General features: G+C 43.9%; 54 protein-coding genes and 1 tRNA gene (2 of these 55 running past the window's edge). 45 read left to right on the plus strand and 10 right to left on the minus strand.

The window, feature by feature from the left end:
- The 6 genes from MKX36_RS08120 to MKX36_RS08145 all read left to right on the plus strand — a co-directional run.
- Positions 1 to 938, plus strand: partial view of a glycoside hydrolase family 1 protein gene (locus MKX36_RS08120; RefSeq protein WP_019686865.1) — the 3' portion only. 472 nt of this gene lie to the left of the window's left edge; only the last 938 of its 1410 coding nucleotides appear in the window; its start codon lies beyond the left edge, outside the window; the stop codon is at positions 936 to 938.
- A gap of 136 nt (positions 939 to 1074) precedes the next feature.
- Positions 1075 to 1977 (plus strand): LysR family transcriptional regulator, encoded by a 903-nt coding sequence (locus MKX36_RS08125; RefSeq protein WP_016819664.1) that lies wholly within the window; start codon positions 1075 to 1077, stop codon positions 1975 to 1977.
- Between the two features lie 124 nt (positions 1978 to 2101).
- Positions 2102 to 3241, plus strand: coding sequence for a 5-methyltetrahydropteroyltriglutamate--homocysteine S-methyltransferase (locus tag MKX36_RS08130; protein WP_017425888.1), 1140 nt, complete (start codon positions 2102 to 2104; stop codon positions 3239 to 3241).
- Positions 3242 to 3681: 440 nt separating this feature from the next.
- Entirely contained in the window at positions 3682 to 4986 is a 1305-nt protein-coding gene (locus tag MKX36_RS08135; RefSeq protein WP_090887432.1) for a radical SAM/SPASM domain-containing protein, read from the plus strand.
- A 249-nt stretch (positions 4987 to 5235) separates the two neighbouring features.
- On the plus strand, positions 5236 to 5844 hold the full coding sequence (locus tag MKX36_RS08140; RefSeq protein WP_340864510.1) for a helix-turn-helix transcriptional regulator: 609 nt from the start codon (positions 5236 to 5238) through the stop codon (positions 5842 to 5844).
- A gap of 81 nt (positions 5845 to 5925) precedes the next feature.
- Entirely contained in the window at positions 5926 to 7671 is a 1746-nt protein-coding gene (locus tag MKX36_RS08145) for an ABC transporter ATP-binding protein (RefSeq protein ID WP_340864511.1), read from the plus strand.
- Positions 7672 to 7848: 177 nt separating this feature from the next.
- Here the strand turns inward: MKX36_RS08145 and MKX36_RS08150 are convergent, their stop codons facing one another.
- On the minus strand, positions 7849 to 8091 hold the full coding sequence (locus MKX36_RS08150) for a transcriptional regulator (protein ID WP_340864512.1): 243 nt from the start codon (positions 8089 to 8091) through the stop codon (positions 7849 to 7851).
- Between the two features lie 196 nt (positions 8092 to 8287).
- Here MKX36_RS08150 and MKX36_RS08155 point away from each other — a divergent pair, with 196 nt between their 5' ends.
- Positions 8288 to 8386, plus strand: coding sequence for a hypothetical protein (locus tag MKX36_RS08155; protein WP_014599622.1), 99 nt, complete (start codon positions 8288 to 8290; stop codon positions 8384 to 8386).
- 229 nt (positions 8387 to 8615) lie between these two features.
- A complete protein-coding gene (locus MKX36_RS08160; protein ID WP_340864513.1) occupies positions 8616 to 9062 on the plus strand; it encodes a DUF6386 family protein in 447 nt (148 codons plus the stop codon).
- 129 nt (positions 9063 to 9191) lie between these two features.
- On the opposite strand, the gene MKX36_RS08165 is transcribed toward MKX36_RS08160, so the two are convergent.
- Positions 9192 to 10322, minus strand: coding sequence for a phosphodiester glycosidase family protein (locus tag MKX36_RS08165; protein WP_340864514.1), 1131 nt, complete (start codon positions 10320 to 10322; stop codon positions 9192 to 9194).
- A 132-nt stretch (positions 10323 to 10454) separates the two neighbouring features.
- On the opposite strand from MKX36_RS08165, the gene MKX36_RS08170 reads away from it, so the two are divergent.
- The 7 genes from MKX36_RS08170 to nspC all read left to right on the plus strand — a co-directional run bounded on the left by MKX36_RS08170 (position 10455) and on the right by nspC (position 18218).
- On the plus strand, positions 10455 to 10928 hold the full coding sequence (locus MKX36_RS08170) for a DUF7716 domain-containing protein (protein WP_044785467.1): 474 nt from the start codon (positions 10455 to 10457) through the stop codon (positions 10926 to 10928).
- A 55-nt stretch (positions 10929 to 10983) separates the two neighbouring features.
- Complete coding sequence (locus MKX36_RS08175) at positions 10984 to 12297, plus strand: PQQ-binding-like beta-propeller repeat protein (protein ID WP_340864515.1); 1314 nt, start codon at positions 10984 to 10986, stop codon at positions 12295 to 12297.
- Between the two features lie 155 nt (positions 12298 to 12452).
- Positions 12453 to 13076: an SMI1/KNR4 family protein gene (locus MKX36_RS08180; protein ID WP_340864516.1), complete on the plus strand. Its 624-nt coding sequence runs from the start codon at positions 12453 to 12455 to the stop codon at positions 13074 to 13076.
- Between the two features lie 181 nt (positions 13077 to 13257).
- A complete protein-coding gene (gene htpG / locus MKX36_RS08185; protein ID WP_017425881.1) occupies positions 13258 to 15138 on the plus strand; it encodes a molecular chaperone HtpG in 1881 nt (626 codons plus the stop codon).
- Between the two features lie 155 nt (positions 15139 to 15293).
- Positions 15294 to 15554 (plus strand): bacteriocin immunity protein, encoded by a 261-nt coding sequence (locus MKX36_RS08190; RefSeq protein WP_102997806.1) that lies wholly within the window; start codon positions 15294 to 15296, stop codon positions 15552 to 15554.
- 316 nt (positions 15555 to 15870) lie between these two features.
- The gene (locus tag MKX36_RS08195) at positions 15871 to 17070 is read left to right on the plus strand and encodes a saccharopine dehydrogenase family protein (protein WP_016819676.1); all 1200 of its coding nucleotides are present in this window, start codon (positions 15871 to 15873) and stop codon (positions 17068 to 17070) included.
- Positions 17071 to 17078: 8 nt separating this feature from the next.
- Entirely contained in the window at positions 17079 to 18218 is a 1140-nt protein-coding gene (nspC, locus tag MKX36_RS08200; protein WP_016819677.1) for a carboxynorspermidine decarboxylase, read from the plus strand.
- 198 nt (positions 18219 to 18416) lie between these two features.
- Here the strand turns inward: nspC and MKX36_RS08205 are convergent, their stop codons facing one another.
- Positions 18417 to 18914, minus strand: a complete 498-nt coding sequence (locus MKX36_RS08205) for a hypothetical protein (protein ID WP_126665753.1) — start codon at positions 18912 to 18914, stop codon at positions 18417 to 18419.
- Positions 18915 to 19225: 311 nt separating this feature from the next.
- Between MKX36_RS08205 and MKX36_RS08210 the strand changes: the two genes are divergently transcribed.
- Both MKX36_RS08210 and MKX36_RS08215 read left to right on the plus strand, forming a co-directional pair.
- The gene (locus MKX36_RS08210) at positions 19226 to 19741 is read left to right on the plus strand and encodes a hypothetical protein (protein ID WP_340864517.1); all 516 of its coding nucleotides are present in this window, start codon (positions 19226 to 19228) and stop codon (positions 19739 to 19741) included.
- Positions 19742 to 19811: 70 nt separating this feature from the next.
- On the plus strand, positions 19812 to 20321 hold the full coding sequence (locus MKX36_RS08215; RefSeq protein ID WP_290409090.1) for a GNAT family N-acetyltransferase: 510 nt from the start codon (positions 19812 to 19814) through the stop codon (positions 20319 to 20321).
- Positions 20322 to 20423: 102 nt separating this feature from the next.
- Here MKX36_RS08215 and MKX36_RS08220 read toward each other — a convergent pair whose 3' ends face one another.
- Positions 20424 to 20858, minus strand: coding sequence for an N-acetyltransferase (locus MKX36_RS08220; protein WP_025364542.1), 435 nt, complete (start codon positions 20856 to 20858; stop codon positions 20424 to 20426).
- Between the two features lie 377 nt (positions 20859 to 21235).
- Here MKX36_RS08220 and MKX36_RS08225 point away from each other — a divergent pair.
- Positions 21236 to 21320, plus strand: a tRNA-Leu gene (locus MKX36_RS08225).
- Between the two features lie 92 nt (positions 21321 to 21412).
- On the opposite strand, the gene MKX36_RS08230 is transcribed toward MKX36_RS08225, so the two are convergent.
- Complete coding sequence (locus MKX36_RS08230) at positions 21413 to 21943, minus strand: NAD(P)H-dependent oxidoreductase (protein WP_340864518.1); 531 nt, start codon at positions 21941 to 21943, stop codon at positions 21413 to 21415.
- Positions 21944 to 22140: 197 nt separating this feature from the next.
- On the opposite strand from MKX36_RS08230, the gene MKX36_RS08235 reads away from it, so the two are divergent.
- Complete coding sequence (locus MKX36_RS08235) at positions 22141 to 22497, plus strand: winged helix-turn-helix transcriptional regulator (protein ID WP_017425873.1); 357 nt, start codon at positions 22141 to 22143, stop codon at positions 22495 to 22497.
- Positions 22498 to 22712: 215 nt separating this feature from the next.
- Positions 22713 to 23891: an enoyl-ACP reductase FabV gene (fabV, locus tag MKX36_RS08240; RefSeq protein ID WP_017425872.1), complete on the plus strand. Its 1179-nt coding sequence runs from the start codon at positions 22713 to 22715 to the stop codon at positions 23889 to 23891.
- Positions 23892 to 24000: 109 nt separating this feature from the next.
- On the opposite strand, the gene MKX36_RS08245 is transcribed toward fabV, so the two are convergent.
- Entirely contained in the window at positions 24001 to 24204 is a 204-nt protein-coding gene (locus tag MKX36_RS08245; protein ID WP_016819686.1) for a hypothetical protein, read from the minus strand.
- Positions 24205 to 24371: 167 nt separating this feature from the next.
- Here MKX36_RS08245 and MKX36_RS08250 point away from each other — a divergent pair, with 167 nt between their 5' ends.
- The 3 genes from MKX36_RS08250 to MKX36_RS08260 all read left to right on the plus strand — a co-directional run bounded on the left by MKX36_RS08250 (position 24372) and on the right by MKX36_RS08260 (position 27313).
- Positions 24372 to 25523: a sn-glycerol-1-phosphate dehydrogenase gene (locus MKX36_RS08250; protein WP_045243913.1), complete on the plus strand. Its 1152-nt coding sequence runs from the start codon at positions 24372 to 24374 to the stop codon at positions 25521 to 25523.
- Positions 25524 to 25714: 191 nt separating this feature from the next.
- The gene (locus MKX36_RS08255; protein WP_250247059.1) at positions 25715 to 26800 is read left to right on the plus strand and encodes a GntR family transcriptional regulator; all 1086 of its coding nucleotides are present in this window, start codon (positions 25715 to 25717) and stop codon (positions 26798 to 26800) included.
- A 264-nt stretch (positions 26801 to 27064) separates the two neighbouring features.
- On the plus strand, positions 27065 to 27313 hold the full coding sequence (locus MKX36_RS08260; protein WP_016819689.1) for a hypothetical protein: 249 nt from the start codon (positions 27065 to 27067) through the stop codon (positions 27311 to 27313).
- A gap of 200 nt (positions 27314 to 27513) precedes the next feature.
- Here the strand turns inward: MKX36_RS08260 and MKX36_RS08265 are convergent, their stop codons facing one another.
- On the minus strand, positions 27514 to 28098 hold the full coding sequence (locus MKX36_RS08265) for a helix-turn-helix domain-containing protein (RefSeq protein ID WP_013370447.1): 585 nt from the start codon (positions 28096 to 28098) through the stop codon (positions 27514 to 27516).
- A 297-nt stretch (positions 28099 to 28395) separates the two neighbouring features.
- On the opposite strand from MKX36_RS08265, the gene MKX36_RS08270 reads away from it, so the two are divergent.
- The 15 genes from MKX36_RS08270 (at position 28396) to MKX36_RS08340 (ending at position 45736) form a co-directional block, all read left to right on the plus strand.
- On the plus strand, positions 28396 to 31644 hold the full coding sequence (locus tag MKX36_RS08270) for a hypothetical protein (RefSeq protein WP_340864519.1): 3249 nt from the start codon (positions 28396 to 28398) through the stop codon (positions 31642 to 31644).
- Between the two features lie 70 nt (positions 31645 to 31714).
- A complete protein-coding gene (locus MKX36_RS08275; protein ID WP_340864520.1) occupies positions 31715 to 37099 on the plus strand; it encodes a polymorphic toxin-type HINT domain-containing protein in 5385 nt (1794 codons plus the stop codon).
- 8 nt (positions 37100 to 37107) lie between these two features.
- Complete coding sequence (locus MKX36_RS08280; protein ID WP_016819693.1) at positions 37108 to 37449, plus strand: hypothetical protein; 342 nt, start codon at positions 37108 to 37110, stop codon at positions 37447 to 37449.
- Positions 37450 to 38016: 567 nt separating this feature from the next.
- Positions 38017 to 39153: a polysaccharide deacetylase gene (locus MKX36_RS08285; protein WP_290409096.1), complete on the plus strand. Its 1137-nt coding sequence runs from the start codon at positions 38017 to 38019 to the stop codon at positions 39151 to 39153.
- 332 nt (positions 39154 to 39485) lie between these two features.
- The gene (locus tag MKX36_RS08290) at positions 39486 to 39911 is read left to right on the plus strand and encodes a phage holin family protein (RefSeq protein ID WP_016819695.1); all 426 of its coding nucleotides are present in this window, start codon (positions 39486 to 39488) and stop codon (positions 39909 to 39911) included.
- An 81-nt stretch (positions 39912 to 39992) separates the two neighbouring features.
- Entirely contained in the window at positions 39993 to 40280 is a 288-nt protein-coding gene (locus MKX36_RS08295) for a Dabb family protein (RefSeq protein WP_017425864.1), read from the plus strand.
- Between the two features lie 24 nt (positions 40281 to 40304).
- Positions 40305 to 40745: a DUF86 domain-containing protein gene (locus tag MKX36_RS08300; RefSeq protein WP_016819696.1), complete on the plus strand. Its 441-nt coding sequence runs from the start codon at positions 40305 to 40307 to the stop codon at positions 40743 to 40745.
- 8 nt (positions 40746 to 40753) lie between these two features.
- Positions 40754 to 41401 (plus strand): helix-turn-helix transcriptional regulator, encoded by a 648-nt coding sequence (locus tag MKX36_RS08305; RefSeq protein WP_016819697.1) that lies wholly within the window; start codon positions 40754 to 40756, stop codon positions 41399 to 41401.
- Between the two features lie 97 nt (positions 41402 to 41498).
- Positions 41499 to 41822 carry a YtxH domain-containing protein gene (locus MKX36_RS08310; RefSeq protein ID WP_340864522.1) on the plus strand — a complete coding sequence of 108 codons (324 nt, stop codon included), beginning with the start codon at positions 41499 to 41501 and terminating at the stop codon, positions 41820 to 41822.
- A gap of 210 nt (positions 41823 to 42032) precedes the next feature.
- Entirely contained in the window at positions 42033 to 42842 is an 810-nt protein-coding gene (gene racE, locus MKX36_RS08315) for a glutamate racemase (RefSeq protein ID WP_340864523.1), read from the plus strand.
- 119 nt (positions 42843 to 42961) lie between these two features.
- Positions 42962 to 44215: a M14 family zinc carboxypeptidase gene (locus MKX36_RS08320; protein WP_340864524.1), complete on the plus strand. Its 1254-nt coding sequence runs from the start codon at positions 42962 to 42964 to the stop codon at positions 44213 to 44215.
- A 136-nt stretch (positions 44216 to 44351) separates the two neighbouring features.
- Positions 44352 to 44618 carry a hypothetical protein gene (locus MKX36_RS08325; RefSeq protein ID WP_340864525.1) on the plus strand — a complete coding sequence of 89 codons (267 nt, stop codon included), beginning with the start codon at positions 44352 to 44354 and terminating at the stop codon, positions 44616 to 44618.
- A gap of 207 nt (positions 44619 to 44825) precedes the next feature.
- A complete protein-coding gene (locus MKX36_RS08330; RefSeq protein WP_013370462.1) occupies positions 44826 to 45128 on the plus strand; it encodes a heme biosynthesis protein HemY in 303 nt (100 codons plus the stop codon).
- A 23-nt stretch (positions 45129 to 45151) separates the two neighbouring features.
- Positions 45152 to 45373 carry a DUF1450 domain-containing protein gene (locus tag MKX36_RS08335; protein WP_013370463.1) on the plus strand — a complete coding sequence of 74 codons (222 nt, stop codon included), beginning with the start codon at positions 45152 to 45154 and terminating at the stop codon, positions 45371 to 45373.
- Positions 45374 to 45466: 93 nt separating this feature from the next.
- A complete protein-coding gene (locus MKX36_RS08340) occupies positions 45467 to 45736 on the plus strand; it encodes a hypothetical protein (RefSeq protein ID WP_340864526.1) in 270 nt (89 codons plus the stop codon).
- 92 nt (positions 45737 to 45828) lie between these two features.
- Here the strand turns inward: MKX36_RS08340 and MKX36_RS08345 are convergent, their stop codons facing one another.
- Both MKX36_RS08345 and MKX36_RS08350 read right to left on the minus strand, forming a co-directional pair.
- The gene (locus MKX36_RS08345) at positions 45829 to 47811 is read right to left on the minus strand and encodes an LTA synthase family protein (protein WP_019686893.1); all 1983 of its coding nucleotides are present in this window, start codon (positions 47809 to 47811) and stop codon (positions 45829 to 45831) included.
- A 186-nt stretch (positions 47812 to 47997) separates the two neighbouring features.
- On the minus strand, positions 47998 to 49158 hold the full coding sequence (locus MKX36_RS08350; protein WP_340864527.1) for a THUMP domain-containing class I SAM-dependent RNA methyltransferase: 1161 nt from the start codon (positions 49156 to 49158) through the stop codon (positions 47998 to 48000).
- A 156-nt stretch (positions 49159 to 49314) separates the two neighbouring features.
- On the opposite strand from MKX36_RS08350, the gene MKX36_RS08355 reads away from it, so the two are divergent.
- Positions 49315 to 49959, plus strand: a complete 645-nt coding sequence (locus tag MKX36_RS08355; RefSeq protein ID WP_017425857.1) for an O-methyltransferase — start codon at positions 49315 to 49317, stop codon at positions 49957 to 49959.
- 105 nt (positions 49960 to 50064) lie between these two features.
- Here MKX36_RS08355 and MKX36_RS08360 read toward each other — a convergent pair whose 3' ends face one another.
- The gene (locus MKX36_RS08360) at positions 50065 to 51285 is read right to left on the minus strand and encodes an MFS transporter (protein ID WP_016819707.1); all 1221 of its coding nucleotides are present in this window, start codon (positions 51283 to 51285) and stop codon (positions 50065 to 50067) included.
- 231 nt (positions 51286 to 51516) lie between these two features.
- Here MKX36_RS08360 and hemE point away from each other — a divergent pair, with 231 nt between their 5' ends.
- The 6 genes from hemE to MKX36_RS08390 form a co-directional block, all read left to right on the plus strand.
- A complete protein-coding gene (gene hemE / locus MKX36_RS08365; RefSeq protein WP_340864528.1) occupies positions 51517 to 52563 on the plus strand; it encodes a uroporphyrinogen decarboxylase in 1047 nt (348 codons plus the stop codon).
- 32 nt (positions 52564 to 52595) lie between these two features.
- Complete coding sequence (gene hemH, locus MKX36_RS08370) at positions 52596 to 53537, plus strand: ferrochelatase (RefSeq protein ID WP_340864529.1); 942 nt, start codon at positions 52596 to 52598, stop codon at positions 53535 to 53537.
- Between the two features lie 7 nt (positions 53538 to 53544).
- Positions 53545 to 54990, plus strand: a complete 1446-nt coding sequence (hemG, locus tag MKX36_RS08375; RefSeq protein WP_340864530.1) for a protoporphyrinogen oxidase — start codon at positions 53545 to 53547, stop codon at positions 54988 to 54990.
- Between the two features lie 137 nt (positions 54991 to 55127).
- A complete protein-coding gene (locus MKX36_RS08380) occupies positions 55128 to 56498 on the plus strand; it encodes a CapA family protein (protein WP_340864531.1) in 1371 nt (456 codons plus the stop codon).
- Between the two features lie 81 nt (positions 56499 to 56579).
- Entirely contained in the window at positions 56580 to 57350 is a 771-nt protein-coding gene (locus MKX36_RS08385) for a glycerophosphodiester phosphodiesterase (RefSeq protein ID WP_340864532.1), read from the plus strand.
- Positions 57351 to 57389: 39 nt separating this feature from the next.
- Positions 57390 to 57671: the 5' portion of a fumarylacetoacetate hydrolase family protein gene (locus MKX36_RS08390; RefSeq protein WP_340864533.1), read on the plus strand. The gene runs 342 nt beyond the window's last position; the window shows 282 of its 624 coding nt (coding positions 1-282); it begins with the start codon at positions 57390 to 57392; its stop codon lies beyond the right edge, outside the window.

Raw genomic sequence — 57671 nt, forward strand, 5'->3', positions numbered from 1 at the left:
AATACTGGCTAACCATTAACGAACAAAACATGCTGATTCTCCATCCTGGTTCTATTGGTACATTGGATACAAGTCTGGAAAATCCACAAAAGGTACTGTATCAACAAAATCATCATATGTTAGTTGCGCAGGCGAAGGCAATGGTATTGTGCCATGACATGCTACCTAATGCGAAAATTGGACCAGCACCGAATATTGGGGTCATTTATCCAGCTAGTTCCAAACCGGAAGATACGCTGGCAGCTGACAACTATGCAGCTATTCGCAACTGGCTCTACCTGGATATGGCTGTATTTGGCCGCTACAACCACATTGCCTGGAGCTATTTGGTCGAGAAGGGCTATGAGCCTGTTATTGAAGAAGGGGATATGGATATATTAGCGAAAGGAAATCCAGATTTTATCGCCTTTAACTACTATACCTCCCAAACTGTAGGGGAAAGTTTGGATGATGGAAATGATTTTTCACATACAGGCGATCAGCATGAAATTGTGGGTGAACCCGGAGCATACCGGGGCTCTGTGAACCCCAACCTGCAAAAGACAGAGTTTGGCTGGGAGATTGATCCGGTCGGTTTTAGAAGTACATTACGTCAAATATATTCTCGCTACCACTTGCCCTTAATCGTGACAGAGAACGGCTTGGGCGCTTTTGACAAGCTGGAAGAAGGGGATGTAGTAAACGATCCTTATCGTATTGACTTCTTCAACAAGCATATCGAGCAGATTCAATTGGCTATTACAGACGGCGTAGACGTATTCGGCTTCTGTCCGTGGTCTGCGATTGATCTTGTGAGTACCCACCAGGGCTCCAGTAAGCGTTACGGATTCATCTATGTGGATCGTGAGGAATTTGATCTCAAAGATCTGCGCCGCATTCGTAAACAAAGCTTCTACTGGTATCAAAAGCTGATCGCTACAAACGGTGAAGTCCGTTAATTAATACAACCGTGCAAAAGCACCTCCTTGAAATGGATGTTACCATTTTGAGGAGGTGTTTCTATTATCCCTTTGCCCAGAAGCGTGATTATGTATTATATAATAGAAGAAACACAAACGGAAAGGACATCATGCATTGACCTTACAACAATTAAAATATGTCATCGAGGTTACCAATCGTGGCTCCATGAATGAGGCGGCGAAGCGGTTGTTCATTTCCCAGCCCAGTCTGTCGAACGCGATTCGCGATCTGGAGGAAGAAATTCATATCACTATTTTTGAGCGTACCAATAAAGGCATTTCTTTGTCCAAAGAAGGCGTGGAATTCCTCGGTTATGCACGTCAGGTCGTTGAGCAGGCGGAGCTGCTGGAAAATCGCTATCTGGATGCCAAGCCTTCACCACAGCATTTTGCTGTGTCCACGCAGCATTATGCTTTTGCAGTAAATGCATTCGTAAATCTGGTGAATCAATATGGACAGGATGAATATGAACTGGCTTTGCGGGAGACCAAAACCCATGAAATCATACAGGATGTCAAAAGCCTGCGCAGTGAGATCGGAATCCTGTATCTGAACGAATTTAACGCTAAGGTCATCAACAAGCTGCTAAAAGATGCAAATCTGCAATTCAACAGCCTGTTTACGGCCAAGCCGCACATTTTTATCAGTGCCAATAATCCGCTATCCCGGCAGTCTAGCGTGACCATTGACCAGCTTCATCCTTATCCATACCTGTCCTTTGAGCAAGGGGAGTACAATTCCTTTCACTTCTCCGAGGAAATTCTGAGTACGTTGTCGCATCCCAAAAGCATTCATGTTAATGACCGGGCGACCCTTTTTAATCTGCTTATTGGCTTGAACGGTTATACCATTTCTACTGGGGTAATTAGTGCGGATCTGAACGGTAACGAGATAATTTCCGTCCCTCTGGAGTGTGATGAGTCTATTAATGTAGGATGGATTTGCCATAAAAACGTCGCGCTCTCCAAGCTGGCTACTGTCTATGTAGAAGCGTTGCATGAGGCGATAGGGGAATAAAAAAGTTTGATATAGCCTTAGGCTATAACTAGCTATAGTTTATTGGAGTTACCTTATAGCTGAGAATGTATGTTATCTTTCTTACAACAACTTCACTACTGAAGCGAAAAAGGAGATAACCCTAATGAGCAGCATCCTTGACAATGCATCCCAACGTAAAGTGACCCCTTTCAGACATGACATGGTCGGCAGCTTTTTGCGCCCGCAAGCGATCAAAGACGCCAGAACTCAATTTCAAAATAATGAAATCTCTGCGGACGAGCTGAGAAAGATTGAAGATGAAGAAATTATCAAGCTGGTCGAAAAGCAAAAATCCGTAGGACTTCAAGCTGTGACGGATGGTGAATTCAGACGGTCCTGGTGGCATCTTGATTTTATGTGGGGACTGGACGGCGTGGAAAAGGTACAGCTTGCAAACGGCTACCAATTCCAAGGTGTGGAAACAAGAGCGGAAACCGCACGCTTGTCCGGTAAAATCGGACATTCTCATCATCCTTTCATTGAAGATTTCAAATTCCTGAAGCAAGTCGCAGGAGAGGATGCTATCGCCCGCCAAACGATTCCGGCACCTGCGCAGTTCCTGGCTGAGCTGCTGCGCGGAGAAAATAAAGAAACAACCGATACGTATTACAGCAATCTGGATGAACTGGTGACGGACATTGCCAAAGCCTACAAATCTGTGATCCAAGCGCTGTATAATGAAGGCTGCCGCAGCCTGCAACTGGATGATTGCACATGGGGCATGCTCTGTGATAAAAACTATTGGCAAGCTAGACAGCATGCGGGTGAAAATGTGGAAGATACCAAAAAGCTATTCGCTCGCGTGAATCAGGAAGCCGTGAAGGATCTTCCAGCCGATTTGGTCGTTACAACCCACGTATGCCGTGGTAACTACCATTCCACCTGGGCATCTTCAGGCGGCTATGAGCCTGTAGCCGAAACCCTGTTCGGCATCGATAACATCGACGGCTACTATCTCGAATTCGATACCGACCGTGCGGGTGATTTCACCCCGCTTAAGCATCTGAAAGATGAAAAACAGGTCGTACTGGGCCTCGTTTCCTCCAAAACAGGTGAACTGGAAGACAAACAGACGGTCATTAACCGCATTAAGGAAGCGACTCAATTCGTGGACATTAACCACATCTGCCTCAGCCCACAATGCGGCTTTGCTTCGACAGAAGAAGGTAATATTCTGACCGAAGAGCAGCAATGGAAAAAGCTTGCTTTCATAAAAGAGATTGCGGACGAAATTTGGAAGTAAGGGTTTAGTTTAGAGGAATTGAATTGGAAAGAATCTAATTACTAAAACACGCCATTTGAGGGCGTGTTTTTTATTTGGAAACCTACCTACAGCACCTATAAAATATGCACTATTCACTAGTAATAATCCAAACGTTTTAATCACCACCACATTAGAAAGACAAAATCCTTATAGAATTTCTATAAAACTGACGAGTTGCGCACAGCATAAGCTGACAATGGAGCAGGAGAATGAGCGCAAACGGAAATTAATGACGTGTTGATTGAATGTGTGTATGTTAAATCTGATGGGAAGGGATAGCAAGTTATTGTTTTAGTGTTGGAAAAACTAGAAATTGCCCCAATTTGCGGTGATTTTACGGTGACTATTATGGGTTTAAATGGTAGAGTGAATATATTAAGTTAAAACATGGGCAGCCAATAAAGATAGGTGGGGTGGGCATGCAAATTTCTTTTTACAATGAATATTTAAATCTAGAGCAAGATGGTAGGGAGATTTATTTAATATACAATAGTCTATCTAATGGTTTCGGTGAGATTCAAAAAGAATTGTACAATGCCTTCATTACAAATGATGTATCTTACCTTGCAAAATGTGAAGAAATTGATCATTTGATTCGGGGACAGTTTGTATACCAAGAACCAATCAATGAATTAGAACAAATGGAACAGCGTTTCACTGCGATCCGAAACCAGGAAGACAGGTTAAGTCTAACGATTCTTCCTACATTTAATTGTAACTTTAGATGCTATTACTGTTATGAGAAGCTAACCGAGAAATCAGGTAATCATGCTTTTACAGATAAAATACAGAAGGACATCCTTTTATATGTACAACAATCCATGGAGGCTTCACATTTAAAACATGTTTCTGTGAATTGGACAGGCGGAGAACCATTGCTTGAATTTAAAAAGGTAACAGCAATGATGGAAAAAATGAACGAATTGGCAATAGAAAACCAAGTTGAAATCGTGCATAACATGGTGAGTAATGGATATTTGCTGACGAGGAAACGAGCTCAAGTATTAAAGGACCTGGGTTTGAGAAAAATTCAAATTACTCTGGATGGTAGCCAAAAAAATCACGATCAACGGAGAGTATTAGCTAACCAGCAAGGAACATTTGATCAAATAATAAATAATATTAGAGATTCATGTGATCTAATTCACATAACTGTACGTTCTAACGTAGACCATAGTAATGTAGAGTCATTTGACGAATATATAGAGTACTTGGGAAAACAAGATTTTAAGCACAAGATGGATATTTATTTCTCTCCTACGACGGACTACGATACAGGAGGATGTTCAAGTAGTGGTGGTTGTTTTGCGAATAAGGAATTTTCGAGAATTATTTTGGAATTGTATAGTAAGGCGTTGAAAAATGGTCTTCACATATCCTACTATCCTAAATATGAACCAGTGATTTGTGCTGCAATTTCAAAGAATACGATGGTTATACAGCCGGATGGTTGGATACAGAAGTGTTGGGACACTGTAGGGAATCCTAATCACGTAATTGGGCACATAAGTGACTTCACCAACACAAAAGGAGATGACGGAAAATGGATGGGGTTTTCTCCTTATACTGTTCCCAAATGTCGAAATTGTTCTGTTCTACCTTTATGTGGCGGGGGATGTGCACAGCAATCGTTTGAGAGTGCAGACAAACAGCCGATCTGCTGTGAATACAAATATAATCTAAAGGAGATGTTGGAATTTAATTTTCAACAACTTAGTATGTAAACGCTAACTTTATAGGCATCACTTCTATTCTTATGAAAGGAGGTGAGAAAAATGCGTTGGATTGTTGAACCTCAAGCTGTTCAAAACTCTGTTGAGCCTAACTGGTGTCTTGTACGTAACAGTAATGGTTGTGTGCTCCACTTTTAAGGCATCATTATACTTCGTCGCCGTCTGTTCAGTTATTGGACAGACGGTTATCTTTCTCTATCGAGTCACGCTTAAAGATGTATAAAATATGGGGGTTAGAATATGAATACCATATTAATTATAGATCATGTACGCTGTTCAGGAGAGTCTATTCAAACATGGATTGAAAATGAGGGCCAAGTGGATGTAATGCTTGTACATTCTATTGCACAGGCGCTCGAAAAGCTTAAAGTACATAGCATTGATCTTTTTATTTACATCGGGCACAAATCGCTGTCTGAAGAGGTGAAATGCATTCAGTTGCTCCCTCAAATTCCTATATTATATATCGGAATAATTAATGGTTATCCAGCATTAGACAGACTTTTACATAATGGCGTCACAGCAATATTAAAACAAGAATCATCACCCGAACAGATACTTAGAGCTGTCCATTCCGTACTGAATGGAATGGCAGTTCTTCCAGTACATTTACTTCATCAATTGCACCATCGGGAAGGAATGAAGGATTATGTGCTGCTTAATAGGAAGGAACGCTCGATTTTAGAATGGATTGCAGAGGGAAAAAGCAACAAGGAGCTTGCCACAATTTTTTGCGTAAGCCAGAGAACAATCGAATATTATCTAACAAATATATACAATAAATTCAAAGTTAGTTCTAGATGTGAGGCAGTTATTGCAGCTAAGGATAGAGGAATCATTAATGTATAGAAAACCGCTTTGTCGCCTACTAAAAGCACCTTTAGCCACTGAGTATAGCGAAGAGTTAATCATATGGATGGGGGTTATAGAATGAAATTATTTGTGCTGAAATATAAAAGTCAATTAATATTACTCATTCTATTAATTATAGTATCAAGTTTGACAAATATGTATATGGCATTTATATCTAGGGGGCTAGTAGATGTTGCTACGTCAGGACAAGGACGGGGCTTTGCAGTAAAGGTATTATGGGCTGTTGGTTTTATTATTGCAAGCACTGCATTTAGATTTTTTGCGTTATTAACATATTCTTCTTATATCAGAAAGACAATGATTTATTTAAAGGAGGTAGTTTTTTGTCATATAATTGGAAAAAGTTTGATGCAGTTTTCTGCGCGTAATAGTGCCCAATACATATCTCTCTTTAATAATGATCTCAAGATTATTGAAGATGATTATTTTAAAAATATATTTAATTTCATTGGTATCGTCATTTCATTTACAGCTTCTTTAATTGCGTTATTTCTCCTTAGTCCTACTATCATGGTAGCGCTACTGTTACTTACCTTTTTATCCATGTTCATACCACGCCTTTTTGAGCAAAAACTGATACATGGAAAAAGCAAAGTCGTAGACTCTCTGGGAAAATTCACAGTTAAGATGAATGACATGTACTCCGGATTTGCAATCGTTAAAAGTTTTGGCATTGAAAAACATATGATTGGACAATATGATGTTATCAATACAGAAGTAGAAAACAACAAATATAAGTTTGCTAAATTGAGCGCCGGGGTTAACTCTCTCAGCGATTTGTTCGGCGGATTTATGTTTATTTCAGTATTTATTATCGGGAGTTTTCTCACCATACAAAATTCTATCACACTGGGGACGATGATTGCTTGTGTCCAATTAACTAATAGTGTAGTAAATCCAATTCAGATGAGTATTCAGTATATTGCTCAAATCCGCTCATTACGTGACATTTCAACGAAAATTATGGATATATTGCAAACAGAAACTCACGACACGAAATATATCCGTAAGGCAACAATTGAAAATGAAATTTTATTTAGAGACGTATCCTTCGGGTATAATAAAGAGGGGCATGATCTTCATCATTTAAATATGCGACTAGAGAAAGGCAAGAAGTATGCTTTGGTAGGAACGAGCGGGTCGGGAAAATCAACGATACTTAAGCTCCTTATGAAGCAGTACGAGACATACGAGGGTACAATTAGTGTGGATGATGTAAATTTAAAAGAAGTATCTGCTGAAAATTGGTGTCGACTACAATCGGTATTACAGCAGGATGTTTTCCTATTCGACGCAAGTATACAAGATAATATTACATTGTATGAACCTTATGAAGAAAACGAAATGGATGATGTCATCTTTCAATCTGGTTTGAATGCGCTTATTACTAGACTTCCGAAAGGAGTTGATACACAAGTAGGAGAAAACGGAAGTGTACTATCTGGGGGAGAAAAGCAAAGAATAGCTATTGCCAGAACATTGATGCGTCATGCGCCTCTGGTGCTAATGGATGAGCCAACATCTGCGCTTGATGCCGAGACGGCATATGAGATTGAAGAAATGGTAATAAATTTGGAAAACACACTTTGTGTCATTGTGACCCATAGATTGTCAAAATACATATTGGAACAGTATGATCTCATCTATATGTTTGACAATGGAACTATTGTCGAGCAAGGAACATTTAAAGAACTCTTGGAAAAGAAGGAACGTTTCTACACTATGTATGCAAGAACAGGAGAGGCGGAGATGACAGGAGAATTTAAAGATTTAAGCTTGGCTCATAGTCAAAGTAATGTCTGAATACAATTTTTAGGTAACATCATTATAGCCCTTTCTCCGTCTTAACACATGTGGAGTGCGTGGTAGTAATATTCGGTCTCTCATCATATTGGAGTGTGGAGAGATCCATAGTCGAAAACCCACCTGCATTGAAGAAACAGGTGGGCTTATTTGATTTTCATAAATTTGAAAATTCTTTTAATTTGTAATCTCCCGTATCACATTCCTCGCCAAGCGTACTTTCTCTGGACTCGATTTTTGAAGTATATTTACGATTTCTTGTATACCCTCTTCATGCTTCGTAACCTTAATATCCTCATTTACATAAGCGAACAGCTGAATCAAACTAACATCCAGTGCATCAGCAATTTTAGTTATGTTTATTAAAGATACGTTTTTTTCTCCAAGCGACTCCTGAGACAATCCTTTTTCTTTTCGCAAAGCCTATATTCTGGCACCCACTAGTTTGAGAACTTCTTTGTCTTCCATCGTCTACACCTTACTATTTTAAAAGTGAAGACAAGAAATCTAAATGAAAACATTGGTCCATGGCAAATAAATTTGCCGATTCGCCCGGTCGTTATCCGCTTTTCTACATACGATAAGAGTAAGCTTTAACGCAAGGAGGGATTTAGATATGGGTGAAGTAGGTTACGGTGGAGCATGGACATCCACAGGCGCGATTTTGGTATTGTTCATTTTGCTGGTGATTATCACCAAATCTTTTCTGATCTAACAGCAGGTTCAGATTTCCTAAAAATTCACAAAGCGGCCCTTTTTTCACGACAGCGTGAGGGAGGGCTTTTTTAATGCAGAATGGATGGTAGTGCTATTATGTTGTCTGGCCCTGCAAGCATTGTTATACTTTACATACAGGGATAATTTCCCTCAAGTGTATAGCAATTTGGATAGCGGAAGACGTGAGAAAACGGAAATTCGCTGGCTATTATCAGGAGGATCGCATGATGAACATGGCAATCAATCCATTTCAATTTACGACAGACACGGCGACTCTTTGCCTATTTGATACGCAAGCTCTGAAGCATCGCTTGAACGATGAGCCTGATTGGTGGTCCATCGAAGAGGACGAGCTGGGGGAGTTGAATGCGGGAAACGCTGCTTTTTTGAATCTGGGAGCGGACGGGACGTATGAGGTTGTGATAGCAGATCATATCGAGCAGCCGACGGTGCGGCTGTTTTTGAAGGTACCCTCAGGAAACATATTTATTGGTGCAGGAGAGGAAGCCACAGGTGGTGAGTTGGAACCTGATTGTGTATGGGGAGGGTCATTCCTGTCTGTGCAACCCGGACTTTATGAATGCTTGGCTAGCAGAGAAAATAACCGTATATACCTTTCTTTAAAAAAAGGAAGCGAAGGCAGCAACAGCTTTACCAGTCTGATTCGATTGTAGGTTGCAGGATCAACCCGTAACGGATCAGACAAGCTACTCGAACAGGTGGAAGCCGATTAACCGAGACTGGGAAAAAGGAAAAGGCTATCCCCACGGCTTGCATATCCGTGAGAACAGCGCTTTATTCGTCTATTGATACTTTACAATAATGGCGTTGCTGATTTGGCGGCCGGGTGTGGTGAGGTAAGAGCCGTTGTAGTACAGTCCGCTGGAAGCACCGCCGTCCAGATTCATAGCCTGATAAGCACCAGCCTGCTTCATCATTTGGGCGAGCTGTGGAATAGTCGCTCCGCTTGTGGTCAGGAGGATCAGCTTATGATCCCTAGTAATCCCAAGTGCGCTGCGGGCGCCGCCGCCTGTTAATATTTTAGGGTCCTTGAAGCCTTCGGCTTTGACATTCAGGGAAACCTGGCCGTTCGTGACCAGACGAGGTCCAGCTTGAAGAGCACCTTCGACGCTGCCTTGGGTTAACCGTTGTTCAAAGGCAGAGCCCGACACGAGCTCGGCTAAATGGTTAGCATCGTAGGTGAAGACAGTGCGTTGATCGCCGGAGCTTTTTTTCAACATCTTGCCATGGCTGACCAAATAGCCGTAAGGCGTTTTGTAGGAGCTTTTGGTATAGGCGTCAAAAAATGTGCCATTAATGGCTACAACCGCTTGATTGCGTTTGGCGAGACTGCTTAAGTTCTCCACTTTACCAATGGTATCGCCCGCCAGTGCTACGTCTAAACTCACCTTGGGATGGAGCATGGAGATGGTGACCACCTTAGCGGAAAAGGTACGAGATCCAACCTTGAAGCTTTTATGAGCTGTCGTGATGGGGGTAGTGCTTCCGGGTAGCTTGCCGATAAGTACCGGAAGCGTAACAGACGTTGTACCTTGTGTAATACGCCCAGCTGAGTTTTCTTTTTGCCATAAAACTTGCAGGTTTAGATGTTGGCTGATGAACTGTAAGGGTACATAGGTAGTGCCGTTATCGGTAAAAGGTGCATTTTGCATACGAACTGTTTGGTCATTTACTTTAGCAGCAGCTTGTCCCGTAAATAATGTAAGCCGGGTATTGCCTTGCGCAATTTCTATTTTTTTGTCTGCTGGGTTCAGGTTGAGTGTGATCCCTTCATAGCTGTTTAGGAGGCGAAGCGGGATGAAGGAGTGGTTACTCTGATCCACATAAACCAGCATAGGTGCTGGTGCAGCAGCGTAGATCGGGGTTACAAGTAAGAGCATAGACAGAATAATAAGTGCGGTGATTCTTTTCATGAATAGATCAATCTCCTTATGTAGTCTTAACTATTGACGAGGTGCTTGTACTTATATCGGGTTTTATGAGTTATAAATGTATGTTACGCGAATTTTGAGTGTTTGGATGATACAGGAACGGGGTGGCTGGAGATGAGCAGGTATGAGACAAGACTTGAGGATTACCGTCGCAGGGAGCGCCCTTCTTATTGTGTATTTGAAGGATTGCAGGAATTGGTGCGCAGCGTGGGGCAACTTCATAATAACTGGTTATATGTGAATGTGGATCAATGGGATCAGGACCCTGTTCAAACACCGATTTATTATTTGGATGAGCATTGGCTGGAGGAATGTGCAGAGGACGGTACAGCCGCAACCAACGAACAGGACGAGTATATTCCCCTATGGATATCAGATCGTCAGGTTCAAACTTGGTTTGAACTGGCCACCTTTGAAAGTATTGTAGAAGTTCTTAAGGCTGCTAGACAGCCAGTGACGATTCAGATGGTGATTGTGGCGGTCAAATATTACGAACAGCACGATGCCTACCTGGATTATGAGGAGGTAAAAGCAGTGACAGACCTGTGGTCTGTGTTGACGAAGGTGAGAAACCACCTAACAGAATGAATAAAGCCTGTAGAACAAACCGGGGATACATAGACGACTGGGATGGGGGAGCAGAATGAGCTGGTTGAATCATGAATTGGCAGCACAGTGGCGACAGGAAGGCAAAAGGTATGCCGCAGATGTGAACGAATTTGTCAGAATCGGTATGGAAAGCCAGTGGCAGCAGGAGCAACCAGAGCCAAAGCAGGACGAACGCTCTAAGCTGGCCAAAGATATTTTTCGTATGATTCAGGAAGCGAATCAGGCAGGGGAAACAGAGCAGTTACGTCGGGAAATTCCGGCTGCATCCTGGCCGCTTACACCAGCATTCGAGGAGTCTTTGCAAGCCGTTAGGCCAATGGCTTTTATGAATGAAGGCAGTGAAGTTATTCTGCACGCAGGCAGTCCTCGGGAACGCGGAAAGATCTATGTGACGGGGAAAGATGGAATCAGGCAAATCCCTGGACCGCATCGTGTAGGTTGTTCGCCGGACGGGAGTTATTTTGCGCTGGTGGACGGACAAGGGATTCGGATTATTCGTCACCCGGACCAGAACCTGGAAGGCGAAGAGACAGCGCATTTTCAATGGACGGATATACGTGTCCGCTTAAAAGCATCTATTCCTGACTTGGAATGCTTGGCGGATGAGGAACACCCTGAGGATATATTAGATGAAGTGATTCCGTTTAGCGATGGGCAGCGCCTGTTGCTGGTTTGCGGTTACGGTGTTTATTTGCTGGCTGGTGATCAGGTGGATTTGATCCATCCCAAGGCGTCTGAACGAAGAGAATTGGGGCTGGAAGACACGATTGCGGATATGGCGCATGGAGCTGTGTCGAAGGATGGACGCTGGATCGCTTATGGAAGCCAGATGAGTGAGCATTTGCTCATGGACTTAACGGATAAGACGGTGCATACATGGGAGCCGAGCTCCAGCTATCCGCATTATGCTCTATTTTCCAAAGATGATCTGGATGTCTGGTACAATGCCTGTCATTTCTACAACGGTGCCACCATTCAGGTGCTGGTTGCCGAAGTGGAGCAGGGACTTGCTCAGAATACGGAAGAATGGCCGATAATAAATGAAGAAATGCGAGTATACGCTGCAGTAGCGCTGACGCAAGGAGCTATTCTAGGTGATGCCTACGGATATCTCCGTCTTATGGATCGAGAGGGACGTGAACTTTGGCGCTATTTTGTCGGAAGTACGATATCTGGACTGGCAGTTACATCTGATGAAGGCATGTTGGCGGTTGGAACGTATGGCGGTATGCTTCATTTAATTGATTTGCAGCATGGTACCAAGGATGAATATACCATTGGCACTGCTCCAATTCACGAGACAGAGCGTTGGTTGCTCTGGCGTAACTATGAGCCATTGCGCTGGTAATACTAATATTCCGCAAATGGTGAAAAAAGCAAGTTCTGATAAGCTGAACATAAAAAGTATAGTGGCATATGATTGCAATGCTATTCTCATATAGAGACGCATGAGGCATACATCTATGATGCAAAATGCGATAAAAAGGAAAGAGGTGTGAGGACATGGACAAGAAAGCGGATATTCGCACATCCATGAAGGAGTTATTTGCACAGATGGATGAAGCCTTTTTTATGGATGTGGAAGAAAATGTACCGTTCGAAATGCGTGATGGGAACGTCGATGAGGAGGGATGGATCAAGTGGAAGCCCCTTCCTTCACAGATTACAGAACAGGAAGTTCGGGAAATGGAAGAAAAATACCATTTTGAGCTGCCGCTTCTGCTGAGGAATTTTATCATGTCCTACCATTATGTATCTTTACAATTCGATAATGAATCTATTCCGGGAGTATACTGGAGCGATTGTACGTTTGTAGAGTTTCCACGTCTGCCAGCAGGTCAAGGCTTAAAGGCATTTTATGATTTGATCGATCAATGGTCACCTTTGCTGTCAGCAGGCTATATTCCATTTGCCATTGCAGAAGACGATCAGGGCCCTGTATGTTTAAATGTAGGTAGCAGACATAAGGACGGCGATTATCCTATTGTCTGGTTCTTTCACGAGGATCTCCGGTATTTGGATGAGGATGAGCTACAGATTAGGAGTAACCTGCTTCCCCATGTGCAGGGGCTGTTTCCATCCACTGTCGAAATGTTTAACGTTATGTTTAAGCAAATCGGGCACTAACGATTCCCTGAAATGGAATTTTACTGTGCAGATTAACCAAGATATTGACATAAAAAATGAGGAATGTTATAAAAAAGGTAGGCTAGCACTCGAATGATGGGAGTGCTAACAAAGCTGAATCGTTTGCATAGCTCTTATCCGCTGGCCTTACATAGGTTTATATTTGAAAGGAGATATTCGAATGGAGAAAAAACAGTTTCAGGCTGAGTCCAAGCGTCTGCTCGAAATGATGATTAACTCGATTTACACTCAAAAGGAAATTTTCCTAAGAGAGCTGATCTCCAACGCAAGTGATGCGATTGACAAAATCTATTACAAAGCACTGACAGACGATCAATTAGTCTTTGACAAAGAGAATTATTATATTAAAGTAATTGCCGATAAGGATCATAGAACGCTAACTCTGCGTGATACCGGGATTGGGATGACCAAGGAAGAACTGGAAAATAACCTGGGCGTCATTGCTAAAAGTGGCTCACTGGCATTCAAAAATGAAAATGAGTCCAAGGATGGTCATGACATTATCGGTCAATTCGGCGTCGGCTTCTATTCAGCTTTCATGGTAGCAGATGTAGTTACAGTAACGACCAAGGCTTTGGGAAGCGATACTGCTTATAAATGGGAATCTACAGGTGCTGACGGTTATACCATTGAGGTGGCTGAGAAGGACGAGGTCGGAACCGAGATTGTTCTGAAAATCAAGGAAAACACCGAGGATGAGTCCTACGACGAATATTTGGACGAGTACCGTTTAAAAGCGCTTATTAAAAAATACTCCGACTTTATCCGCTACCCGATTAAAATGGATGTTACAGGCAAGCGTCTGAAAGAAGGAAGCGATAACGAGTTTGAGGATTACAAAGAAGAACAGCGTATTAACAGCATGGTGCCCATCTGGAGAAAAAATAAAAGCGAGCTAACCGACGAGGATTATCAAAATTTCTACGCGGAAAAACGCTATGGCTACGACAAGCCGCTCCAGCATATCCATGTCAGCGCGGACGGCGCGGTAGTGTACCAAGCGATTTTGTTTATTCCTGAGAATATTCCGTTTGATTTTTACTCTAAGGAATATGAAAAAGGGCTGGAGTTGTATGCTAACGGTGTGCTAATCATGGAAAAATCTCCTGACCTGCTGCCGGATTATTTTAGCTTTGTAAAAGGTATGGTTGACTCCGAAAGCCTGTCACTCAACATTTCGAGAGAAATGCTGCAGCATGATCGTCAGTTGAAGCTGATTGCCAAAAATATTGAAAGCAAAATTAAAGGCCAGCTGTTGACTCTGCTCAAAAATGATCGGGAGAAATATGATCAATTCTACAAATCATTTGGAAGACAATTGAAATTTGGTGTGTACAACGATTACGGCAGACATAAAGAAACCCTTCAGGATCTGCTTATGTTCTACTCTTCTACAGAGAAAAAGCAGGTTACTTTGGACGAATATGTATCTCGTATGCCAGAGGATCAAAAGTATATTTATTATGCTTCCGGGGAGTCCAATGAGCGTATTGAAAAGCTACCGCAGACCGAATTGGTGGCCGATAAAGGCTACGAAATTTTGTACTTCACTGATGATATTGATGAGTTCGCTATTAAAATGCTCTTAAGCTATAAAGAGAAAGAATTCAAATCCGTATCGAGTGGCGATCTGGGCATTGAGTCTGACGAAAATGAGAAAGAAACTGAAGCGGAACAAAACGACAACAAGGAGTTGTTCGAGTACATGAAGGGCTTGCTGGAAGGCAAAGTATCCAGTGTTAAAGCCTCCAAGCGCTTGAAGACACATCCGGTATGTCTGTCCGCTGACGGCGAAGTGACTATTGAGATGGAGAAAATTTTGAACGCCATGCCGAATAACGCTGATGTCAAAGCAAATAAAGTGCTGGAAATCAACGTGAACCATGCGGTGTTCAACTCTTTGAAAGAAGCCTTTGCCGAGGATAAGGAGAAAGTGAACCTCTATACGGCATTACTGTACAATCAAGCTTTGCTGATCGAGGGCTTGCCACTGCAAGATCCGGTTGAATTCACGAACGATATTTGCAAAATCATGGTTTAATACGCTTTATTACGATATAGAGCCGTTCCCACACCGGGGGCGGCTTTATTTATTATGACACTTCTTAAAGCTCCATAATAGGCCGTATAACGCTTATAGTAGAAGCATAAGGCCTTGCACTGTGCCGACTATTCAATACCTAGGAGGGCGATTGTATGAGTCTGGATCGAGATCCATTGAACCCCCAAAGTTTAAGCCGAAGTGAGCTTATACAGTTGGTGGAAAAAATCATCAGAGGCGAGGGAACAGAGGAGGAAATCGACAGCATGCTTACCGTAGTCATGCAAAATACACCTCATCCGGGGATTAGTAATTTGATCTACTGGGATGACCGTAATTTGAGTGCGGCAGAGATTGTAGATGAAGCATTACGCTATCAGCCCATTTTTGTACCGCCTCATGAATCTTCTTCATAGCATGCGGAGGGGTAGTCTTTTATTAAAAAATAAGATAATATAATTTTTTTAAAGGTTATGAGTATCATATTCAAGAAAACTTCCGTTAAAGGTGTGCTGGCTTCCCTGTAATGTATGGAGAAATGTTTGCTTTTTGCTCGCTTTACGGAGAATTTATGCCTAATTTTGGGGTTTGTAAAATTTTTGTGACATGCTTCTGTGAATTTTGACACAGCAAATTGTCGTTTTTCTTGATTATTTGGTGGGATGTCTTTATAATCATTTTGTTTGCAAGAATGAATAGCGATTAGCGTATGGAATAAGGAGGTTATTTATTTTGGGAAAAGCATTGATTATTGGCGCCGGTGGCGTGGCCAGCGTTGTGGTGCATAAATGTTGCCAAAACCCAGATGTATTTGAAGAAATTTGTATCGCAAGCAGAACTGTTGAGAAATGCGATGCGCTTAAAGAGAAGCTGGGTGGAGGTCGTACGAAGATCCAAACGGCTCAGCTTGATGCTGACAACACCGACATGGTCATTGACTTGATTCGAAGCTTTCAACCGGATGTAGTTATCAATGTGGCTCTCCCTTATCAGGATTTGACGATAATGGATGCTTGCCTTGAGACAGGTGTTCATTACGTTGATACGGCGAACTATGAACCGCCGGATACGCCGAAGTTTGAATACAGCTGGCAATGGGCCTACAAAGAAAGATTCGAAAAAGCAGGAATTACAGCTCTGCTGGGCAGCGGTTTTGATCCAGGCGTGACTGGAGTATTTACGGCTTATGCTCAAAAGCACTATTTTGATGAAATTCATACGATTGATATTGTGGATGCGAATGCAGGGGACCACGGATATCCTTTTGCAACTAATTTTAATCCGGAAATCAATATTCGTGAAATTACAGCGAAAGGCCGTTACTTTGAAAACGGAGAATGGATTGAAACTGAGCCGCTTTCTGAGAAAAAGGTATACGACCTGCCTGAAATTGGACCGAAAAATATATATCTTTTGTACCATGAAGAACTGGAATCTCTTGCAGTGAATATTAAAGGCGTGAAAAAAATCCGCTTCTGGATGACGTTCTCGGACAATTATCTGAATCATTTGAACGTACTTCAAAACGTGGGCATGACTTCGATCGAGCCTATTGATTATGAAGGGCAACAAATCATTCCACTGCAATTCCTGAAAGCTATTTTACCGGACCCGGCTTCTCTGGGACCAAGAACAAAAGGCAAAACAAACATTGGCTGCATCATCCAAGGCGTGAAAGATGGAAAGCCAAAAACCTATTATGTTTACAACGTTTGTGATCATGAAGAATGTTATGCAGAGGTTGGCTCCCAAGCCATTTCTTACACAACAGGTGTTCCGGCTATGATCGGTGCAATGCTTATTATCAAAGGCCTCTGGAAAAAACCAGGCGTTTACAACGTTGAGGAATTCGATCCAGATCCATTCATGGAAGCACTAAATAAACACGGATTGCCATGGCAAGAGAACTTTACGCCAACGTTGCTTGATTGAGGTCTGCGATGAATATTGATATTACCGGACTCCCATCACCTTGTTATCTTGTTGACGAAAGACTTCTTGTCAAAAACCTTGAGGTTTTGAATTCTGTACAAGAGCGGACAGGTTGCAGTATTCTGCTCGCTCTTAAGGGTTTTTCGATGTTTTCGACCTTTCCTCTGGTTGGCAAATACTTAAAAGGCGTAACCTCCAGCTCGTTGTTCGAGGCAAGACTCGGTCGCGAGAAAATGGACAAGGAGGTTCACGTATACGCACCTGCTTATGTTGACAGTGAATTTGATGAGCTATTGGAGTATGTTGACCATATTGTTTTCAACTCTTTTGATCAACTGAAACGCTTCAAAAGCAGAGTGCAAGGCGTAACTTCCAAAAAAATCGACATCGGCATTCGAGTAAATCCGGAATATTCGGAAATCGAAACGCCGCTGTATGATCCTTGCTACAACAACTCCAGAATGGGTGTGACTCTGGCTAACTTTAGACCTGAGGATCTGGATGGCGTGGACGGTATTCATTTTCATACGATGTGTGAACAGAATTCTGATACGCTTGAGCGCACCATTAAAGTCGTGGATGAGAAATTTGGGCCATATATTAAGCAAATGAAATGGCTCAATTTCGGCGGCGGTCACCATATTACCAGAGAAGACTATGATCTGGACACACTGGTACGCTGTATTCAATATTTTCAGGACAAATACGGTGTGCAAGTTTATCTTGAGCCAGGCGAAGCCATCGCCTTGAACACCGGATATCTGGTTGCGACTGTATTGGATACAATGAAGAACGGAATGGACATTGCCATTCTGGATACTTCGGCTGAATGTCATATGCCTGATGTACTGGCTATGCCTTACCGCCCGAACATCATTGGCGCAGGCAAGCCTGGTGAATATGCACATACTTACAGACTTGGTGGACTTACGTGCTTGGCTGGAGATGTGATTGGTGACTATTCCTTTAAAGAGCCATTGAAGCCGGGAGACAAGCTTGTATTCTGCGACATGGCCCATTACACGATGGTCAAAAACCACATGTTCAACGGAGTCAACCTGCCAGCCATCGCCAGCTACAATGACGAAGAAGGCATCAAGGTAATCCGTCAGTTCTCTTACGAGGACTTTAGCTCGCGTTTGTCGTAAGACAAGGGTAATGTGAAATAACAGAGTGTACCAATTGCATGATCTTAAAAAAGAGCCTAGCCCCTTAAAAAAAGGGCTAGGCTCTTGGTGTAGTTAGAGTTTTTTGATTTTTGTACGCGCCTTTTGTATGTATCCAACACAACAGCAGGCAGTAAATAATAATTTAACTATTTGGAAAGTTACATAAATTTATTTAGGCTACCTTATAACTTCAGTAGAGATTTTATAGTCGAATACCTTTCCTCCAGGTTGAAGTCCTGGTACATCGACAGCTAGGTAGTATTCCTTACCTTTTTCAAGATCAGCATTTAAAGAATATTGGGCGTTTTTTGAACGTTTAATTCGTTTACCATTACTATCGTAAAGAGTTAGTTCCATCCAAGAATCAGGGTATTCGTCGCCTTCAATTATAAACTGAACTTCGTTCGATCTAAAAACCTTAATTTTAAATACATCGTAGGCTTCCCAGCCTCCTTGAACCTCTTTACCAAGGGTACCGATGACAGCATCACCTATAAAAAAATAGTTAGCTTGTTCAAAACTATCATTTGGCTCCTGTTCATTATATTCAAGTACAGAGGTTAGAGTTGATTCCTTTGCTACTGGTACAGAATTTGCTTCTTCGGCTAAAGCGACACTGGCAGAAGTACTTAACATAAGTGTCAGGCCTAATGAAGTTAACAACATTTTTTTCATTGATAAATTTCCTTCCTTTTTTGTGATTTATATTCATTTATATGAATATATTAGTAATTACGCTCGAGTTTATTGTATATCATTAACCAGGGAATTGGAATGATGAAAAGGAATATTTATCAATAAAATAGATATAATAGAACATTTTGTTACAAGATTGCACTTTGTATGTTTATAAGTTTGTTCTAAGGGATCTGTTTAAAGGTTAGGTTTCTTGGAGGAAAATATATATGGTATACTCTTTAGATTAGGAACATACTTAGGCATGACTTGGATAATAAATTGTAACGATAGGCAGAGGTGAATTGCACATGTTCGACCCGACCGTTTTTGATAATTTAAAAGTGGCTATGGAAAATGCGGTTTACGATCTGGATAATCTGGATTCACGTATTAACATTACACAGCGAATCGATAGATTGGAAATGTCGGTAATGTCGCGTGAATTTGGCGTACAGTTCAGTCTGAGAGAACAGCCGGGTGTGACGGCAGAACTTCAACTAAAAATGGATTTAAACAACCTGGCTGCAGAAATTTTGGAAATGGAAGACCAAACTCCGGGATGTAGCTTGTTGCTGTATTTTGATATGAAGATTCGAGAGATTGAGACACAATGCAGCCAGATTGAAAATATACTGACCGACATTTGGAAGCCCGAACTTCGACCAGTACAAACGTTAAGTCAGACTTACGGAGAGAAGACGTCTACATACCAAAACAGGATTGAACTCCGATTTTCCAGGCAAATTAACGAAGAGCAGATGGAGGATATTTCAGAGTTGTTGGAACACGTGTTGCTGACGCTTATGGAATTAAACAAGGTCTAACCCCCTCTTTCTCTTAATGAAAGACAGGCTGTTGTCGTTGGGGATGTAGAGGTAAAGGAGCTAAGGATATATGATAAATGAGCACGATTTTTCTGAAATATATGCGATTATGGAGTCTTCTTTTCCAGCATCAGAATGCAGGACGTTTGAGGCTCAAAAGGCTTTATTGAAGCATCCTAGCTATCGTATTATCACTGAAAAAAATGAGCAGGGTAACATAGTGGCTTTTTTGGCAGGGTGGAAATTCGCACATTTTCGGTTTGTAGAGCATATCGCGGTAGATTCCCGTATACGAGGTGGCGGATTAGGCAAAAAGCTTATGAGTAGATTTATCTCACAGTCTGATCATCCGGTAGTGCTGGAGGTTGAGCCGCCAGTGGATGAATGGTCACGGAGAAGAATCGGTTTTTACGAACGATTGGGATTCCATCTGAACCATTTTGAATATGTACAGCCCCCTTTAAGAGAAGGACAGGCGGATCTGCGGCTTCAGATTATGAGCTATCCAGGTGCGTTGGCTGAATCGGCGTTTGCTCCGTTTAAAGAGACTTTATATACCGAAGTTTATGGGCTTAAATAAGAGACTAGACAGCTAGTAGATAAAAGTAAAAGGCTCTGCTTATACCGTATGGGTACGGGAGCGGGGCCTTTGCTCTAAAAAGCTAGATGTGCTTCATTGTCGTTAATGTTTTGTCCATACCATCACAAATTCCTTCTCACCAGTCTCGGCATCCACTGACTCTGCTTGAATGGTAAATCCATTTTTAGTATAAAAGTTAAATGCTTTGGTGTTTGACTGATACACCTTTAATTGAATTTTCTCATGCTGTTGCTTAACCCCATCTAATAGTAACTTGCCATAGCCTTTTCTTTGAGAATCAACCCGTATAAACAGAGCAGCCAAGTATCCGTCCATCATGGAAATGAAGCCGCCGATCGTATGGTCATCTTGTATGATAACGTAGTTTTGAGCGAGGGGAAGGTACTTGTTCTCCATCTCGGCAGCTTGAGATGTCCAATACTGCGGAGCAATAAAATGATGGGCTTCTATAGAAGCATCCAGCCAGATGGCTACCAGTTCCTTTAATTCTTCTACTTTCGCAGGTCTAATCGACATTGTAACGCCTCTTTTCACAATATGTAATCGTATCTATAGTAGAGTATGATGAAATAAAAAAGACCGTCCGTGGACGGTCTTTCTACCCGTGGCGCTTAATTAAAGCCTTGATCCGTATCCCGCGCCTCCGTCAACTCTGCAAATTAGAGAATAACGGACCGGGTAAGGGATACGCTCAACATATGATTATTGATGTTGACGCACCTCCTTTCCTGATGCATTCATCTTACCATATCTGGTTGGTGATATCCAGTGATTTTCTTATATTTACTAGCATTATTCATAGAAAATATAATATAAATCGGCTTGCTTTTAAGCTCTATTCAAGATATAATCTTAATTACGGTGATTAAAGTATCGCCATCAATACATAGTATGCGGTCGTGGCGGAATTGGCAGACGCGCACGGTTCAGGTCCGTGTGGGCTAACCCCCCGTGGAGGTTCGAGTCCTCTCGACCGCATTATACCTAACAATTACAGGTTCTTGGATTGGCTGAATGCCTCCAAGAGCCTGTTTTTATATGGTTAAGATGCGTGCTATTAAACAGCCATTTTATTTATGCTGGAATATATATTTAATATAATCTTTTGCACTCTGGTTAATGTCTTCATCACTTGCTTGAAACGAGGCTCCGAAGACAGCGAAATAGGGTAATGTTACGGCGCCCACATGTACTGCGCTTGCTTTAAAAGGGGCTATAACTTCATCTACCGTAAATGTAACGGAACCAGTAGATAAGTAGTTTTCTTTTTTATCGCCAATCGACATGGCGATCCCTAGCTTCTTTCCTTTTAACTTATCACCTTTTGAACCATAAGCCCATCCATGGGCAAAAACATCATCAAACCACTTTTTTAATAAAGGAGGGTAACTATACCAGTATAAAGGGAACTGAAATATGATATTGCTGTGTGCTTCAAGTAACTTTTGTTCTTTCAAAACATCAATATTCCAGTTGGGATACTTTTTATAAATTTCATGAATTGTAATTTCATTGGAATATCGAAGCGATTCTTGTTTCCATCTTTGATTTACTCTGGAATTTTCAATATTCGGGTGTGCTAAAATTACGAGAGTCTTCATCATCAATCACCTTTCTTACATCGCATCATTTGCTTTTTGTGGATACGTATTATTATTCTGTAGGCTATAAAAAATGTAAATACACACAATAAAGTAATATAGTTACTTGAAAGTGTGCGTGGTACTTAGAGTGAAGATATGTGATTATAAAATGAATTCGATAAACTTAGTTATTTTAGTCTTGAAGAGGTGGTCGTATGAAACAATATAATTTAGGCATAGAAGCAACACTGGAGATCATCGGAGGTAAGTGGAAATCCTTAATCATATGCTTATTAATGTCTGGTAGAAAGAGGACCAGTGAATTACAGCGTAGTATTGCAGGCATTTCTCAAAAGGTTCTTATACAGCAACTTCGTGAACTTGAGAAGGATGGGATCATAGGCAGACATGTGTATAATCAAATGCCTCCAAAAGTGGAGTACTATATAACGGAATATGGAATTACAGCAAATGAAATTATTGATTTAATGTGTACCTGGGGAAGGACTAATATCAAAATAAGACAAGAGAAAGGAGAAGATGTGATATTGCTAGAAAATAAGTCCAAATGAATATTGGAGTTAAAGAGCGCTGTAGACTATGATGTTTACGGCGATTTTCTTTTTGGCGTAGAGTCGCAGTTCGGGGATATCTGTGTCATAGTATTTGATCGTTTACCTTCAAGACCATGTTATATGTTGAGCCGCAAGCTGATTTGTAATATAGTTATGACTGGACAACCATTCCATCAATATTAAATGAATGCCAAAGTAGGGGGACCCTTGCAATGATTATTAAACCGAAAATTCGTGGTTTCATATGTACGACTGCGCATCCTGCAGGATGTGCGGCTCACGTTAATCGTCAAATCGACTACATCAAAGACAGCACGGGATTACAAGGAGCTAAAAAGGTACTTGTGATCGGAGCATCCACAGGTTATGGACTGGCTTCCCGCATTGCTGCGAGCTTCGGTATGGGAGCTGACACCGTAGGAGTATCCTTTGAACGTCCTGCTTCAGAGGGGCGCACGGCTTCGGCAGGCTGGTACAATACAGTGGCCTTTGAAAGAGCAGCCAGAGCGGCTGGCTACATAGCGGAGAGCATTAATGGAGATGCTTTTTCCCATGAAATTAAGCAGGAGACGTTGAAGCTGGTCAAAGAAAAGCTGGGCAAGGTAGACCTGATTGTATATAGTGTCGCCTCACCGCGACGGACACATCCTGATACGGGAGAAACCTTTAATTCCGTTCTCAAGCCCATTGGACAGCCGTTTACGAATAAAACGGTGAATACGAACACAGGTGTTGTGTCGGAAATTACGCTTGAACCAGCAACGCAGGAGGAGATTGATAACACCATCACGGTCATGGGTGGCGAGGATTGGTCCCTGTGGTTAAAAGCGTTGGAAGAAGCCGACCTGCTGGCTGAAGGGGTAACCACACTGGCTTACTCGTATATTGGTCCTGAGATTACGGAGGCTATTTATCGTAAAGGAACCATTGGCCAAGCTAAAAATGATTTGGAAGCCACAGCACATACGTTAACAAAGCAACTGGAGCGTTATCGTGGGAAGGCCTACGTTTCAGTGAATAAAGCTTTGGTTACACAATCCAGTTCGGCTATACCTGTTGTGCCTCTGTATATTTCCTTACTGTTTAAGGTCATGAAAGAAAAGGGACTGCACGAGGGTTGTATTGAGCAGGCGCAACGTCTGTTCGAGGCATTATACAGTGGATCCACTGTGGAAACAGACGATGAAGGACGCATTCGTCTGGACAACTGGGAAATGAGAGAGGATGTACAGCAAGCTGTTAAAGCGGCTTGGTCTGAGATCACTACCGAAAACGTATCCGAACTGGGTGATCTTGAGCAATATCGTCTGGATTTCCTTCAATTGTTTGGATTCGGTTTTGATGAAATTGATTATGAATTGGACGTTGATCCAGAAGTTCACACAACTTAGGTGAAAATGTGCTAAACCAAAAACGGGTACTCTCAAGCTGCAAATGGCTTGTGAGGCCCGTTTTTTTATGTATGCAGTCAAATTAAAATGGTCTGGCTTTCAACAGAATTCATTGAGAATTGGACGTAGAAAGCGACTTTCGGTGCAGCAAGCGAAAAACGGCAATGGTAATGATAATCCCTGCAATGCCAAAAACCGTGACAGAAGTCAGTGCACGATAAGCTTGCCAGCCGAACAAAAAAGCAACCCCACTGCCAAACGTTGTACCTGCCAGTAAACCGAGCGCACAGGCAATATCTGTTCCAAATTTCATAATCTTGTTCCTTTCAAATGGTTGAATTGAATCGTAACTTATACGTTTTTTCTGGACTTGTACCCACACTTGTGCGTACAATTAAATAGTAATCGTTTTCAAACGGAATCTATTATTAGTATGGATCATTCTTGTACAAATTATTCCTTTTTCAGGAGGCTGATGAAATGAATATGAATGAGCAGATTAAGCTGTGGAACGAAGAGGCGCAGGCTAGTAACACTGATCATCCTCACCGAAAGGTTGAATTGTTTATCGAGGTACGGGATGGAGCACTTGAATCCATTGCTTCTTATTTGAATCAACAGAATTATAAGCATGTTACTCTAGTAGAGGATGAGCATACTTCAGCGGCAGCAGGGAAGAAAGTAGCTGATTTAATCCGTGAAGCAGGTTTGACAGTTGATGTAGTTCGGCTGCCTCCGAATGCGGTAGGGGATGTTATTGCTGATGAAACTTATATCATGAAGGTTTTGCTGGGTGTGGCGGATCAAAGTCAGGCTGTGCTTGCTGTAGGGTCAGGTACGATTCATGATCTGGTTCGCTTTGTGTGCTATAAAATGAATCGTCCGTTCTTGTCAGTCCCAACGGCTGCATCTGTAGATGGTTTTACCTCAGCTGGGGCCCCATTAATTGTGGATGGCAGCAAGCAGACGTTCCAAGCCGTTCCGCCGGAGGCGATCTTCGCTGACTTGTCCGTACTGGCAAGTGCCCCTCAAGTGATGACTGCCGCGGGTTTTGGCGATATGCTCGGTAAGTTCACCTCATTAGCAGACTGGCATGTGTCCAGAGATTTGGGAAACGAGCCATATTCACCTGTAGCTAATCGAATTACCGAGGAGGCTTTACGTGCTTGTGTAGAGCATGTCGATGAGATCGCGGCCGGCAGTAAGGCAGGGGTCGAGGTGTTGATGAATGCGCTGATTGCATCCGGTATTTCGATGTTGATGATTGATCATTCCCGTCCTGCCTCAGGGGGAGAGCATCATATTTCTCACCGAATTGAAATGGATTTTATTGCAGAGGGGCGCAAGCAAGTTTTGCATGGTGCCAAGGTGGGCGTTGCCTCCGCTTTGCTGTCTGACATGTATAGGGAATTGGCTGCCAATCAGGATGTGGAGGCTTTTGAAGTATATCGGACTTTGCCTACGTCGGAACAGATGCGTGCATGGCTAGCTCAGGTGGGAGGTCCGTCTACCATTGCCGAGCTGGGGGTTACACAGGAACAACTTGCTCGTGCTTTGCGCACGGCACATACTTTGCGTGATCGCTATACCGGACTCAAGTATATGAATGAACACCAGTTGCTTCGTTCGTAATGTGTGTTACACCTACACTAGAGTCCTTTAGATACTCAGTTTAAGCATGAGGAAGGGATTTGTGAATGGGTTTACGCCTCCGGCAGCTATACAACAATAACCTGCTCTTGTTACATTTGTATGTACAAATGGACGATATGCTATAATCGGAATACGAATAGGTACATGATATGGCAAGTACGGAGGACATTATGGCGCCCAAATATATACAAGTTAAACAGGAGATTTTATCATGGATTCATTCATCTAGACTGGAGCCGCAAAGCCAGCTTCCTTCTGAACATGAAATGTCTGAACAATTTGCAGTTAGTCGGCAAACGGTGCGTCAGGCGCTGGGTGAGCTGGTACAGGAAGGTTGGCTGCTTCGCATACAGGGCAAAGGAACCTTTGTCGCGGTACGGGATCATAAGCAGCCTGAAAATCCAAGGACGATTGGAGTTGTGACAACTTATATATCGGATTATATTTTTCCATCCATTGTACAGGGAATTGAATCCAAGCTAAGCCGGCAGGGCTACAAGCTGCTGCTATCAAGCACAGGCAATGACCCTGAACAAGAACGTCAGTGCTTGGAAATGCTGCTGAGTCAACCACTGAGCGGAATTATTATTGAGCCGACCAAAAGCGGGGAACGTAATCCCAATTTGAACTATTATTTAACCGTGGAGAATCGCCAAATCCCTTATTTAATGATCAATGCGCGTTATGAGGAGATGGATGCACCTTGTTTGCGTTTGGATGATGAAAAGGGTGGTTTTTTGGCGGTAGAGCATTTGATCAAGCTGGGGCACCGGCGATTGGCCGGATTTTTCAAAACCGATGATATGCAAGGAATTCTGCGGATGAAGGGATTTGTAGCCGCTCACCGTAAATATGGAGTGACGTTACATCCAAACGCAGTAACGACGTACCGGACTGAAGAAAAAAATGAGCTTCCGTTACAACGCGCATCACAGCTGTTGGCGATGGAGACAGGGGAACGTCCGACTGGATGGGTGACCTATAATGATGAATTGGCGGTGCGGCTACTGGATATTGTACGTTCGGCGGGCCTCAGTATTCCCCAGGATCTGTCACTGGTTGGGTTTGATGATTCATTTTTGGCGACAGCCACGGAAGTCAAACTTACAACCATTCGGCACCCCAAGGAAGAATTGGGGTTACGTGCCGCCGATACCATGCTATCGATGATTGAAGAAAAGGGATATCGTGAAGAAGAGCGTCAATGGATTATACCCCCAGAGTTAATTGTACGCGAATCCACGGGGCCAGCTTAGGAAATATTTAGTTAATTTTAAGTTGATGGTATGTTACTGGATACACGGAGCAGCCTGTTTTCTGGATTGCAGAAAAGGGGCTGTTTTTCTATACATTTTGAAAATGTGTACATAAATCTATCAAAAAGATATATAAAAAAGGTTGATTAGTTAGTTGTACGTACAAGTGTGCGATGAGAGTGGTGCCAGAAATGAAAGTAAGAAGAGTGACCTATGTATGTTTGAAACATTAAATAAGGACGTTTGGGAGGTCAACTGGCAGCCATGGCTATGGGAGCTGAAGTTGGGGCGGAGGATATGACAATCGCCGAAACAGCGCGTCATATGGCACGTATGCGTGATGAGAGCTTCAAGCCAATCCCTGAGAACGTGGACATCTATAATAAGCTCTATGAGGAATACAGCCGTCTTCACGACTACTTTGGATGTGGGGGCAACCCGGTTATGAAAAGGCTGAAGGCCACCAAGGCAGAAGCTGGACGTTCAACTGAAGCGGCAAGCACTCATTCCTAAGAAGTTACAAATTATAAGCAAGAAGCATTTAAATTTTGCTATCTAAAAAGCACAGTACGCCAGAATCGGCAGACTGTGCTTTTTTGCTTTTATATTCTGTAAATCACATGATGTGAAAGTCTCATTGAATGAAAGATGGTAATGCGTTCCTTTCAAAGACTTTCATGAAAATTTCAATCGTTTCGTTTTAAAGGACATTGTTACTTTTTCAGCATGGCATCAGCAAACAAAATGGATTTTGGAATACGGAAAAACTGTTCCGCCTGATCCTGGAAGGTTTGCGAAGGAACGGTACCCTGATGCAACCATTTCCGAAATGTACCCGGGTGAACGCCAATCCAATGACTGACATCAGTCACCGAAATATCATGTACCATGCACAAACCCGCCAAAATCCGGTTTTTAACTGGAGAACGAGTTACAGTCCGTTTCATGAAACGGGACGGTGATGGTTGACAAATGAGCGGTGAACGCCGGACAACCTCTTCATTAAATAGAATATGGTGCGGATAACCAAGTGTATTACACGTCTTTTCCAGATTAGTGTTGCCGGGAATGCGACCTTCATATACCCACGCGCTGACGCTGCGAGAGGAGATGGAAAGCTCCTCGGCAAGTTGGGACAGTTTAATGTCATTAGCCATCAAAACGGCAAGCAAAACGCGATTGCGTACTTGACAGCGTGTTGGTTTGCGAAAACGTTTGACACGCACGCCTTTTCCCAAATATTTGCGATTGATCAGAGACCACGCCTGAATGGAATGTTTGTCTTGTTGTTTAGGCATATACCCTCCGATTTTTTTTAAACACATACTACTATACCCGAAGGGGGCTTTGCAAGTGACTCTTCTCCTGATTTTCTTTTAATCCCATGGGCTTAACCGGTTTATGGAAAATAAGGTCCATTTGGCCTATAAAAATGGAAGTTTAAGGTGTCGATATATTAAAATGTGACATTTTTTATGGAAATGGAGGTAATATGTTCTTCTCTTATGATTGTAAGGTTGTACAGAGAGAAAAGTGGTTTTTTACAGCCCAACATGCAATTTTTTTGACGAGAAAAAGGGAGGTTATACAGCTAGATGATTTGTAAAAAGGTAATGATATGGTTTCTGACGGCACTTTTGGCAACGAACACTTTGCTGTGCTTGCCTAGTGTGGCAGGAGCGGAAAAACAAGATTTAAAGGACGGAATGCAACTAAATCATGCGGATCAAGCAGATTTGGTACAGAAGGAACAGGGGCTCACGAATGAAACAGTTTCTTTTGAGCCGCCAACTTCTGCGACAAACAGCGTGTATAATGCACTCATGATGAGTTTGGCAGCGGTGGAGTATACGTCAATCGTTATCGACCCTGGAGAAAGTTATGAATTTCAGAATACAGATACAGTTAGTAAATCTATATACAGCAACGCTTCTCAGTCAAAAGGTATTCTGTACGATAGTGTGAGCTACAAAGAGGACGGAGATATTAGCACTGTCCATATGGACTATGGCATAAGCCCCATTGGTGTTCCTGGGGGAGGTACAGCGTTTATTACGAATACAGGGACAGCAGCATTAACTGTAAAAGTAACAGACGTCTTCACCTACAGTACATCGGAGGACCCAGCATTAGAGCGAGTTACGCTCTCTAAGAATGAAAGCTACCGGATTGTGAATGAAGGATGGACAGCCCGTTCCATTCAGCATGATGGGTCAAATACAGACAATCGCCGTTTTGATTACGCAAAATACAAGGCAGACGGAACCTTATCCGCTTCCGCCCTTAATAGTATTGCTCACCCTACTTTGGCAGATGGCGAGGAACTGATTATTACAGGCTCCACTGCAAATGCGGTGACCTTCGGATTTCCATACGGCAAATACACTATAGAAAGCACCGGTGAGCCGGCTTATGCGCGGGTTACCTTAAATCAGGGGGAAAGCTACCAGTTTATCAATGTGGGAACACGATTGGATACGGTGGAAAGTGATGGTACATCTAAAGATAAACTTGACTATGTTGTTTATCTGGCAAACGGAACAGAGGCTTCACGCGGCAGTAGCACTACGGCGAAGCCGCAGATTGCTGTGGACAGATATGCGGTAATTACCCAGGTCACTGCAAACCCGGTGACATACGGGGCCCCGTATCGCAATTTTATTGCCCGTCCAGTGGGCGGAGATGCCATCAGCCGTGTAGAGCTTGAGGTGGGCAAGAGCTACATTTTCCATAATAACGGTACACTAATGAATCCGATCTACAATAACTCCAAAAAGGTAGGAAGCTTGTTCGACTATGCTATTTACAAGCCGGATGGAACGGTAAATTCCTCGGGTTTTAACAGCCAGTCTGGTCCCATGATCCCGCCTTCGGGATATGCCATTGTGACTGTGATCGGTCCGAGTCCCATTATCTTTGACTATACGGATGATTTTTCTTGGGAAATCAGCGATGATCCTGCTTTTTTACGCGTAACACTGTCGAAAGGTGAAAGTTATGCTTTCACTAATATTAGCGATCATTTGAGGAATCTGCACAACACAGCCAGTACCATTAAAGGGAAATTTGATGTGGTCCTGTATAAAGCAGATGGTACAGAGCAATCCAGGCGCAGTACCGGGAAATCAACCTTTTTGGTTGGTGCAGGTAAAAAGGCCAGCGTGACGGTAACTAGTGACACGTCAATCACTTTTGGTGGAATCTATCGGAGCTTTAAGGTCAGCGAAGATGACGATGGTATCGGGAAAACGACATTGGAGCCGGGAGATTCATATGAGTTCCGTAATCATGACAGTCAATCGAATTCATTGCGGCATGACAAAAGCAGTGGCAATGCACGCTTTGATGCTGCAAGTTATAAAGTACTTCGATTACTGACATCAGATCATTTCAACAATACAGTGGATCCAGAGATTGTCGCTGGCGGTAAAGCCATTGTCACCAATGTATCCGATCGGCCAATAACCTTTACCTATAGCAATAAGGTGGAGGCTTTGCTCAGCGGGCAGGCAGCCTTCCATCGAATTACATTGAAACGCGGTGAAAGCCGAAAATTTATAAACGTTAGCACTTTGGACAAAGCCCTGGACGTCATTTCAGTCAGCGGTATGAAATGGAATTACATTAATTATAAGGCAGATGGGACTGTATACAGCCAAGCTAATGATACGACTCAATTACCATTAGTTCAGGCTGGTGGTTACGCCATTGTAACGACGGTTTCTGATGTGCCAGTTACTTATGGAGCTGTATTAGGAATATTCGATGTTGAGGCTGCCGATGTGCCAACAGGCAATCAGGTTACCATCAAGCAGGGAGAAAGCTACGTATTCCATAATACGGCTTCACAGGCTTCCTCATTAACGACAGATGCTTCAAACGAGAGCCGCCTCTATGACTATGCCATGTATGGAGAAGGAAGCGGTGTGAATTCCAAGGTGGATAGAGCAGGTATGAGTGTTTCTTTACCTGAAATCTCACTTGGAGCAGGAGGTACGCTTGTTGTAACCGTCACTTCACCACAAGCTGTAACCATTCATTTCAACAATGACATTAAGGCAGATCCAAGCACAGAACCGGCGTTATTAAAAACATCTTTATCTGGCGGCAAGCAGGAAGTATGGATCAATCGCGGGAGTCAGGAAGCACCTGTTTTGACGAATGCGAAGGCAACGGGTGGAACATATCAGTTCACTGTTGCAGATCGTGCTGGAAAAGTGATTAGAGAGCATAAAGAGGCGACAGACAATCAGCAGCAAGTGCCAGCTAACGCAAATATTCATCTTGCCGTAGCAGCCGCTACTCCTGCTGTTAACTTTGGAGCACCTTATCGTGTATTTGCTGTAAAAAATAACGATGACAGCAAGCTGGACGAGCTCATTGAACTCATAGAAAAGGAAGCTGATTTTACGGCAGGTCAGCAAGGAAAATATCGTTTTACACCCAAAGAAGACGGAATTTACCGTTTTGCGGTGAAGGAGAAATCCAACTTTGCTGCACAGCAACCGATTGTAAGTTTGTTTACCGACCCTGATTTTAGTAATCAGTTAGCTTCTTCAACAGAACAAGCGCAAATATATGGTTGGGATTACACGGTCTTAGAGTATGAGATGAAGGCAGGTCAAATGGTTTATGTGAAGCTGTCAGAAAATAATAGCGGTGCATTACAAACCGTTATTAAGGCAGCCCATATGGCGCTTGGCAAGGATACTTCGTATGAATATGGCAAAGGAAACCGACTGAATAAAGTTATTTTGTTCACCGGTGATCAAATTCAACTGGATTATGACTTAAACGGAAATGTCATTAAACGGACGAAAAAGGTATTTCCTTTTACAAATTAAAAGGATGTCTTTGCTTTGAAAAACATAACAGATCATTAGATGTATAGGCATTATAAATAGGGGTGAGCGAGTGTTTAAACGTTATATTTGTAGTCTACTTTGTGTGCTGATGTTGCTGGGTCCATGGAGCACATGGGCATATGGAGAAGCAGGTCGGGGAGAGGCAGCAACTTCTCAGTCTTCTACTCCGCAGATTATTACCAGAGCATGGCTTGCACAGCAAACAGGTAAGGATCAGGCTTGGGTCAATGCACAGTTATCCAAAGGCTATACTTTATATGATATTTATAAAGCATGGCAAAAAGATGGTGGAGAAAATTCATTACCAGAACAAAGTCCAAGCTTGTGGGTACAGCAGAATGGACTGACATTGAACACAAATGCAAAGGTGGAGCCGTCCGATGAGTCGGCTGCGCTGAAGGAGGGTGAAAAGCCCGCTCAGGTCACCCAGGATGAAAAGCTAACTCAACATCCACTAGATAAGGAAGAGGGTAAAGCGCCGGCTCCAGACACGACTGAGATGGATATCCCATCTATACCCCGAGTAAATGATTCCGTATATGCTCCGACTCCAGGAGAAAACGGACTAATCGGGCAGGATTTACTTAAACAGAGTTTGTTTCAGGTATCTGCTACAGCAGATGTGTATGCTCCTTTTGATCAGGCGGCGCTTGCACAAAGCAGGCTAAGTGATGATACGTCGCGTTATGGAATGGATTACGGTGACAACAGTGTGTCCACCGTTTCAGGACAGCTCGTTGTTCAAAATACGGACTTGGTGCTGCCGGGGTCATTGCCCTTTGCATTGACTCGTGTGTATAACAGTTCATTGGCAAATAATCAGATTGGTGTGCAGCAAAATGAAGGGTTGTATACAAACACAAGTGCCATCCGCGAGGAAGAAGCAGCTTCTGGCCTGGGGAGAGGCTGGAAATGGGATCTTCCTCATATACAGAAACAGGATGGTAAACGGTATTTGTATATTCCGGGAACAGGCTCCTATGAACTGAGAGATGATTTGCAGCTAGAAGGATATGCATACAAAGATCTGAAGATCAGTACAGATCAAAGCGTAAGTGTGCAGGGAGTAAGCAGTGCATACAAAATATCAGTACTGAATGGAAACGACTATTATCTCGATCAGGATGGTTATTTGATTTTGATCCAGGATGCGTATAAGAATCGAGTGGAATTTGATTATACAAGTTCTGGTGGAGCAAAGCTTATTCGTTCGATTCGAAACAGTGATGGTAGAGAGCTTGACTTCACTTACAATGCCGGGCAGCTTGTTGTTAAAGAGCAGGGCACAGACCATCAGTACACCTATCGACAAAGTAGTGAGGGAAGCAGCAAGGTGCTGTCAGAAGTATTGGATTCTCTTTCCCGAAGCACAAGCTATGCTTATACATTCATGGATGCTCCTTTTAATGTGGTCATAGATGGTGAAGGAAAGACTGGAGCCCTAAAGCCCAATGAAACCGCGTTGCTTACACGAATTGTACGACCTACTTCATCGATCACAGACATTCGCTATGAAGCCTATAACAAGCAGATAGGTGTGTACGGTACACAAGGCGTGTTCAAGGTGGCTTCACGCGCTGATATGTACAGTACAACTGCCGGCGATCGTTTCTTAAATAAAATTGATTTCGCGTATTCCGGAGAAGATCTAGCCAGTTATGGAAAAAATGCTGAGTGGACGGTGGTTGCCAAAGGGACACGTACAACAGAAACCTTCCATTTTGGTAAAGTCTTTAGAGGAGATAACACACCAGAAAAGCTTGTTCTTAACCGCTATGATCAAGAGGGTGATTCTACCGGCTATCATATAAACTACACCTATAATGAGGCCATGGATTGGAATTTGCCTGTGCAAATGCAAGAGTCCTATACGGAGGGAGGTTCTTCGTCAGAACCTGTAACCACCTCTTATGACTACAATGAATATGGTCTTCCACTAAAAGTATCCCAAAGTACCGGATTGGAGACTGTTCATACGTATAAAACCTCTAGTGAGCCTTTTTTCTGGGTTCAACCTACCCAGACGGTTACTAAAATAAGTGAAGGAAAAACTGGAACGACAGTTCGAACTTATAAAGCAGAGGGCGCATTGTATGAACTAAAAAACTACGAAGGCACAGAGCAAGGGAAGCTTTTATCACATACCTATACTTTTTACAATGCAAAAGGGAATGTAAGCGGTCAGAAAGTTCTCATAGATGACAGAAACTATACAGATGTTTCTATTGATTATAAATCGCCATATGGTTCACAGCTCCCAACAAGGCAGCTTTTGCCTAAAGGTGTTGAGTACACGTATGATTATTATCCGACTGGAGAAATCAAGTCCCAAACCGATGCCAAGCGCAAAACAGAGTCCTATGTATATGACGCTTTGGGACGTGTAACGAAGGTTACTTATCCAGATGGAACTCAAACCGTCGTGGTGTACAAGGATGATGCGAATGATGTCACTGTCACAGGACCCGATGGTGTCAGCGTCGAAAGATTGTATAATCCGTTCGGGCAGATGCTTCAGCAGCAAGTAGGTGATGCAATCTATGGTTATGGTTATGATGAGCATGGAGATTTGGTAGAAAGCACGGATGCCGAACAAGCAACCACTCGCTATGCCTATGATGCCTTTGGACGACCTGTGAAGACGACCTATGCGGATGGAACAACAGATACTGTGACGTATAACGCGGCGGATCGTTCTGTCACTCAGACGGATGCGTCCGGTTATCGTGTGCGTGAAGTATCAGATGCTTTAGGTCGTGTGACTTCCACACAAGAAGCTAAAAATGGATCATTTCAGCCGCTGGAATCGTTAGCTTATAATTATGCGGGTATGGTTACTAGCCGGACAGACGGTAATGGTCAACGCACGCTCTATGATTACGATGCTCTGGGACAAATGACCTCGGTTACCGATCCATCCGGACAGCAGGTCAGCTATATGTATGATCTGGCCGGAAATTTGAAGACTGTTCAGTATCCTGATGGGCAAAAGAATGTGTATTCGTATGATGAGTTGGGCAGACGTACGTTACTTGAGAAATCAAGCGGAGGAACTACGTTAAATATTTACGATACGGATGGAACTGTCTCCCGTATGTTGACAGGAAAATCGGAGGCCATTACCTTTCAATATAACGCTGACGGATTAGTTACCGAAGCGGCAGGTCCTGATTTTAAAACCAATTACACCTATGACAGCGCAGGACGAAGAAAAAGCATGACAGATGGTCAGGGAACGACCACCTATACCTATGATCCAGCAGATGGGTCGTTGACTGGGCTGAAGTACCCTGATGGTACGCACATCAGCTATGAATACAACAAGCAGTCTCGTACAGGCTATGTGCTAACAGATGCTGCTGGCACGTCTATGCATGTTCAATCCAAGCTGGACAGTGTGGGCCGAGTTACCCAAATGGACATTAGCGCTGGGACCGGTGCGGCAAATGTACAGAGCTTGGGAGAAGCGAGTGCTGCTGCGGGCGGATCACTAGATAGCATGACGTTTGATTATGCTCCTAATGGTTTGCTAAGAGGTCAGTCTTCGAGCAGAGGACTGAGTACACGATTCAGCTATAACGGACTGGATTTATCCGGGGTTACGGTGGAGCAAGGCGGAACGGCGCTACACCAATTTGGTTATGAACGGGATGGGAATAAAAACATCATCGGACGTACACAAAACGGAACAACAGACCAGTTTGGATATGACCCGTCAAATCGGATTGCCCGCGAAGCCGCCGGTGAAAAAAATAAGACCTATGGCTACGATCCGAATGGAAACCGAAGCGCTGAAAGCAGTGGCAAAGTGTTCGGCATGAAAAATGCTGAATATACGTATGATTCTGTCAGCCGTCTGACAAAGGTGACCGGTGAAGGCAAAGAGGTAGGTTACAGCTATAACGGAGACGGTCTACTGTACGAGCGTACAGAGGGCGGCAAAACGACTCGGTATTACTATGACGAAGAAGCGAAGCTGATTGCGGAGGCCGAAGTCCAAGGTGGAACAGCCAAGATCACCTACGCTTACGTATATGACTTGTCCGGTCAACTGTGGGCTAGACAGGACAAGGCAAGCGGACAGTTGCAATATTATCAGCTGAACGGTCACGGTGATGTGGTAGGCTTAAGTGATAGTTCGGGGAAGGAACTGAATAGCTACAGCTACGATATCTGGGGCGGCCCGGAGAAGGTCAAAGAGACCGTTCCGAATGTGCTGCGTTATGCTGGTGAGTATTGGGATGATACGACCGGGCTACAGTACCTACGGGCTCGCTGGTACGATCCGGGTACAGCCCGTTTTATGGGCGAGGATACGTATCAGGGCGAGATAAACGAACCGTTGAGTTTGAATGGATATACGTATGTGCATAATAATCCATTGACAAACAGTGACCCGACCGGGAACTGGTGCACAGCAACGGTTAGAGGGAAATATTATTCCCACCCTGGATATTGCAGTGGCTCAGGTAAAAATGCAGACTATATTCCAGATTCCATTTCTATTAATTTTGGTCGGTCTATTTACGCTGCCGGGGTGAAACAGGGGACATGGTATCCTAAAGGCGCGGCTCGTGTTAAATGGGATAAATCAGGTATATCTGATGCAGTAATGGGTTGCTACTATGATGTACAGTGTGCAAGTTTTGTAAGTGGTTCTCTTGTAGAAGGACCTGCAATAGCTAAAGTAACTAAAGGCAAAAGCGCCAGTACGGGCAAAACAGTAAAAGATGTTATAAGTAAATGTAATTGCTTTACAGTAGGTACGAAGGTTCAAACAGACGAAGGGGAAAAACCGATTGAGGATATTAAAGTCGGGGATAAGGTCCTTGCCAAAAATGATGAAACAGGTGAGATGGCTTACAAAGAAGTTGAATGGCTCTTCCAACGTGATGTTGAAAAAACTTATAATATTACTGTTGGCGGCGAAGTCATTACAACCACTGATGAGCATCCATTTTGGATTGTTGGCAAAGGTTGGGTTAAATCCAAAGATGTACTGGTAGGCGATATTCTTACAACTTCGAATAGCAAGGAATTAGCTATTGAGAAAATAGAGATTAAGAAGAAGCATGCAACAGTATACAACTTTATGGTTAAGGATTACCATACGTACTTTGTATCGAATCTCGGAATTTGGACGCATAACTCATGTCTTCCCGATTCTCGTTGGATTCAACGAGATACCTATAAAGAGTTAAAAAGACTAGGGCTAAATGAACAATTTGACCGAGCAATGAAAAAGGGATTAGCTCTTACCCGTTCAAATGATAATGGTATAATTTTCTTATCAAAAAGTGAACAATTAATACAAAAAGGAAACTTATACACATTTAAGTTAAAGGTGGCGAAGGCTTCCAATCACGTGAGGGTATATGGCAGAATTGATGATAAAGGTAATTTATTGTTTGACTACATTACAAGTGGTAAGTAGGAGGTAAAATGAATTTATTAGATATTGAGAAAATTTTTAATGAAGCATATCTTTTTGAAGATATAAAAATTAAGTCGGTCAAATTACTAGAAAAAAAAATATTAAATAGTGATTCAAATTTTTTAAAGGAAGAAGAAGAAAAATTACCAAACGACATTAAATTAAAAGATTTTAGTATACGTTATAAGTGTACAGAGCTATTTCTTAATAACCATGATAGAATATATCCATTTTTTAGAGTTTGCCTTGAATTACTTCACCCAGAGACACAAATTCAACAATACTACTATGATGTTGAATATACAATTGACGGTGAGCTTTCGGATGAGTACTTTGGTATGTATAAATAAACATTTCTTATATCTTGATATTAGGCCTTGGGGCTATGTCCCTAAGGCCTTTCTTTTACCCACATCCTAGCTAAGTGGAAATGGAACTTAAAAAAAGACCCTCTTGTAGATCATTTGTTTTTTAATCAAACTATTACCTGAGACTTATGTAGGAGCAGAGTATTGATCAAGATCAGGATATTTAGCTAACAATAGATCAAATAATCGGCATTCAGCTCCCTAAACAAAACTAAGTATGAAATCCGAGTTTTCACGGAGTTTCTAATTCTCTTTGTATTCTTTTTAACTCAGTGGATTTATTCACAACTTTGTAACTTATTTGGTAAGATGGATTGCGAGATTGTTTTCAAATTGTTTTACTATATTTACCTACTATAGTCTGGTAATCTATTAATATGTATAGGGGGCCAAAAGACGTCCGGTTCAGTCGGTTGAGATGCGTTTATGTTCTATATGTTGATTGAATGTCTATATTGCCATGTCTATATCGTCATGTCTGTATAACTTCATAGACAAGCTAGAGATAGCTCCCGCACATTATAAAATACAGCACAGGATGGTGTAATGATGAAGCTTTTAAAAGTAAAATGGATGGCTGTATGCTTGATGGCAATCTGTTGTTTGGGTTTGCTAGGTATACATACGAATACAGCGAGTGCACAAGCGAAGGCTCCTTTGCTTGGGGTTAATGATGTGTTGCTAGATTCGAATACGATTAAGCCTGTAATGGAAAATGATAAGTTGTATGTTCCTATCGTGACACTGGGGCAAAAGATGGGCATTTCTACTTCGGCCAATGGAAATACATTGTTGCTGACTGGACATAATCGCAGCTTTACGCTGGATTTGAACAAGGGTGATGTGTTTGAGCGTGGAGGACGTACGATGCTGCCAATCCGCACTTTGACCGATGCGTTTGGCTTCACTATTACGATTCCTACGAGTAATGTGTATCGAATTCAGAATGCAAACGCTAGTTTGTCTGATGCTCAGTTCTTGAATACATTTGCGGCAGAAATTAAACAGTATGCAGCTGTTAAGCCAGGCAAAACTAGCAATACAGGCAGCACGGGAAATGCCAAGCCTTCCAGCCGTACAATCTATTTGAGCTTTGATGATGGTCCAACGGCGCATACGTCGCAGCTGCTGGATATTCTGGACAAATATAATGCCAAGGCTACGTTCTTCATGCTGGGACCTGAAATTCGCCAACATAGCGCAGTGATGAAGAGAATGGTAGACGCAGGGCATGGCTTGGGCCTGCATGGGATGACGCATCAGGTGAAAAAGATCTATGCATCCCCGGCAGCAGCACTGGCAGAGATGAATCAGGATAATGAGATTTTATTTAAGGCCACAGGAAAACGCACTTCTTTGATTCGTACACCTTATGGCAGCAAACCGTATTTGAAGAAAGCATACCGTGATCAACTGACGGGTGCAGGTTATCATATTTGGGACTGGAATATAGATTCCAATGATTGGCGTTATACTAAAAATCCGCAGCATTTTGTACAGACGGTCCTCAGTGATATTAAGAGACTGAAAAAGCAAGGTAGAACACCAGTCGTTCTTATGCATGATAAGCCATCTACGATCAAGGTGCTTCCACAAATCATGGCGGCCTTGCAGAAAGAAGGATATTCGTTCGAGCCGTTGAATGATAACCTGACTCCGCTTAATTTTTGGAACGATCACCGTTAATAGAATAAACTTGAAAGGAAAGCAGGCTGCCCTACTTCAATTTTTTGAGAGGGGGTAGCCTGTTTTTTTATATAAACGATAAGCAGAAACCAAGCGTCATGGATAAAGTAGATGCACAATTGTTATATTCCCTCAAAAAATAAGTAAGGCACCTTTATCGCTCCTTTATAGGGGCTTTGAAGGTGCTTTTATTGTATTGCTCGGAAATGGTGAATTTCACAGCTTGTTTTATATGAATCTATGAATTGATATCTATGCACAGGTCATATGACTTTACGGGTGACGACGTCGCTGCATATATTACAATAACCGCCCCGAGAGGAGGAGCAGGTATGAATATTAATCCGAGTATGTTTAGTATGATTTGTGCCACCGCAGGAGCCATTATTACGTTTGCCTTTGGCGGCTGGAATCAGCTTATGGTGCTATTCACGGTTGCCATGGCTGTTGATTATGTAACTGGAGTCGCTGCTGCCGTGAAGACTGGACAAGGGTTAAGCAGTAAAGCTGGCTTTTGGGGGTTGGCGAGAAAGGCTTTAATGCTCATGGTGATTTCTTTGGCGCATCATATGGATCTTCTGATGGGTACGGAAATCATGAAGGGGGCGGCAACGTATTTTTATTTATCCAACGAATTGATCTCGATTACGGAAAACTGTTCACGAATGGGTCTGCCGCTGCCACCGAAGCTTAAGAATTTTTTTGCCCTACTAAAGGACAAGGAGTCTGATGGTAAAAATGGTGGAAAAGATCGCTAAGATTACAAAGTTTCTTTCCGTATGTGGGGCGTTATGATAAAATTTTCAAGAGAACATTTTTAAGATAAGGAGCCTATACGCATGATTAAACATATTGTTTTGTTCAAATTGAAAGACCGCTCCCCTGAAAGCATTGAACATACGGCATCTATTTTGCGCAGCATGACTGGCAAGATCAAGGAGCTGCTGTCACTTGAAGTAGGTACGGATGTGATTCGTTCGGAACGTTCTTATGATATTTCCCTTACCGCTGTGGTAGAAACACTGGAAGACTTGCAAACGTATCAGGTACACCCTGTTCATCAGGAAATTATTGTACACATGAATGAAGTGAAGGATGTATCTATCGCAGTTGATTATGAAATCTAAAGCGGTTACTGGAGGTGCAGAACTTTGTATTATGTCAACCGGGAACAAATTGAGCTTCGACTAGGGGCTGTTCCCGACATTGTCGACGGCCTTCGCCAGACATCCGCCGCCTGGAAAGGCGATCTGTTGCAGGGGCTAGTGCAGGAGCGGTGTCTTCATCTAGCCATTGAGACGGTAACGGACGTAGGGAGCTATATCATCGACGGTTTTATTATGCGTGACGCCAGTAGCTATGAGGACATTATCGGTATCATTCATGAGGAAGGTGTATTGGATGATACCGTATTTCATTCACTATTAGAGCTGGTAGCCTTGCGCAAACCCTTAGTACAGGAGTATTTTTATTGGGACCGGACAAGCCTTCACCCACTCACACCTAAGCTGCCTGGGTTGCTGGAGCTTTTTGTATCTAGCGTGCACGATTATTTAAATAAGGAATTGGGTCCTCAGCCCGAGGGAGTGTAAAGGCAAAAGTGACGGATAAGTATATCGTACCCGAAATGCCCACTAGGCGCATGATTTTAACACTATTGAAAACCCAGGGACCTGTGGGCGTCGGAAGCTTGGCAGCTCAATTGGGCATTACCGAAATGGGGGTGCGCAGGCATCTCAAATTGATGGAGCAGGATGGTCTGATTGTGGCTACGATCCTGAGACAAGCGATGGGACGTCCGACGTTTTTGTACAGCCTGAGCGATCAGGGAAGCGAGCAGTTTCCTCGTAATTATGATCATCTGTTACTGGAACTGTTAGAGGAGCTGGATGAAGAGCAGGGAATGGAAGCTGTTCACTCGTTGTTTGATGGTAGAAAACGTAAAATGATGAAGCGCTACGCCCCTCACATCGAGAGTGAGTCTACACTAGCTTCACGTGTAGAAAAGCTTTCGGGCATTCAGAACGCTTCAGGTTATATGGCAGAGTGGCGTGAGGAAGAGGATGGAAGTTACTCTATTATGGAGTACAATTGTCCTATCTCTCAGATTGCCAATCGTTACCGCAAGGCTTGTGAGTGCGAACAGCAAATGTTTGAGGAGCTGCTTGATGCCGAGGTTGTCCGGGAGGATTGTTTGGCGGATGGAGGCCGTTGCTGCTTGTATCGTATCCGCTCCAAAAATAAGTAGAAATTTTTCTGGCTTGTTCTCTGTATCATGACAGGCTCTCCATGCTTATAATGCATTAACAGATGGGCATTCGCCCGGGCACAAGGGAGAGATGAATATGAAGGAGAACTACAAAAGCTTTATCCGTGGCGCGTTGGCAGGCAGCATTGCTGGTTCGGTTGCTGCGTTGTTATTTGCTCCTAAGTCAGGTCGCGAGCTGCGTCAGGATATTACAGACCAGGCACGTCACGTGAGTGACAAGGGGCAGGAGCTTGCAGGGAAAATATCAGACACCTCCATGGAGTATACTGACAAAATTAAGGAAACAGCCTCAGCCGTCATTCACGAAATAGGTCAATGGCGTAGAAAGAGTAATATTGTTCCAGAGGTTAGCATTTCATCCGTGCCTGATCAAGAGAATAAGGAAGAGGATGCTTTGTAACTGTCCGTATGTCGTAGGTGAAACAACTGACTATAACTTGAGTTTGTGGCTTCTCCCGTTGGGATGAAGCCTTTTTGTTGATCGCTTTCTCGTTTTAGGGTAATCTTTGGGGGTACCTTTTACGCCAATACGACATAAAGTATGTAGCAACGGATAGATTTCTGAGATGAAACAACTCATATTTAAACAAAAAAAGGAAGCGGTGTGTACGTGCAGCAAGCGATTGCAATATTGGATTCCGGTGTAGGAGGTCTGACGGTTGTTAAAGAAGTCATGCGTCAGCTTCCGCGGGAAAAAATCATTTATTTTGGAGACACTGCGCGCACCCCGTATGGTCCCCGACCATCGGAAGAGGTTAAAAAATTTACAGAGCAAATGGTTGATTTTCTGATTCAGTTTAATCCGAAAGTCATTATTATTGCTTGTAACACAGCAACGGCTGCGGCATTGGAGTATATAAGCCAAAAGGTATCCATTCCGGTGATCGGAGTTATCCACCCTGGGGCTCGTGCTGCGATCAGCGCGACCGCTACCGGGTATGTCGGGGTGATTGGAACTGTCGGTACGATTCGAAGCGGAGCATATACAGCTGCGCTCAAGCAGTTGTCTCCCTATGTAGACGTGGTGAGCCACGCTTGCCCTGCGCTTGTGCCTTTGGTGGAACAAGGGTTGTTCCGCTCCAAAACGACATCGCAGGTTGTGGAGGATTCATTGAGACCTATTCAAACGTATCCGATTGATTGTCTGATTCTTGGTTGTACGCATTATCCTTTTTTGAAGGAAACGATTCAGGAAGTCATGGGTCCTGCGGTGAAGCTCATTAGCTCGGCAGATGAAACAGCGCGAGAGACAAGTACCATTTTGTATAACAAGGGCAAGTTGGAGGCCGGGGACGAAACGCCAGTGCATCAGCTTTTTTGTTCCGGCGATCCAGAGTTGTTCCAGCGCATTGCCGCACAGTGGCTTGGGGAGCAGATTCGGCAAACGCCTGTTGTCTGGCAAGTCACTCATCTGGATTAACGAGACAACCAACTTTTTTGTCATTGGACAAAAGAAGTTGGTTGTTTTGCTTTTCGCTACATCAAGACACGCAGCGTCTGCATAACATGCAGTAAGGCAGATGGAAGGGGCGTAGTAAGATGAGGGAATATATCGTTCAAAAAGGAGATACATTGCACCGGGTCGCCTCGGCTTTTAAACTATCGGCGGATACTTTGATCGCAGATAATCCGTGGGCCGCCACGCAACCCTATCTGATTTGTGGTCAATTGCTATATATTCGTCCGTCTACGGATCGTAAATACGTTATTCAGTCTGGGGAGAATGCAAGACAGATTGCCAAACAGTTCGGTGTAGAGCTTGATGAGCTGCGGCTCGCTAATTCGGGACTTGCGGAGCATAACTTCGTGGAAGGAAAGATAATTATCATTCCTGAAGACCATCGGGATCAGATTGTACGGTTACGTGGAGAGTATAGCTATGAAGATTTAATGGAAGACCTGAAGGCATTGGTCCACAGATTTCCGTTTATTGAAGTTGGCAGCATTGGCACCAGTGTCATGGGGAAGGATATCCCTTATATACGGATTGGGCAGGGTACGAGGAAAATTCATGCCAACGCTTCTGTACATGCTAACGAATGGTTGACGACACCTTGTTTGCTGCGTTTTATAGAACAATATGCACGAGGGATTGATGGGACTGAAGGACGGGATGCTGAGCAACTTCACGATGAATGGGGGAAACCGACAGGAAATCCATGGGTGTATGGAGGCTCTCCGCAGGATTTAATGGAGCATACATCCTTATGGGTGGTACCAATGGTCAATCCAGATGGAGTGGAGCTGGTGCAACAGGGTGTACTCCCAACTCATCCGCTGTATCATGAACTCAGAAAATGGAATGAAGGACGTGCTGATTTTCGTGGCTGGAAGGCCAATATTCGCGGTGTTGACCTCAACGATCAGTTTCCGGCGTATTGGGAGGAGGAGGTGCGCAGACGCGGTAAAACAGGTCCGTCTCGACGAGACTATGCAGGACCTGCACCTCTGTCTGAGCCAGAGTCCAAGGCCCTTGCCGATCTAACGGAGCGCGAACAGTTCGACATGGTATTATCCATACACAGCCAGGGACAGGAAATCTATTGGAATTATCGAGATCTAGAGCCTAAGGAGAGCCGAGATTGGGCATTGCAGCTGGCTGCCGCAACAGGGTATCGGGCGGTAAAGCTGGGGGGAAGCGATGCAGGGTATAAGGATTGGTTTATACAACGGTTTGGTAAACCGGGATTTACCGTTGAAGTTGGTCTGGGCGTAAATCCGCTGCCTATGCGTGATTATGAGGATATTGCAGCAGAAGTTGGCATGTTAATGGCGACGGTGCTGTCATGGTAACAGATCGGACCTGCTGAAACGTATTGCATCATTTACACGTATAAGGAGGAGCACGTTTTTTACACGTGTTCCTCTTTACTTGTCCCTTCCATAGGGTATATATACTTAGGAGCATTGGAAATGGAGTGAACAACCTATGAAGTGGAAAAAACTACTATCTCTCCGTCAGTGGTCACATGTATTTCGTCGTATCCCCCGATTGATTACCTCTTCGAGGATTCCTTTGGGTGAAAAATTACTTTTTGCGGTGCCTGTATTGCTTTATTGGATACTGCCTGATATCATGCCATTTATGCCCATCGACGACATTGGTGTGACGTTATTGCTTATGAATTGGTTCGTCACCCGTGCTGAACGAAAATATCCTGATGTGATTGAAAAACAGCACGTACGTGTTCGATAGATGTAAACTTATGATTTTCGTGATTGCGATTTTTTGCGATTTTCTTTACAATAGGAATATTGCCTTGTGCTATGCTGCACAACTTCTTTTCATCAAGGAGAGGGGCTAATTTTTGGAATTGTTGATTTTATCCGCTAGGTTGTGTGGTGTGGATATATTTCCATCGAACCACATTTCATTTAATGAATATGAAGGAGATGAAGTTTAATGAACTGCAAAATTACTCGTAATGCAGCTAAAGTATTGAAGCTTGAATTGGATAAGGAAGAGAACCAAGGGAAGAGCCTGCGCGTTGTTATTACTCATGCTCATGGAGATCATGCTCATTACGGGCTAGATTTGGACACGCCTAAGGAAACAGATACTGTTGTATCTACAGATAAAGGTATTGATGTAATTTTGGAAAGCGGTCAGCCGTTGCTGGATGGTGTGAAAATTGATTACTTGTACTTCCCCGAAGAAGGATTTGTTATTACTAACCCTTCCCAAGGTAATCACGGCGACCACTAAGCCGGAGCTCGGAGGGATGACAGATGGCCAATGATATTCGTGTATGTGATGAGTGCAATCATATCCGCTTAAAAACGATCTTGCCTAAGTTGAAAAAGATGGCACCCGATGCGGAGATCAAAATCGGTTGCAAGTCGTATTGCGGTCCTTGTGGAAAACGGGCGTTTGTGTATGTGAACGGACGTTATGTGAGTGCGGCCACAGAGGATGAAGTATTAGAGAAGGCTGCACGCTTTATAAAATAGTTCGAGTGCGCATCGTTGGCACCTTTTGAATAGTTCCCCTCCTTCTGATCCATGCTAATGAATGTAGACCATGCCCAGAAGGAGGAGTGACTCATGGCCCAATATGATTCCAATCTCGACAATCACAGTGTCGAAGCTCAAACACAAAACTCGGTGGACAAGCTCCATAATGCCGTGTCTCAGGCATTGTCACATCCGGCTGAACAGCTGATTGAGCAAGCGGACCAATCTCGCACTCATGCGGAGCATGCTATACAGCAGGCAAAGGATAGCCTTGGTGACGATGCAGTAGAAGTTGCTGAGGAAATGCTTGGTGAAGAGGTACAACGTCTTGATCAGGCTAAAAAAACGTTGCGTTCCTGAGTATTTGTTAATGGTAACAAGCGCAGTCCAATGACTGTCAATACAAAAATCCCGATCCACAGCCCTAACAAGCTGATGGATCGGGATTTTTGTTATTTCTTGGCTTCAGTCTCCCATTCGCGAATAAGATCATATGTGATGACCTGATCGGATATGTTCAATCGATTGAGAGCCTCAGTATAGCCCGGCCCGCAGGCGTTCACATCTGTAGGTTGTCCTGTGCTCAGATTGTAACAGGTTCCCTTGGAGAATGTACCATCCTCAGATGGAATGTAATACACTCGTCCATCCGTGAAAGCACCAGTACGCAGCACAACCATACGAGGTTTTCCGCTAAACAAATCGTTACCCATAAAATGATATGGTTTTGTAGAAATCCCAAGTAGATGCATTACAGAAGGCGTTAGATCTAGCTGTCCTGCCGGTTCTGTATACGTGCCCGCCTGACTTCCGTCAGGAAGATGCACAAGTAATGGCACTTGGTTCATGATTTTCTGCATGTCCAAATCTGTAAGTGGCTTGCCTAAAAACTTTTCATACAGTGCTTTGTCTTTAATGGAATTGTCGTGATCCCCATAGAACATTAGAATCGTATTATCCCACAATCCGTCTTTCTTCATCTGATCTACCAATTCACCCAAAGCCTCATCCACGTAATGGACGGATTTCAGATAGTCTCCGAACATCGTACCTTCAAACTCGCCAACATCCAAATCTACAGCGTCAGGTGACAGGTTGTACGGATGATGGCTGGAAATACCGACCATATAGGCGTAGAACGGCTGCTTCACTTCGGTTGTGAGATCGTTGAGCGTTTGTCTAAAAAAGGATTTGTCTCCCAGGGACCAGCCGAGGGGCTCATCTATTTTAAAATCCTTTTTACTGTAGAACTTGTCATAGTTCATCGCCTTATACATTGTGTAACGGTTCCAGAAGCTGCTGTCGTACACGTGAAACGCATTAGGACTATAACCTGTATCCTTCAAGATGGAAGGCAACGTATCGAATTTATGGTCCGCATAACGGATAAATACAGAACCCGTAGGGAGCGGATGCAGCGAAGCGTGGGTAGAGAAGTCTGCGTCCGATGTACGACCCTGTGCAGTTTGATGGAAATAATTATTGAAATACATACTTTCTTTCGTCAGTTTGTCAAAGTTAGGCGTAATTGCTTGACCGTTGATCTGTTTGCCGATAAAAAAGTTCATGAACGCTTCAGCTTGGATGACCATCACATTTTTGCCCTTATACTTGCCGTAGAGGTCATTTTTTACCTGAAGTAATTTCTGGTGTTGATTGAACCATTCTTTATCTTTATCGGATTCCACCTGAGCCAATGTAGGCTGTGGCCCAAGATGGTCCTGACCGTAGCGGTAGATATCATATCCATGAAATCCGATCAATCCGGTTACGTTATACAAGGCCATTGACCACCAGTTGCCGACAAATATGCCGGTTGCCCAAGTAGAGGTATATATTTTGATCGGTCCAAATGTCAAAACATAGCCAATCAGGAAAGCCAATGCCCCCTTGGAGAAGCGAAACAGAAATTTTTTTGTGAAAGAGCTTCGTGATGCTTCCAAGTAATGATCATTCGTTGTAAACCGACGCCGTAACGAAGCCACGAATATGACATACGGAATGAATAAAATCCAGTCTGCAAAAAAGAAAATATCCCACCAGTACATAAGGGATGCGATGCTTCCACCCAGAGAATCAACTTGTCCAGCTTGAAGCAAAACGGGAATCGTAATGAAATCCTGGAAATACCGATAATAAACCATGTCGGAATAAATGAGCGCGGTGAGCAATATATCGAGCACCACAAGAGCAATCAAACGTCCGCGACGTGGCAGCCACAAGGTCCAGAAGCTTACAAGCAACAGCGACCCAATAGCAATGACATAATCCAGCGGATTCATGTCGATATTTTGGGCATGCAGGTTATAGTGAATCAGTACAAGCTTGCCAATCATAAGTACAAAAAACAGAACTAAACCGAAATATTGAGACAGCAGCAGTCTGCTGAACATGTTACCAGTGCGTCTTGCACTGGTCGTGCGAATAACCAACACTTTACCCCCTCCGGCAGAAATGTTCGGCTAGTATAAACTACACATTAACGTAATGTCAAAACCGAAATGCCTTTAATTATTATAGCGCTCATCCTGCGCATTTCAATGATTAAGTAAAGAAACACGGCACAAATGAGGCCAGGACAACGAACAAAGGGTTCGTTTCCTGGCCTATAGCTCGAACATTTAGGACTGCACCGGCGAAGTATCTTTGCGGCGCGGAGGCAGAGGGCCCAGATACTGATAGTATTGGCATTCAATTCGGCCGTTAAACAGCTTACGGCGCTTGTCGGCTTTGCGGCCCCAATAATGCTCAAATTGCTTGGTGGAGCTGATGGCAAAGAAGGACCAAGTCTTCATTTCGGCTGCCGTGCGTGCGAGTGTACGAATCAGCTTTTCCACCTCGGCTTGCTCGCTCAGTCTTTCGCCGTAAGGTGGATTTGTAATCATCACACCATACTGGCCCTCAAGCCTAACCTTGCTGGCAGGCAGTACCTTTAGTGAGATGTCTTTAGCAAAGCCTGCTGCTTTTACAGCTGCTTCAGCAACTTGTATAGCGCTAGGGTCGATATCGCTACCTGCAATCTCAAAAGGAATGTCATCACGAGTCAGATCCATCGCCTCGTCGCGAGCCTGATTCCATAATTCTCTGCCAATGACAGGCCAGTCTTCCGAGTTAAAGGTACGTCTCAGGCCTGGAGCAATGTTCCAGGCTTGCATAGCAGCTTCGACCAATAAAGTACCGGAACCGCAGCATGGGTCATAGAAGGGTCGATCCGGGCTCCAGCGACTAAGCTGAATAAGAGCGGAAGCCATTGTTTCTTTGAGAGGCGCCTCTGTAACAAGCTTGCGGTAGCCTCGTTTGTGAAGTCCTGGACCAGTTGTGTCCAGCGTTATCAGCGCACGGTCATTCAATAGGATGACCTCAATGACGTAACGAGGACCATCTTCAGCAAACCAGTCTGTATGGTAGGTTTCCTTGAGCTTTTCTACAATCGCCTTCTTGACGATTCCTTGACTGGCTGGTACGCTACTAAGCTGTGATTTGTGTGAACGTCCCTCTACAGGAAATTCACCATCTACAGGAATCCAATCCTGCCAAGGCAATGCTTTGGTACCCTCGAACAGCTCGTCGAAGGTAGTTGCAGCAAATTCGCCCATTTTAATAAGAACGCGGTCAGATGTGCGAAGCCACAGGTTGCATCGGCATATATCCTTATAATCTCCGGAAAAAACGACGCGGCCATTCTCGACGGTCAGATCCGTGTACCCCAGTTCTCTGAGTTCTCGGGCCACAACGGCTTCCAGTCCCATCGGCGCAGTTGCAATTAGTTGCAGTTGAGTCATTAAACGTATTCACTCCGTCTCATAATCATGTAAGCTTGGTTCAATCCCTATAGTATAGGTCATTGTACTCGAAGAGACAAATCGTTAAGGCAAATAATTTACGAAGGACACCGCGTCCAACCTGCGTTATGATAAAGCAAGAAGGAGAGATGAAACGTGGAAATCACACCTAATATGACACCTGAACAATATGTAGACCAGCTGGTACAGGAAGATGAAGCGCTGCGCAACATTAGGGAGGCTATTGTTAAAGAAGGGATGCCGGAGGTATCGGTTGCTCATCCCTATGGAAAGTTGTTGACCTTTCTCATTGAAGTCTCAGGCGCACAGCAGGTACTGGAGATCGGAGCATTAGGAGGATACAGTGGATTATGCCTAGCCCGTGGGCTGGGAGAGAAAGGTCGCATCGTGTCTCTGGAGCTAAAAGAGGCGTATGCAGCGCTGGCTCATCAACATCTGAAAAACAATGGCTACGGTGATCGTGTCGAGTATCGTATTGGACCCGCAGTGGACAGCCTGAAGAAGCTTCAGGAAGAAGGAAAGACTTTTGATTTTTTCTTCATTGATGCGGATAAGGAAAATTACCCAGTGTATCTAGAGTATGCGATTGCACTGGCCAATCCAGGCGCTATAATTGCCGGAGATAACTGTTTTCTTCGGGGACGGACACTGAACACAGACAAGAACGGACCTGCCGTACAGGCCGTGAGACGTTTTAACGAAACGATAGCAACGGACCCACGGCTAGTCAGTACACTTTTGCCAGCTTATGATGGATTGGCATTGGCACGAGTGAAGTAACGGGCGTCCCTAAGTGAAGCTATACCAAAAGAACCTCCTTATCCACAGTAACGTGGAGCGGAGGTTCTTGTCTGTTAAGGCAGGCTGTCCTACCTGAAGGTTGTCTTACCTGAAATGAGGCGTAGCCTTACGATCAAAAAGCTTCATACGTACCCAGATGATATTGACGATCAGCAGCACACCAGACATAATGAACAGTCCTTCGATGCCGATGAATCCGGAAAGCACTCCGCCAATGACCGCACCCAGCATATTCCCGAGCGCCAGCGAACTGGTATTGAATCCGAAAGAGCGGCTTTCCATTCCTTCAGGTGTATAGGTGCGAATCAGCGCATTTACGCTTGGTAGCAGACCGCCCATAAACACACCCATGAAAAAACGGATAATGACAAGCTGCCATACTTCATTGACAAAAGCTTGCGGAATGAGCATAACTGCCGTTCCAAGCAGTGCGATTGTCAAGATCTTGTGTGCTCCTATTTTGTCACTTAATCGTCCAAGGAGCGGTGCGGCTACCATATTGGATACGCCTGTAATAGCGGTAACGAATCCGGCAACCAGTGCAATTCCTTCTGCCGAGCCATATAGCTTTTGCACATACAAAGGTAGCAGAGAAACGGTACTGATCATAGCAAACTGGAGTAAGAACGTTACGGTGAACAAAGCCGGAAGCTGGGGCGTATGGCTTAGCTCCTTTAATCCGGCAAGAACCGAAATTTGTGGAATTCGTGCGGCTTCCGCTTTGCTGAAATTTTCTTTAACCAAAAACATTGCCATTAGAGAGGCTAGGAAAATAAGAGCTCCTGTAATGTAAAAGATCGGTCTGAATCCCACCCAGTCAGCCAAAAATCCACCTAGCAAAGGGCCGAGAATCGTGCCAGCCATTTGACCGGATTGCATAATTCCCATAGCAAATCCGGTTCGCTCTTTGGGAGTGGTACCCGACACTAGGGAAATAGAAGCCGGGTTGAAACCCGAAATTGTACCGTTTAGCAGGCGAAGCGCCAGCAGTTGCCATGGGTGGGTGACCAAACCCATACACCCGATGACCAGAGCCATGCCAAAGCCTGAGCGAAGCAGCATGACTTTACGTCCATATCGGTCGGCCAGTTTGCCCCATAATGGCTGAAATATAAACGAGGTCAAAAAGTTAGCTGCAAAAATAACTCCTGCCCACAGACCTATATCGTGCTCGCCCTTCACATGGAGGTCTTGAGCCAAATACAGGGCAAGGAACGGAGTAATCATTGTAATTCCCGCATTGACCAGAAACTGACCGAACCAAAGCACAATGAGATTGATTTTCCACGTCTCCCACGTTTTCAATGTGCTTTCACTTCCTTTCTGCCATTCTCATCCTGTTGTAAAGGTACTTATTCATGTATAACTTACCCGGAGCTTTAAAAAAGCCATTTCTCTAGTATAGCACACTTCATTGAAACTTTATCCAAATGTCATGGGTTTGTCATGGTTTGTTTGAGAGCGGCGGTTGTTACGACTCTTGAAAAAGGGCATAATAAAATATAGTATTTATGATTCGAACTGGAGGCTGAAGTCATGACCTACAATGATACTTTTATCCGCGCTTGCCGCAAGCAAGCTGTGGATCATATTCCCGTATGGTACATGCGGCAGGCCGGAAGGTATGACCCTGAGTATCGCAAAATTAAGGAAAAATATACGCTGCTTGAAATTTGTCGCCAGCCCGAGTTGGCCGCAGAAGTGACGTTGATGCCCGTCCGCAAGCTTGGGGTGGACGCTGCAATTTTATATTCTGATATTATGAATCCGGTAGCCTCGCTAGGGGTTGATTTTGATATTGTCAAAAATATTGGCCCGGTTATTGATAATCCGATCCGGTCAGCTGCAGACGTAGACAACTTGCGTCCGATTGATGTAGAACGCGATTTGGGTCATATTTTGGAAACCATCCGTATTTTAGACCGTGAGTTGAACGTGCCATTGATCACGTTTGCTGGAGCGCCTTTTACTATTGCAAGCTATTTAATAGAAGGAAGACCCTCCAAGGGATATATTCGCACCAAAGCGATGATGTATGGAGAGCCTGAACTGTGGCATCGTTTGATGGATAAGCTAGGGGATATGGTTATTACATACGTGCGGGCCCATATCGCTAACGGCGGTAAGGCTTTTCAATTGTTTGATAGCTGGGTAGGTGCACTCTCGCCTTATGATTTTCAAACTTTTGTGTTGCCGACCATTGTACGTATTTTCCATGAGTTATCTGATCTGAATGTGCCTAAAATTTATTTTCCAGGCGTAAGCTCCGGTGAATTGCTTCCGCATTTGAGCGGGGTAAAAGCCGATGTGATTGGACTGGACTGGCGGGTAAGTATACCTGAAGGCCGTCGCCGCTTGGGTAACAGTTTTGGAGTACAGGGGAATTTGGACCCTTATGTACTTACTGCGCCGATGAATGTGATCAAGCAGTATGCAAAAACCATTGTAGATGAAGGCATCCTGGAGCCGGGCTACATTTTTAATCTTGGTCACGGCTTATTTCCTGAAGCCTCGCTAGATAAGCTAAGAGAGCTTACCGATTATGTACATGAGTATTCTCGCTCTGTTTTGTCAAAGAACTAAATACAACTAGAAAAGATAAGAGGGATCTGCCAATGAAAGCCAAAGTGGGTGTACTGGTCATGTCCTACGGGACGCCAGAGAGTCTGGACCAGGTTGAAGCGTATTATACACATATTCGCCGTGGTCATGCTCCCTCACCGGAGCAGTTGAAAGAATTAAAAGATCGCTACGAAGCCATTGTGGGCGGCGTGTTTCCGTTGCGTCAGAACACAGATCGACAGGTTCACAACCTGCAGGAAACCTTAAACCAGGAAAATCGCAACCCGGACATAGAATTTGTCTGTTATCAGGGGCTCAAACACGCCAAGCCGTTTATTGAGGACGGTGTCGAAGCGATGGTGCAAGATGGCATTCGTACGGCGGTGGGTGTCGTGCTGGCTCCGCATTATTCCGTTATGAGTGTAGGCTCTTATATCAAGCGTGCACAGGCTAAGGCACAGGAACTGGATCTGGCCATATCGTTTGTGGAGAGCTATTATCTTCATCCAAAGCTAATCAAGACGCTGACTGAGCGTGTGAATGCGAAACTGGCGCTTTTTGAAGAAGCGGGAGCCAAGCGGGACGAAGTTCGTGTTCTGTTCAGTGCGCACAGCTTGCCTGAGCGGATTTTGGCTATGGGTGATCCTTATGTGGAGCAATTAATGGCTACTTCGCAGGCTGTCGCGGATAAGGCGGGAATTACCAACTGGCAGTTTACGTGGCAAAGTGCCGGCCGTACAGCAGAACCATGGCTGGGACCAGATATTTTGGATACCATGCACAGTCTGAAGGAAGAGCAAGTGGAGTATGTGCTGGCTGCGCCAGTCGGCTTTGTTTCTGATCACTTAGAGGTGTTATACGACCTGGATATTGAAGCACAGGCTTTGGCAAAGGAACTGGATATGCGTTTTCAGCGTATTGATTCACTCAACAGTGACCCACTGTATATGGAGACGCTTAGTGATGTCATCATAGACCAATGGAAAAAGGGATGAGGACATAATGGAGCAAAAGGTACGTAATATTGTAATTGTAGGCGGAGGCTTGACCGGGCTTAGCACTGCTTTTTATACACGGAAAATGTACAAAGAAGCTGGCTACACACCTCGAATTACGCTGGTGGAAAAAGCTTCCGTGCTGGGCGGAAAAATTGAAACATTGCATAAAGATGGTTTTGTCATTGAAAAGGGACCAGATTCCTTTCTGGCCCGGAAAACGGCTATGATAGATCTGGCAAAAGAGTTGGAGCTGGATCATGAGCTTGTAAGCACGAACCCTGAGGCTAATAAGACATATATTTTGCATGAAGGTCGGCTTCATCCGATGCCTCCTGGGCTGGTGCTGGGCATTCCAACAGAGCTGAAACCCTTTTTACGCAGCGGTTTGATCTCTTTAGGTGGAAAAATGCGGGCTATGATGGATTTTGTCATTCCGCCTCGTCGTGAACCGGGAGATGAGGCGCTGGGTGATTTTATTGAACGCCGACTGGGCAAAGAAGTGCTGGAGAATGTAACCGAGCCACTGCTGGCGGGAATCTATGCTGCCAACATGAAGACGCTAAGTTTGCAGGCTACTTTTCCACAGTTTGCTGAGGTGGAGCAGCAATATGGAAGCCTCATTCACGGAATGATGACAGGTCGAAAACCTGCTGAAACGCATACAGGTACCAAGAAAAGCGCTTTTTTGACCTTCCGTCAAGGCTTGCAAAGTTTGGTGCATGCATTGCTGAATGATTTGTATGACTGTGATTTACGCACCGGAATTGCTGTTACCGAATTCACAAAGACGACTGAAAATGAAGGAAGTTCCTATCGCGTTATGTTGGACAATGGAGAGACGCTGGAGACAGACGATATTTTTGTAACGACTCCTAACTTCGCTGCTGCGCCGCTACTGCGAGATCATGTAAATGTGACTGCACTGGAAGCTGTAAAATATGTATCCGTAGCGAACGTAGTCATGGCCTTTGATAAAACAGATATTGAAAACGTCTTTGACGGCTCCGGTTTCCTGGTTCCTCGCAAGGAAGGACGTAGCGTGACTGCATGTACGTGGACGTCCGCCAAATGGCTACATACCAGCCCGGACGATAAGGTACTGTTGCGTTGTTATGTAGGGCGAGCAGGTGCTGAAGAAACAGTAGAATTACCGGATAATGAGCTGATTGCGGTGGTACGCAAGGATTTGAAAGAGATGATGGGTGTTACAGCAATTCCGTTGTTCACGGAAATTACACGTCTTCGCAATTCCATGCCGCAATATCCGGTGGGGCACCCACAGGCTATAGCTGATCTGCGGGAAGAACTGCGCAGTGCGATGCCAGGTGTGTATGTTTTGGGCGCTGGTTATGATGCGATCGGTTTGCCAGACTGTATCCGTCAGGCCAAGGAATGGGCTTCCCATGCTGTTCAAGCGGCACAGCAGGAATTCGTTAAGGTAGAGGTATAAATGTTCGATAATGAACCCTTCGCGATCCAGGCGAGGGGTTCTATTTATATAGAAATTTGATATATAATGGAGAAGGTGTAAAATTCGCCAGCTAATAAGGAATTCATGCATATGTAGTAGCATAGAAGGAGTGAAGAATGTACCCTCCCAGGTCACAGAGAAATGAAGGTCGAAAGAAAGCGAGAAAACCAAAAATAGGCAAGGCTTGGATCATTACGAATCTAGTCTTGCTGCTAATGATCGTAGGCCTTTTCGGTTATTATTACATATTTGAACGCGATAGTAGTGCTTCTCTTGCGGAAAACGCCCAGTATTCGCAAACTAAAAAGAACATCCCAACGGGGTCTGCTAATGATGATGAGTACCCTACTCCCTCAGGAAGTGAAGAAGTTAATGAAACGAAGGAATCTACCGTTCCAGACACAAGCAGTTCTCCCGTGACAACGCCCGACACCAATGCCTCCGAAGGCAGCTCTTCAGGAGCAAAATCATCTTCGGAGAAAGAAAGGCAAGCACAGGAGAATTCGCCAAAGAAGGATGCAAACAACGATGATGGCAATTCTCCAGCAGTTACACTTCACTTCATAGGGGATGTGCAGTTCTCTGGTAAAGTTGAGCAGAGGTTGGAGCAGAATGGGTTTGATTTTCCATACCAATATCTCGGGAGCTTGTTCCATAAAGACGATCTAACGATTGCCAATTTGGAAACACCGGTGACCACTAATGGCGTTGGTGCGTTAAATAAAACGTATGTGTATAAATCTTCGCCCAAGGCGCTAACTGCAATGGCAGCGGCAGGGATCGATGCTGTAAATTTGGCCAACAATCATATTTTGGATCAGGGGACAAGCGGATTACTGGATACACTGAACTATTTGGATGAAAAGGGTATAGCCCATGCTGGAGCTGGACGCAATGCCAAAGAAGCGTATGCGCCGCATTATTTTGAACGTAACGGGATTAAAATTGCGTTGTTGGGGGCTACACGTGTCATGCCTGAAGCCAACTGGAATGCAGGTGCCCAGCAGCCCGGTGTAGCGGGGGCTTATGATTCGACCGCTATCGTAAAGTCCATTCGTGAGGCACGAAATCAGGCTGATTTGGTGATTGTGGTTGCCCATTGGGGCAAGGAGCGAGCCACTGCACTTGAGCCCCATCAAACTGAGTTATCTCACGCTTTTATTGACGCTGGAGCTGATCTTGTCGTTGGCGGTCATCCTCATGTGCTACAAGGGATGGAGCAATATAAAGGCAAATGGATTGCATACAGCACAGGCAATTTTATTTTTTCTAAATCAACGGTGCCAGCCACCTGGGATACAGCGATATTTCAGGCCACCTGTACCCGGAACGGGGACTGTAAGATGAAGCTGACCCCTTACCGAGCTGATCTGGGTCAACCGATTCCGTTGAAGGATGCGGAGGCCAGCAAAATTTTGCAGAAAGTAGCGGCACTGTCACCAAGCAATGTCTCGATAGGTGTGGATGGTATGGTAAGCGTTCAGTAACAGTAAGAAAGAAATTGTTAATATGGACATGGACGGAACGATCGTATGAGCGAATCCTTTGTGAATGGAGGTCATAACGGGATGAATCATATGTGCGTGGCTCACCGCGGTTTCTCGGGGATTGCTCCCGAGAACACGATGGCAGCCTTTAAGCTTGCGCTGGAACAGCCTTTTGTGCACTGGATTGAACTGGATGTACAGCTGTCAAAGGACGGTGTTCCGGTGGTCTTTCATGATTTTACGCTGGAGCGAACGACGAACGGTACGGGACGAGTAAAGGATGCAGACTGGAAAGACTTACAACGACTCGATGCAGGTAGCTGGAAAAATGCACAATATCATGGGGAACCTATTCCGTCCCTCGCCCAAGTGCTTGATTTGTGCCAGGGACGTGTATCGCTCAATATTGAGCTCAAAACTGCTGGTGATATGTATCCGGGACTAGAGAAAGCCGTCCTTCGTGAAATTATAATGAGGGGGATGGAGGGTGAGGTGGTTTTAACTTCTTTTGAGCGTACGGCCTTGCGCCGAGCAAAAGAACTGGCACCTGAAATCCCTACTGGACTGATTATCGACGCCCGTCCAGACGATTTGGCACAGCAATTAGAAAATTTACAATGTTCTTTTTTGTCTATTGGCTATCTACGGTTAGACCGAAAGCTCTTAAAAGATCTGATCGGGCGGGGGATTACGGTCATGGCGTGGACGGTGGATGACCGGCGTATCATGCGGAGATTATCCTCATTACATCCTGAATTGATGATCTGTACCAACTGGCCGAATCGCTGGGAGCAGGTTTTTTTGCTTTCCAAGCCCCGGTTGTGGCACTATATACGTAAACTTATTCGTTAATCAATTGGACTACATACGCAGAAAGGGTGACGGATCGTAATGAATGTGGAAATTCGTAATGTTTATTGTGTCGGACGCAATTATAAGTTGCATGCGGAGGAACTGGGGAATGATGTTCCCTCAGAACCGATGATTTTCTTGAAACCATCTCATGCGGTTGTGCCATTGGATGGTGCTAAGCTGGAGCTTCCTCAGGGTAAGGGAGATATTCATTTTGAGACTGAACTGGTGGTGGCTGTAGGACGTAACTACGAACCAGGCATGACCGCAGGTGCGTGTCTGAACGCTTTTGCGTTTGGCATTGATTTTACCCTGCGTGAT

This window comes from Paenibacillus sp. FSL W8-0439 (genome assembly GCF_038008995.1).
In the GTDB taxonomy this organism is placed as follows: Bacteria; Bacillota; Bacilli; order Paenibacillales; family Paenibacillaceae; genus Paenibacillus; species Paenibacillus polymyxa.

Excerpts from the sequence above, each read along its gene's own strand:
- MKX36_RS08130 (WP_017425888.1), top strand. The coding sequence starts at position 2,102 with ATGAGCAGCATCCTTGACAATGCATCCCAACGTAAAGTGACCCCTTTC.
- MKX36_RS08135 (WP_090887432.1), top strand. The coding sequence starts at position 3,682 with ATGCAAATTTCTTTTTACAATGAATATTTAAATCTAGAGCAAGATGGT.
- MKX36_RS08140 (WP_340864510.1), top strand. The coding sequence starts at position 5,236 with ATGAATACCATATTAATTATAGATCATGTACGCTGTTCAGGAGAGTCT.
- MKX36_RS08145 (WP_340864511.1), top strand. The coding sequence starts at position 5,926 with ATGAAATTATTTGTGCTGAAATATAAAAGTCAATTAATATTACTCATT.
- MKX36_RS08155 (WP_014599622.1), top strand. The coding sequence starts at position 8,288 with ATGGGTGAAGTAGGTTACGGTGGAGCATGGACATCCACAGGCGCGATT.
- MKX36_RS08160 (WP_340864513.1), top strand. The coding sequence starts at position 8,616 with ATGAACATGGCAATCAATCCATTTCAATTTACGACAGACACGGCGACT.
- MKX36_RS08165 (WP_340864514.1), bottom strand. The coding sequence starts at position 10,322 with ATGAAAAGAATCACCGCACTTATTATTCTGTCTATGCTCTTACTTGTA.
- MKX36_RS08170 (WP_044785467.1), top strand. The coding sequence starts at position 10,455 with ATGAGCAGGTATGAGACAAGACTTGAGGATTACCGTCGCAGGGAGCGC.
- MKX36_RS08175 (WP_340864515.1), top strand. The coding sequence starts at position 10,984 with ATGAGCTGGTTGAATCATGAATTGGCAGCACAGTGGCGACAGGAAGGC.
- MKX36_RS08180 (WP_340864516.1), top strand. The coding sequence starts at position 12,453 with ATGGACAAGAAAGCGGATATTCGCACATCCATGAAGGAGTTATTTGCA.
- htpG (WP_017425881.1), top strand. The coding sequence starts at position 13,258 with ATGGAGAAAAAACAGTTTCAGGCTGAGTCCAAGCGTCTGCTCGAAATG.
- MKX36_RS08190 (WP_102997806.1), top strand. The coding sequence starts at position 15,294 with ATGAGTCTGGATCGAGATCCATTGAACCCCCAAAGTTTAAGCCGAAGT.
- nspC (WP_016819677.1), top strand. The coding sequence starts at position 17,079 with ATGAATATTGATATTACCGGACTCCCATCACCTTGTTATCTTGTTGAC.
- MKX36_RS08205 (WP_126665753.1), bottom strand. The coding sequence starts at position 18,914 with ATGAAAAAAATGTTGTTAACTTCATTAGGCCTGACACTTATGTTAAGT.
- MKX36_RS08210 (WP_340864517.1), top strand. The coding sequence starts at position 19,226 with ATGTTCGACCCGACCGTTTTTGATAATTTAAAAGTGGCTATGGAAAAT.
- MKX36_RS08215 (WP_290409090.1), top strand. The coding sequence starts at position 19,812 with ATGATAAATGAGCACGATTTTTCTGAAATATATGCGATTATGGAGTCT.
- MKX36_RS08220 (WP_025364542.1), bottom strand. The coding sequence starts at position 20,858 with ATGTCGATTAGACCTGCGAAAGTAGAAGAATTAAAGGAACTGGTAGCC.
- MKX36_RS08230 (WP_340864518.1), bottom strand. The coding sequence starts at position 21,943 with ATGAAGACTCTCGTAATTTTAGCACACCCGAATATTGAAAATTCCAGA.
- MKX36_RS08235 (WP_017425873.1), top strand. The coding sequence starts at position 22,141 with ATGAAACAATATAATTTAGGCATAGAAGCAACACTGGAGATCATCGGA.
- fabV (WP_017425872.1), top strand. The coding sequence starts at position 22,713 with ATGATTATTAAACCGAAAATTCGTGGTTTCATATGTACGACTGCGCAT.
- MKX36_RS08245 (WP_016819686.1), bottom strand. The coding sequence starts at position 24,204 with ATGAAATTTGGAACAGATATTGCCTGTGCGCTCGGTTTACTGGCAGGT.
- MKX36_RS08250 (WP_045243913.1), top strand. The coding sequence starts at position 24,372 with ATGAATATGAATGAGCAGATTAAGCTGTGGAACGAAGAGGCGCAGGCT.
- MKX36_RS08255 (WP_250247059.1), top strand. The coding sequence starts at position 25,715 with ATGGCGCCCAAATATATACAAGTTAAACAGGAGATTTTATCATGGATT.
- MKX36_RS08260 (WP_016819689.1), top strand. The coding sequence starts at position 27,065 with ATGGCTATGGGAGCTGAAGTTGGGGCGGAGGATATGACAATCGCCGAA.
- MKX36_RS08265 (WP_013370447.1), bottom strand. The coding sequence starts at position 28,098 with ATGCCTAAACAACAAGACAAACATTCCATTCAGGCGTGGTCTCTGATC.
- MKX36_RS08270 (WP_340864519.1), top strand. The coding sequence starts at position 28,396 with ATGATTTGTAAAAAGGTAATGATATGGTTTCTGACGGCACTTTTGGCA.
- MKX36_RS08280 (WP_016819693.1), top strand. The coding sequence starts at position 37,108 with ATGAATTTATTAGATATTGAGAAAATTTTTAATGAAGCATATCTTTTT.
- MKX36_RS08285 (WP_290409096.1), top strand. The coding sequence starts at position 38,017 with ATGAAGCTTTTAAAAGTAAAATGGATGGCTGTATGCTTGATGGCAATC.
- MKX36_RS08290 (WP_016819695.1), top strand. The coding sequence starts at position 39,486 with ATGAATATTAATCCGAGTATGTTTAGTATGATTTGTGCCACCGCAGGA.
- MKX36_RS08295 (WP_017425864.1), top strand. The coding sequence starts at position 39,993 with ATGATTAAACATATTGTTTTGTTCAAATTGAAAGACCGCTCCCCTGAA.
- MKX36_RS08310 (WP_340864522.1), top strand. The coding sequence starts at position 41,499 with ATGAAGGAGAACTACAAAAGCTTTATCCGTGGCGCGTTGGCAGGCAGC.
- MKX36_RS08320 (WP_340864524.1), top strand. The coding sequence starts at position 42,962 with ATGAGGGAATATATCGTTCAAAAAGGAGATACATTGCACCGGGTCGCC.
- MKX36_RS08325 (WP_340864525.1), top strand. The coding sequence starts at position 44,352 with ATGAAGTGGAAAAAACTACTATCTCTCCGTCAGTGGTCACATGTATTT.
- MKX36_RS08330 (WP_013370462.1), top strand. The coding sequence starts at position 44,826 with ATGAACTGCAAAATTACTCGTAATGCAGCTAAAGTATTGAAGCTTGAA.
- MKX36_RS08335 (WP_013370463.1), top strand. The coding sequence starts at position 45,152 with ATGGCCAATGATATTCGTGTATGTGATGAGTGCAATCATATCCGCTTA.
- MKX36_RS08340 (WP_340864526.1), top strand. The coding sequence starts at position 45,467 with ATGGCCCAATATGATTCCAATCTCGACAATCACAGTGTCGAAGCTCAA.
- MKX36_RS08350 (WP_340864527.1), bottom strand. The coding sequence starts at position 49,158 with ATGACTCAACTGCAACTAATTGCAACTGCGCCGATGGGACTGGAAGCC.
- hemE (WP_340864528.1), top strand. The coding sequence starts at position 51,517 with ATGACCTACAATGATACTTTTATCCGCGCTTGCCGCAAGCAAGCTGTG.
- hemH (WP_340864529.1), top strand. The coding sequence starts at position 52,596 with ATGAAAGCCAAAGTGGGTGTACTGGTCATGTCCTACGGGACGCCAGAG.
- hemG (WP_340864530.1), top strand. The coding sequence starts at position 53,545 with ATGGAGCAAAAGGTACGTAATATTGTAATTGTAGGCGGAGGCTTGACC.
- MKX36_RS08380 (WP_340864531.1), top strand. The coding sequence starts at position 55,128 with ATGTACCCTCCCAGGTCACAGAGAAATGAAGGTCGAAAGAAAGCGAGA.
- MKX36_RS08385 (WP_340864532.1), top strand. The coding sequence starts at position 56,580 with ATGAATCATATGTGCGTGGCTCACCGCGGTTTCTCGGGGATTGCTCCC.